Source organism: Leifsonia sp. NPDC058194 (genome assembly GCF_042883605.1).
GTDB lineage: Bacteria > Actinomycetota > Actinomycetes > Actinomycetales > Microbacteriaceae > Leifsonia.
This window is the reverse complement of record NZ_JBHVVL010000005.1, coordinates 55562-112270: the sequence shown is the minus strand read 5'-3', so window position 1 is coordinate 112270 and position 56709 is coordinate 55562. Positions and strand designations below refer to the sequence as shown.

General features: G+C 71.1%; 50 protein-coding genes (2 of these 50 only partly in view). 33 read left to right on the top strand and 17 right to left on the bottom strand.

The genetic code is table 11. The annotated features are described in order from the left end of the window. Positions 1–595, bottom strand: partial view of an EamA family transporter gene (locus tag ACFVU2_RS17835; RefSeq protein ID WP_387877098.1) — the 5' portion only. The gene continues 263 nt to the left of window position 1, outside the view; 595 of the gene's 858 nt are visible here — the first part of the coding sequence; its start codon is at positions 593–595; its stop codon lies off the left edge, out of view. Then, positions 595–1170, bottom strand: a complete 576-nt coding sequence (locus ACFVU2_RS17830; protein WP_387877096.1) for a dihydrofolate reductase family protein — start codon at positions 1168–1170, stop codon at positions 595–597. Before ACFVU2_RS17830 ends, ACFVU2_RS17835 begins: the two co-directional genes overlap by 1 nt. Before the next feature lie 95 nt (positions 1171–1265). Between ACFVU2_RS17830 and recQ the strand changes: the two genes are divergently transcribed. From recQ to ACFVU2_RS17815, 3 genes are all read left to right on the top strand, one after another. After that, positions 1266–3269 carry a DNA helicase RecQ gene (recQ, locus tag ACFVU2_RS17825; protein WP_387877093.1) on the top strand — a complete coding sequence of 668 codons (2004 nt, stop codon included), beginning with the start codon at positions 1266–1268 and terminating at the stop codon, positions 3267–3269. Positions 3270–3342: 73 nt separating this feature from the next. Then, positions 3343–5112: a glycoside hydrolase family 3 protein gene (locus tag ACFVU2_RS17820; RefSeq protein ID WP_387877091.1), complete on the top strand. Its 1770-nt coding sequence runs from the start codon at positions 3343–3345 to the stop codon at positions 5110–5112. Between the two features lie 196 nt (positions 5113–5308). After that, positions 5309–5752: a DapH/DapD/GlmU-related protein gene (locus ACFVU2_RS17815; RefSeq protein ID WP_387877088.1), complete on the top strand. Its 444-nt coding sequence runs from the start codon at positions 5309–5311 to the stop codon at positions 5750–5752. 120 nt (positions 5753–5872) lie between these two features. Here the strand turns inward: ACFVU2_RS17815 and ACFVU2_RS17810 are convergent, their stop codons facing one another. Together ACFVU2_RS17810 and ACFVU2_RS17805 are read right to left on the bottom strand one after the other, a co-directional pair. After that, on the bottom strand, positions 5873–6379 hold the full coding sequence (locus ACFVU2_RS17810; RefSeq protein WP_387877086.1) for a hypothetical protein: 507 nt from the start codon (positions 6377–6379) through the stop codon (positions 5873–5875). Next, positions 6372–6980 carry an RNA polymerase sigma factor gene (locus tag ACFVU2_RS17805; RefSeq protein ID WP_387877083.1) on the bottom strand — a complete coding sequence of 203 codons (609 nt, stop codon included), beginning with the start codon at positions 6978–6980 and terminating at the stop codon, positions 6372–6374. The genes ACFVU2_RS17810 and ACFVU2_RS17805 overlap by 8 nt, the downstream gene beginning before the upstream one ends. A 217-nt stretch (positions 6981–7197) precedes the next feature. Here ACFVU2_RS17805 and ACFVU2_RS17800 point away from each other — a divergent pair, with 217 nt between their 5' ends. The 3 genes from ACFVU2_RS17800 (at position 7198) to ACFVU2_RS17790 (ending at position 10685) form a co-directional block, all read left to right on the top strand. Beyond that, positions 7198–7761, top strand: a complete 564-nt coding sequence (locus tag ACFVU2_RS17800; protein ID WP_387877080.1) for a hypothetical protein — start codon at positions 7198–7200, stop codon at positions 7759–7761. Positions 7762–7934: 173 nt separating this feature from the next. Then, entirely contained in the window at positions 7935–10049 is a 2115-nt protein-coding gene (locus ACFVU2_RS17795; RefSeq protein ID WP_387877078.1) for an acyl-CoA dehydrogenase, read from the top strand. Positions 10050–10190: 141 nt separating this feature from the next. After that, positions 10191–10685 carry a hypothetical protein gene (locus ACFVU2_RS17790; protein WP_387877075.1) on the top strand — a complete coding sequence of 165 codons (495 nt, stop codon included), beginning with the start codon at positions 10191–10193 and terminating at the stop codon, positions 10683–10685. A gap of 4 nt (positions 10686–10689) precedes the next feature. On the opposite strand, the gene ACFVU2_RS17785 is transcribed toward ACFVU2_RS17790, so the two are convergent. Next, on the bottom strand, positions 10690–11673 hold the full coding sequence (locus ACFVU2_RS17785) for a malate dehydrogenase (protein WP_387877072.1): 984 nt from the start codon (positions 11671–11673) through the stop codon (positions 10690–10692). Between the two features lie 88 nt (positions 11674–11761). On the opposite strand from ACFVU2_RS17785, the gene ACFVU2_RS17780 reads away from it, so the two are divergent. From ACFVU2_RS17780 to ACFVU2_RS17770, 3 genes are read left to right on the top strand one after another with little or no spacing between them, the layout of a single operon-like run. Further along, positions 11762–12646 carry a neutral zinc metallopeptidase gene (locus tag ACFVU2_RS17780; protein WP_387877071.1) on the top strand — a complete coding sequence of 295 codons (885 nt, stop codon included), beginning with the start codon at positions 11762–11764 and terminating at the stop codon, positions 12644–12646. Positions 12647–12667: 21 nt separating this feature from the next. Next, the gene (pip, locus tag ACFVU2_RS17775; RefSeq protein ID WP_387877069.1) at positions 12668–13627 is read left to right on the top strand and encodes a prolyl aminopeptidase; all 960 of its coding nucleotides are present in this window, start codon (positions 12668–12670) and stop codon (positions 13625–13627) included. Next, positions 13624–14847 carry an amidohydrolase gene (locus ACFVU2_RS17770; RefSeq protein ID WP_387877067.1) on the top strand — a complete coding sequence of 408 codons (1224 nt, stop codon included), beginning with the start codon at positions 13624–13626 and terminating at the stop codon, positions 14845–14847. The genes pip and ACFVU2_RS17770 overlap by 4 nt, the downstream gene beginning before the upstream one ends. Positions 14848–14896: 49 nt before the next feature. Here the strand turns inward: ACFVU2_RS17770 and ACFVU2_RS17765 are convergent, their stop codons facing one another. Then, positions 14897–15745 (bottom strand): glycosyltransferase family 2 protein, encoded by an 849-nt coding sequence (locus ACFVU2_RS17765; RefSeq protein WP_387877064.1) that lies wholly within the window; start codon positions 15743–15745, stop codon positions 14897–14899. Positions 15746–15950: 205 nt separating this feature from the next. Between ACFVU2_RS17765 and ACFVU2_RS17760 the strand changes: the two genes are divergently transcribed. The 17 genes from ACFVU2_RS17760 (at position 15951) to ACFVU2_RS17680 (ending at position 38574) form a co-directional block, all read left to right on the top strand. Beyond that, a complete protein-coding gene (locus tag ACFVU2_RS17760) occupies positions 15951–20471 on the top strand; it encodes a DUF4082 domain-containing protein (RefSeq protein WP_387877061.1) in 4521 nt (1506 codons plus the stop codon). Between the two features lie 67 nt (positions 20472–20538). Beyond that, positions 20539–21621 (top strand): Gfo/Idh/MocA family protein, encoded by a 1083-nt coding sequence (locus ACFVU2_RS17755; protein ID WP_387877059.1) that lies wholly within the window; start codon positions 20539–20541, stop codon positions 21619–21621. Beyond that, on the top strand, positions 21618–22610 hold the full coding sequence (locus ACFVU2_RS17750; protein ID WP_387877057.1) for an NAD-dependent epimerase/dehydratase family protein: 993 nt from the start codon (positions 21618–21620) through the stop codon (positions 22608–22610). The genes ACFVU2_RS17755 and ACFVU2_RS17750 overlap by 4 nt, the downstream gene beginning before the upstream one ends. Then, entirely contained in the window at positions 22610–23746 is a 1137-nt protein-coding gene (locus tag ACFVU2_RS17745) for a DegT/DnrJ/EryC1/StrS family aminotransferase (protein WP_387877054.1), read from the top strand. The genes ACFVU2_RS17750 and ACFVU2_RS17745 overlap by 1 nt, the downstream gene beginning before the upstream one ends. Before the next feature lie 154 nt (positions 23747–23900). After that, complete coding sequence (locus tag ACFVU2_RS17740) at positions 23901–24557, top strand: NeuD/PglB/VioB family sugar acetyltransferase (protein WP_387877051.1); 657 nt, start codon at positions 23901–23903, stop codon at positions 24555–24557. Then, positions 24554–25591, top strand: a complete 1038-nt coding sequence (locus ACFVU2_RS17735; protein ID WP_387877048.1) for a glycosyltransferase family 2 protein — start codon at positions 24554–24556, stop codon at positions 25589–25591. Before ACFVU2_RS17740 ends, ACFVU2_RS17735 begins: the two co-directional genes overlap by 4 nt. Further along, positions 25588–27087, top strand: a complete 1500-nt coding sequence (locus ACFVU2_RS17730) for a lipopolysaccharide biosynthesis protein (protein WP_387877045.1) — start codon at positions 25588–25590, stop codon at positions 27085–27087. Before ACFVU2_RS17735 ends, ACFVU2_RS17730 begins: the two co-directional genes overlap by 4 nt. A 172-nt stretch (positions 27088–27259) precedes the next feature. Beyond that, complete coding sequence (locus ACFVU2_RS17725; RefSeq protein ID WP_387877043.1) at positions 27260–28366, top strand: DegT/DnrJ/EryC1/StrS family aminotransferase; 1107 nt, start codon at positions 27260–27262, stop codon at positions 28364–28366. Beyond that, a complete protein-coding gene (locus ACFVU2_RS17720) occupies positions 28363–29457 on the top strand; it encodes a glycosyltransferase family 2 protein (RefSeq protein ID WP_387877041.1) in 1095 nt (364 codons plus the stop codon). Before ACFVU2_RS17725 ends, ACFVU2_RS17720 begins: the two co-directional genes overlap by 4 nt. A gap of 2 nt (positions 29458–29459) precedes the next feature. Further along, positions 29460–30704, top strand: coding sequence for a glycosyltransferase family 1 protein (locus ACFVU2_RS17715; protein WP_387877038.1), 1245 nt, complete (start codon positions 29460–29462; stop codon positions 30702–30704). Beyond that, positions 30701–31453: a hypothetical protein gene (locus tag ACFVU2_RS17710; protein ID WP_387877036.1), complete on the top strand. Its 753-nt coding sequence runs from the start codon at positions 30701–30703 to the stop codon at positions 31451–31453. The genes ACFVU2_RS17715 and ACFVU2_RS17710 overlap by 4 nt, the downstream gene beginning before the upstream one ends. Positions 31454–31463: 10 nt before the next feature. Beyond that, positions 31464–33485: an O-antigen ligase family protein gene (locus ACFVU2_RS17705; RefSeq protein WP_387877033.1), complete on the top strand. Its 2022-nt coding sequence runs from the start codon at positions 31464–31466 to the stop codon at positions 33483–33485. 194 nt (positions 33486–33679) lie between these two features. Further along, positions 33680–34771 carry a hypothetical protein gene (locus tag ACFVU2_RS17700; protein ID WP_387877030.1) on the top strand — a complete coding sequence of 364 codons (1092 nt, stop codon included), beginning with the start codon at positions 33680–33682 and terminating at the stop codon, positions 34769–34771. Between the two features lie 123 nt (positions 34772–34894). Next, entirely contained in the window at positions 34895–35815 is a 921-nt protein-coding gene (locus tag ACFVU2_RS17695) for a glycosyltransferase family 2 protein (RefSeq protein WP_387877028.1), read from the top strand. Positions 35816–36007: 192 nt separating this feature from the next. Continuing rightward, on the top strand, positions 36008–36898 hold the full coding sequence (locus ACFVU2_RS17690; RefSeq protein WP_387877025.1) for a type IV toxin-antitoxin system AbiEi family antitoxin domain-containing protein: 891 nt from the start codon (positions 36008–36010) through the stop codon (positions 36896–36898). A 100-nt stretch (positions 36899–36998) separates the two neighbouring features. Next, a complete protein-coding gene (locus ACFVU2_RS17685) occupies positions 36999–37787 on the top strand; it encodes a nucleotidyl transferase AbiEii/AbiGii toxin family protein (protein ID WP_387877023.1) in 789 nt (262 codons plus the stop codon). A gap of 139 nt (positions 37788–37926) precedes the next feature. Further along, positions 37927–38574 carry a hypothetical protein gene (locus ACFVU2_RS17680; protein WP_387877021.1) on the top strand — a complete coding sequence of 216 codons (648 nt, stop codon included), beginning with the start codon at positions 37927–37929 and terminating at the stop codon, positions 38572–38574. A gap of 178 nt (positions 38575–38752) precedes the next feature. Here the strand turns inward: ACFVU2_RS17680 and ACFVU2_RS17675 are convergent, their stop codons facing one another. The 4 genes from ACFVU2_RS17675 to asnB form a co-directional block, all read right to left on the bottom strand. After that, positions 38753–39118, bottom strand: coding sequence for a nuclear transport factor 2 family protein (locus tag ACFVU2_RS17675; protein WP_387877018.1), 366 nt, complete (start codon positions 39116–39118; stop codon positions 38753–38755). 130 nt (positions 39119–39248) lie between these two features. Continuing rightward, positions 39249–40460, bottom strand: coding sequence for a glycosyltransferase family 4 protein (locus tag ACFVU2_RS17670; RefSeq protein ID WP_387877015.1), 1212 nt, complete (start codon positions 40458–40460; stop codon positions 39249–39251). Positions 40461–40473: 13 nt separating this feature from the next. After that, the gene (gene lhgO / locus ACFVU2_RS17665) at positions 40474–41658 is read right to left on the bottom strand and encodes an L-2-hydroxyglutarate oxidase (RefSeq protein ID WP_387877013.1); all 1185 of its coding nucleotides are present in this window, start codon (positions 41656–41658) and stop codon (positions 40474–40476) included. A 9-nt stretch (positions 41659–41667) separates the two neighbouring features. Then, positions 41668–43524 carry an asparagine synthase (glutamine-hydrolyzing) gene (asnB, locus tag ACFVU2_RS17660; RefSeq protein WP_387877012.1) on the bottom strand — a complete coding sequence of 619 codons (1857 nt, stop codon included), beginning with the start codon at positions 43522–43524 and terminating at the stop codon, positions 41668–41670. A gap of 105 nt (positions 43525–43629) precedes the next feature. On the opposite strand from asnB, the gene ACFVU2_RS17655 reads away from it, so the two are divergent. The 5 genes from ACFVU2_RS17655 to ACFVU2_RS17635 all read left to right on the top strand — a co-directional run bounded on the left by ACFVU2_RS17655 (position 43630) and on the right by ACFVU2_RS17635 (position 49301). Beyond that, entirely contained in the window at positions 43630–45006 is a 1377-nt protein-coding gene (locus ACFVU2_RS17655; RefSeq protein ID WP_387877009.1) for a glycosyltransferase family 4 protein, read from the top strand. A 322-nt stretch (positions 45007–45328) separates the two neighbouring features. Next, the gene (locus ACFVU2_RS17650) at positions 45329–46864 is read left to right on the top strand and encodes a sugar transferase (RefSeq protein ID WP_387877007.1); all 1536 of its coding nucleotides are present in this window, start codon (positions 45329–45331) and stop codon (positions 46862–46864) included. Positions 46865–46919: 55 nt separating this feature from the next. After that, entirely contained in the window at positions 46920–47546 is a 627-nt protein-coding gene (locus tag ACFVU2_RS17645) for a DapH/DapD/GlmU-related protein (RefSeq protein ID WP_387877004.1), read from the top strand. Next, complete coding sequence (locus ACFVU2_RS17640) at positions 47543–48223, top strand: hypothetical protein (protein ID WP_387877003.1); 681 nt, start codon at positions 47543–47545, stop codon at positions 48221–48223. Before ACFVU2_RS17645 ends, ACFVU2_RS17640 begins: the two co-directional genes overlap by 4 nt. 64 nt (positions 48224–48287) lie before the next feature. Further along, entirely contained in the window at positions 48288–49301 is a 1014-nt protein-coding gene (locus ACFVU2_RS17635; RefSeq protein WP_387877000.1) for a TolB family protein, read from the top strand. A gap of 512 nt (positions 49302–49813) precedes the next feature. Here the strand turns inward: ACFVU2_RS17635 and ACFVU2_RS17630 are convergent. Then, positions 49814–50527: an SOS response-associated peptidase gene (locus ACFVU2_RS17630; RefSeq protein WP_387876997.1), complete on the bottom strand. Its 714-nt coding sequence runs from the start codon at positions 50525–50527 to the stop codon at positions 49814–49816. A gap of 112 nt (positions 50528–50639) precedes the next feature. Here ACFVU2_RS17630 and ACFVU2_RS17625 point away from each other — a divergent pair, with 112 nt between their 5' ends. Continuing rightward, complete coding sequence (locus tag ACFVU2_RS17625) at positions 50640–51035, top strand: hypothetical protein (RefSeq protein WP_387876994.1); 396 nt, start codon at positions 50640–50642, stop codon at positions 51033–51035. On the opposite strand, the gene ACFVU2_RS17620 is transcribed toward ACFVU2_RS17625, so the two are convergent. The 6 genes from ACFVU2_RS17620 to ACFVU2_RS17595 form a co-directional block, all read right to left on the bottom strand. Beyond that, entirely contained in the window at positions 50989–52212 is a 1224-nt protein-coding gene (locus ACFVU2_RS17620) for a DUF998 domain-containing protein (RefSeq protein ID WP_387876991.1), read from the bottom strand. The two genes, ACFVU2_RS17625 and ACFVU2_RS17620, sit on opposite strands and share 47 nt — an antisense overlap. A gap of 43 nt (positions 52213–52255) precedes the next feature. Next, entirely contained in the window at positions 52256–53818 is a 1563-nt protein-coding gene (locus ACFVU2_RS17615) for a hypothetical protein (protein WP_387876989.1), read from the bottom strand. A 138-nt stretch (positions 53819–53956) separates the two neighbouring features. Beyond that, entirely contained in the window at positions 53957–54217 is a 261-nt protein-coding gene (locus tag ACFVU2_RS17610) for a Txe/YoeB family addiction module toxin (protein ID WP_387876987.1), read from the bottom strand. Then, the gene (locus tag ACFVU2_RS17605; protein ID WP_387876985.1) at positions 54214–54465 is read right to left on the bottom strand and encodes a type II toxin-antitoxin system Phd/YefM family antitoxin; all 252 of its coding nucleotides are present in this window, start codon (positions 54463–54465) and stop codon (positions 54214–54216) included. The genes ACFVU2_RS17610 and ACFVU2_RS17605 overlap by 4 nt, the downstream gene beginning before the upstream one ends. Positions 54466–54545: 80 nt before the next feature. After that, on the bottom strand, positions 54546–55583 hold the full coding sequence (mgrA, locus tag ACFVU2_RS17600) for an L-glyceraldehyde 3-phosphate reductase (RefSeq protein ID WP_387876983.1): 1038 nt from the start codon (positions 55581–55583) through the stop codon (positions 54546–54548). A gap of 71 nt (positions 55584–55654) precedes the next feature. Continuing rightward, positions 55655–55915, bottom strand: coding sequence for a LapA family protein (locus ACFVU2_RS17595; RefSeq protein WP_387876981.1), 261 nt, complete (start codon positions 55913–55915; stop codon positions 55655–55657). Positions 55916–56063: 148 nt separating this feature from the next. Here ACFVU2_RS17595 and ACFVU2_RS17590 point away from each other — a divergent pair, with 148 nt between their 5' ends. Continuing rightward, a protein-coding gene (locus tag ACFVU2_RS17590; protein ID WP_387876978.1) for an InlB B-repeat-containing protein crosses the window boundary here: on the top strand, positions 56064–56709 show its 5' end (the start). 1985 nt of this gene lie beyond the right edge of the window; 646 of the gene's 2631 nt are visible here — the first part of the coding sequence; its start codon is at positions 56064–56066; the stop codon falls past the right edge of the window.

Below are 56709 nucleotides of genomic sequence, written 5' to 3'. Positions count from 1 at the left end.
GGGCGCGCAGCACGGCGAGACCGACGACGCTCCACATGATCGCCCCGTTGACGGCGCGGTTCGCGAGGAGCGGCACGACTCCGGAATCGGCGGGCGTCTGGTCGAGGAGGATGAGGAACGCGCCGATGAACACGCCCGCGCCGACGGCCATCAGCAGGGCCTTGCCGCTCGGCCGCACCGCACCGCGCTCGGGCACGAAACCCACGAGGACGACGGCGACCAGCGCGACGCCGAGGGCGACGTAGCCGATCGGTGCGAACCGGTCCCCGCCGATCAGCCCCCAGGTCAGCGGCACCACCGCCGAGACGACGGCGGTCAGGGGCGACAGGATGCTCATCGGCCCGATCGCGAGGCACGCGTAGAGCAGGAAGACGGCGATCGAGCCGACGACACCGGAGAGGGCGCCCCATCCGAGCGCCGCCGGGCTCCACGCGCCGCCGACCAGCGGGAGGGCCAGGACGAGCAGGGCCAGCCCGCTCACGGCGCCGACCGCGGTCACCCGGAGGGCCCCGATGCGGCGCGCTGCGACCCCGCCGACGAAGTCGGCCGAACCGTAGACGAGCGCGCTGACGAGGCCGAGCACGACGGCCGGCATCAGCTCCGGGCCAAGCGGTAGACGTGGAGGACCGCGCCGCTGTCGTAGCGTTCGAGCTCGGCGAGCTCGAACGTCCACTTCTCGCGGTCGTCGGGGAAGATGCGGCGGCCGCCGCCGAGCAGCACCGGGTAGACGAGCAGGCGCAGCTCGTCGACGAGACCCCAGACGACGAGCGCGCGGACGAGCGAGGCGCTGCCGGCGACGAGCAGGTCGCCGCCCTCGGTGCCCTTGAGAGCGGCGACCGCGGCGCGCACACCGCCGTCGGCGCCCGCCTGCAACCGGGTCGCGTTCCACTCGAGCGGCTCGTCGCGCGAGGTGACGACGGTCTTCGGCAGGCCGTTCATGATGTCGGCGAACTCGCCCTCGCGCGGCGGCCAGGCCTCCGCGAACTGCTCGTAGGTGCGCCGGCCGAGCAGGAGCGAGCCGGCATCGCGCACCTCCTGCAGCTTGGCGGCCTGCAGCGCGTCCGTCGCGAACGGGAACGTCCAGCCGCCGTGGGGGTGGGTGCGCTCGCCGCCCGGCGCCTCGACGACACCGTCGAGCGACATGAACTCGGTGACGATGAGGCGGCGCATGCGGTGATCGTATCGGAGGCCTGTGGAGGGTGGCGAGCATCCACAGCTTCCGGTCGACGGGGCCGACGGTCAGGAGTCGTCGTTACGATCGAGGGATGAGCTGGAACGCCTGGGTGCCGGACGAACGCGACGCGCCTCCATTGGAGGACGAACCGCCGCTGCCCGACTTCGGCGACGACCCGTACGCCGATGCGCCGTACGACGACGCGCCGTTCCCGGCTGCGGGAGGGCGTGGCCCGGTCGCGAACGTGGCCACCGCCTCCCGGCCGCCCGCGGTGACGCCGCCCCGGTTCGCGACGGCGGCGGACGCACTCCGCACGGTGTTCGGCTACGACAGCTTCCGCGGCCAGCAGGCGCAGATCATCGATCAGGTCGTCGGAGGCGGCGACGCGGTCGTGCTCATGCCGACCGGCGGTGGCAAGAGCCTCTGCTACCAGATCCCCTCCCTGGTGCGCGAGGGCACCGGCGTGGTGGTCTCGCCGCTCATCGCCCTGATGCAGGATCAGGTGGATGCCTTGACCGCCGTCGGCGTGCGCGCCGCCTTCCTCAACTCCACACAGGACGCCCAGCAGCGCGCGGACGTCGAGCGGGCCTATCTCTCGGGCGAGCTCGACATCCTGTACGTCGCACCCGAGCGGCTGTCGTCCGAGGCGACCAAGCGCTTCCTGGAGCGCGGCCGCATCGCCCTCTTCGCGATCGACGAAGCCCACTGCGTCTCGCAGTGGGGCCACGACTTCCGCCCCGACTACCTCGCGCTCTCCGAGCTCGCCGACCGCTGGCCCGGTGTCCCGCGCATCGCGCTCACCGCGACCGCCACCGATGCGACGCATCGGGAGATCACCTCGCGACTGCACCTGGAGCAGGCCGAGCACTTCGTGGCCGACTTCGACCGTCCGAACATCCAGTACCGCATCGTGCCCAAGGTCGAGGTGCGCAAGCAGCTGCTCGACTTCATCACCGTCGAGCACCCGGGCGACGCCGGCATCGTCTACGCGCTGTCCCGCAACTCGGTGGAGCGCGTGGCCGAGTTCCTCTCCGCCCGCGGCCTGACCGCTCTGCCCTACCACGCCGGTCTCGACGCGGGCCTTCGCGCGCGGACACAGGCCCGGTTCCTCCGAGAGGAGGGCGTGATCGTCGTCGCGACCATCGCGTTCGGCATGGGCATCGACAAGCCCGACGTGCGCTTCGTCGCCCACATCGATCTGCCGAAGTCGGTCGAGGGCTACTACCAGGAGACCGGTCGCGCGGGCCGCGACGGCCTCCCCTCGACCGCGTGGCTGGCCTACGGGCTGCAGGATGTCGTGCAGCAGCGCCGCATGATCGACGACTCCCCGGGCGACCTCGCCCACCGCCGCCGTCTCACCCAGCACCTCGATGCGATGCTCGCCCTGTGCGAGACGGTGCAGTGCCGCCGGGTGAACCTCCTCGGCTACTTCGGCCAGCGCTCCGAGCCCTGCGGCAACTGTGACACGTGCCTCACGCCGCCGGAGAGCTGGGACGGCACCGTGCCCGCCCAGAAGCTGCTCTCCACCGTCGTGCGGCTGTCGCGCGAGCGCAACCAGCGGTTCGGCGCCGGCCACCTGGTCGACATCCTGCGCGGCAAGCGCACTCCACGCGTCGACCAGTACGGCCACGACGCACTGGCCACCTGGGGCATCGGCGCCGACCTCTCCGAAAGCCAGTGGCGCGGTGTCGTGCGACAGCTCATCGCCCAAGAACTGCTGAAGCCCGAAGGCGAGTACGGCGTGCTCGTGCTCACTCCGGAGAGCCCGGCCGTGCTGGCGGGGGAGCGCCCGGTCGTCCTGCGCCGAGAGCCCGACCGTCCCGAGAGGGCGAGCCGGTCGTCCCGCAGCTCGGCACCGGCCGACGTCGCCGCGGGCGACCTGCCGCTCTTCGAGGCGCTGCGGTCGTGGCGCGCCGGCGAGGCGAAGTCGCAGGGGGTGCCGGCGTACATCGTCTTCGGCGACGCGACGCTGCGGGCAGTCGCCTCCGCCCGCCCGGCGACCCTGGGCGACCTCGACGGAATCAGCGGCATCGGTGCCAAGAAGCGCGAGGCCTACGGCCAGGCCCTCCTCGACGTCGTCGCCGCGGGAGCGTAGAGCACCGGCTGGAAAACCAAGCACTGTTCGGTTTATGATGCGTCTCAGACCCATCACGCCCGAAGGAGTGCGCATGACCGACACCATCCCCGCCGTCGACCCGACGTTCCGCGACCCCGCCCTGCCGATCGACGAGCGCGTCGAGAACCTGCTCGGCCAGATGACCCTGGAAGAGAAGGCCGGCCTCTTCTTCCAGACCATGATCACGATCGGGGAGGGCGGCGAGGTCGCCGGCGAGAACCCGCTCTTCGGCATCCCGGACACCACCGGGATGGTGCGCGACGGGCACCTGAACCACTTCAACGTCTTCGGCGCCGCCAGCTCGGCTGCGGAGATGGCCGAATGGCACAACCGGCTGCAGGAGGTCGCGGCCTCCACCCGCCTCGGCATCCCGGTCACCATCTCCACGGACCCGCGGCACTCGTTCAGCGACAACCCGGGGGCGGCGATCATGGCCGGCCCGTTCTCGCAGTGGCCCGAGACCCTCGGGCTCGCGGCGATCGGCGACGAAGGCCTCGTGGAGCGCTTCGCCGACATCGCCCGGCAGGAGTACACGGCCGTCGGCATCCGGGTCGCGCTGCACCCGCAGATCGACCTCGCGACGGACCCGCGCTGGGCGCGCCAGGTCGCGACCTTCGGCGAGGACCCCGACCTCACCTCGCGCCTCGGCGCGGCGTACATCCGCGGATTCCAGGGGCCCGAGCTCGGCCCCGACTCGGTCGCCACGATGACCAAGCACTTCCCGGGCGGCGGCCCGCAGAAGGACGGCGAGGACCCGCACTTCGCCTACGGACGCGAGCAGGTCTACCCCGGCGGCGAGTTCGAGACCCACTTGAAGCCGTTCGAGGCGGCCTTCGAGGCCGGCACCAGCCAGATCATGCCGTACTACGGCATGCCGGTCGGCACCGAATACGAAGAGGTCGGCTTCGGCTTCAACAAGTCGGTCATCACCGGGCTCCTGCGCGAGCGGTTCAGGTTCGACGGCATCGTGTGCACCGACTGGGGACTGATCAGCGACGGCGAGATCGGCGGGCAGCCGTTCCCGGCCCGGGCGTGGGGCGTCGAGCACCTCAGCCCGCGGGAGCGGATGAAGAAGGTCGTCGAGGCCGGAGCCGACCAGTTCGGCGGCGAGCACATCCCGGAGCTGCTGATCGACCTGGTCCGCTCGGGCGAGATCGCCGAGGAGCGCATCGACGCTTCCGCGCGCCGCCTCTTGCGCGAGAAGTTCCGGCTCGGCCTGTTCGACGCCCCGACGGTCGACCCCGCCCGGGCCGCCGCCGTGGTCGGCAACGCCGAGTTCGTCGCGGCCGGTGAGGCGGCGCAGCGCGCATCCGTCACCCTGCTCGCCAACGACGGCGTTCTGCCGCTCGCCCGTGGCGCCAAGGTCTACGTCAGCGGCTTCGACCCCGAGGTCGTCGCCGGGTTCGCGACCGTCGTCGCCACCCCGGCGGAGGCGGACGCCGCGCTCGTGCGCCTGCATGCGCCCTACGAGCAGCGCGCCACCATGTTCGAGAACTTCTTCCACGCCGGCTCCCTCGACTTCGCGCCGGAGACGGTGGACGAGGTCCTCGCCATCGCGCGCGCGGTACCGACCGTGGTGCAGGTGTTCCTCGACCGGCCCGCCATCCTCACCCCGTTCGCCGGGGAGGTCGCCGCGATCTCCGCCGACTTCGGAGCCAGCCAGGCGGCGCTGCTCGACGTCCTGTTCGGCGAAGCGCAGCCGCAGGGCCGCCTGCCGATGGACCTCCCGTCGTCGATGGAGGCCGTGCGCGCCAACCGTCCCGACGTGCCGTTCGACACTGCGGACCCGCTGTTCCGGTTCGGCCACGGGCTCGCCTACTGAGGTCGGCGAACGGCTCGAGGAGCCGGGTTTCCGAGTGGATCGGGACCCGGCTCCCTGCTGTCTCCCATCTGATCCCCTGTTCTCACCGCGTTCTCGGGCGTACGGTGGCCGTTCTGCGGGACGATCAGGGAATCTTCTGGCCATCCCGCGTGTTGTACAGATGTTCGGATACGCGACGATCTCGAAGGAGGAGACGATGGCACGGATGATCGAAGAGCTCGAGGACGAGACCGGCGCAGTGATCAGGTATCGGCGGCACGCCAACGGCCGGGGGCTGGTGGCTCCGACCGCACGGGTGGCCGAGTCGGCGTACATCGAGCCGACGGCCTACATCGAGGCGGATGCCCGCGTCGGACTCGACGCCTACGTCGGCGCCGGCAGCTGGATCGACCGCGGCACCACGATCGGCGACCGCACGTTCGTGGGCGCGAACGTCCACATCGGCGCGGGCAGCGTGGTCGGCAGCAACGTGAAGATCGGCAGCAATGCGAAGATCGGCGCGAACGCCATGATCGGCAACGGCGCGCGCATCGAGCGCGACGCCCAGCTCGACCCGGGCAGCGTGCTCACCGGGCGCGACGGGGTCACCGCCCGCGACGTGCTGCGCGCGGCACCCCGTCAGGCCCGCCGCGCCGCGTGACGCACGGGTCGTTCTGACGCGGGCTGTCCCGGCAGCAGAAGGAAGGGGCGTCACCCGCCGCATCGCATCGACGATGCCGGCGAGTGACGCCCCTTCCGCGCGTCCGGCCGCACGGTTCGGTCATTCGCGCGGGACGGAGAGGCCCAGCTTCGCGCACAGCTCCGCCAGCGCGACCTCCGACGGGAAGACCGCGAGCCGTCCGTCCGGCAGCTGGCAGGTCTCGAGGTGGGGCACCGGATGGACCTTGCCGTCGGACATCGAGGCGCTCCGTCCGTCGCCCGCGCGCCATCCGGCCGCGCACTGCTCCTCCGCGAGCGCGACGCGCTCGTCGATCGGGGTGGGCGTCTTCTCATCGAGGTCGCCCGGCAGGTAGACGGAGGTGCCGTGCCTCGAGCCGAGGTCGGCCGCGTCGTAGCAGTCGACGAGGTAGTTGATCTGTCCCTGGCTGGCGCGTGCGATGGCGATCCCGCCCGCCGTGGTGCCGGCGACGAGCGCTCCGGCGATCCCGATCGCGGCGAGGCGGTGTCGGCGCGTGCGTCGGCGGTCGTCGGCCGCGATGGTGTCGAGGAGGCGGCCCTTCAGCTCCTCGAACCGGGAGTCGTCCGGGAGCAGACTGCGGTCAGTCATCGGTCCCCCTGAGTGTCTGGAGTTCGGACCGGAGCCGTGCGCGCAGCCGGCTGAGCCGGTTGCGCACCGCTCCGGTGCTGATTCCCGCGGCGAGGGCGGCCTCCTCGTAGCTGGCATCCCCCCGGATGCACAGCTCGAAGACCGTCCGGTCCGGTTCGGGCAGCCGCGCGGCGGCGGCCTCGACGAGCGCGAGCAGCTGCGCGCGCTCGGTCATCTCGTCGGGCCCGGGCGCCCGGTCGGCGAGCGTGTCGTCGGCGGGCTGGTCGGTGCGGCGGCGCGCGGCCGCCTGGTTCGCCCTCCGGCGGTTGAGGATCAGGTTGCGGCAGGTGACCAGCAGCCACGGCAGGGCCGATTCGCCCATGATCGTGAGCGTCGCCCGCTTGCGCCACAGGGTGACGAAGACATCCTGGCTGATCTCCTCGACGTCGTCACGAGCCGGGAGGCGGGCGGCGGCGTAGGCGTAGACCACGCGGCTGTGCCGGTCGTAGAGTCGCGCGAACGCGCTCTTGCTCCCATCGGCGAGGTCGCGCAGCAGAGCGACGTCCGACACGTCGGGCGCAGCCGCGCCCTCGGCGTCGGTCTCGTTGGCGAGATCGCTCATGACTAGGGAATGTGCCTCCTCGGCCGATCCTCTCAGGATCCGTGCGCACACCGTCGAAACGGAGGTGGGGCGTCGGGAGAATCGAGGAGCGCCGGAACCCGCCGGCGCCGTTCACCCGTGGGGACCCGACATGACCCGATCCGCCCGATCCGCCCGATCCGCCCGATCCACCCGAACCACCCGAACCACCCGATCCACCCGCCCGCCGCGCGTACGGATGCGCGGCCTGCTCCTCGCCGTCGGCGGCGCGCTCGCGCTCGCCGCGGCCCTCGTCGTCGCGCCCGTCGCCGCAGGCGGTGCCGCCGCGGCATCCGAGCCGGCCGCCCGATCCTGCTCCTACGACCTCGCGACCGCCTCCCTCGTGTGCGTCGATGCCGGGGACGACCTCGACGCCGCGGTGCTCGCGGAGCAGCACCTCGTCGTGACCGACCCGGGCGCCGGGAGCCCGGCACCGGCCGTCGACGCCGCGTCCCGGGCAGCGGTCCCGGCCGCCGCTCGCGCGACGTACGTCCAGGTCAAGCTCTACGACGACGCCGGCTACGGCGGCGCCTACTTCCAGATCACGAACTCGAGCGCGTGCAACGGGAGCACCGTCTATCAGTTCGGTCCGCTCAGCTCGGTCGGGTGGTCCGGCCGGGTCAGCTCGTTCGCGAGCGCGTCGGGATGCACGACCAAGCTCTGGTCGGGGGCCTCCTACAGCGGATCGAGTTACGGATTCGCGTCCAGCGCGTCCAGCCTCGGATCGATGAACGACCAAGCCAACTCGGTGAGCCTCAAGTAGCTCGGGCAGAGGAGGTTGTGGATCCTCCAAGCGCACGCCCTCCGTTTTGGAGGATCCCACAACCCTCGCGCGGCCGTCGTCGCCGCCGTTTGTAGGCGGGGCACCGCCCGTTTCGCTCCGGCCGCGCGCAGTCGTACCGTGACATCGACCCCGAGAGAATCGAAGAGGAACTCATGGTTGACACCGCCGAGCGCGTCCCCGCTGCAAACTCCGCCGCCACAGACTCCGCCGCCTCAAACTCCGCCGCATCCCGCCCCGCACCGGCTCCCGCCGCCGGCGCCGCACCGCGCGTCGACGTCGAGGCTCTCGGGCGCCAGCTCCTGGGGGACTGGGCGGAGGCCCGTCTCGCCTCGCGAGAGCTCGCCGGCCGCCCCGACATGCAGAAGATCGAGGGCCTCTCGGTCGCCGACCACCGCAAGCGCGTCTTCGGGCAGCTCGGTCTGCTGGTCGAGAACGGGCAGGTGCATCGGGCGTTCCCGAAGTCGGTCGGCGGTGCCGACGACCACGGCGGCAACATCGCCGCGTTCGAGGAGCTCGTCGCGGCCGACCCGTCGCTCCAGATCAAGTCGGGCGTGCAGTGGGGCCTCTTCGGCGCGGCTGTGCTGCACCTCGGCACGGCGCCGCACCACGAGACGTACCTGCCGGCGATCATGTCGCTCGACGTGCCCGGAGCCTTCGCGATGACGGAGACCGGGCACGGCTCCGACGTCGCGAGCATCGCCACCACGGCCACCTACGACCCGGAGTCGCAGGAGTTCGTGCTCGACACCCCCTTCCGCGGCGCGTGGAAGGACTACCTCGGCAACGCCGCCGTCGACGCGACCGCCGCCGTCGTGTTCGCGCAGCTCATCACGCAGAACGTGAACCACGGCGTCCACGCCTTCTACGTGCCGATCCGCGACGCAGACGGCGCGTTCCTCCCCGGAGTGGGCGGCGAGGACGACGGGCAGAAGGGCGGGCTCAACGGCATCGACAACGGCCGTCTGCACTTCACCGGCGTCCGCATCCCGCGCACGGACCTCCTGAACCGCTACGGAGACGTGGCCGAGGACGGCGCGTACACGTCGCCCATCCAGAGCCCCGGCCGCCGCTTCTTCACCATGCTCGGGACGCTGGTGCAGGGCCGTGTCTCGCTCGACGGCTCGGCCACGATCGCGTCGAAGATCGGCCTGAAGATCGCCCTGACCTACGCCGACGAGCGCCGGCAGTTCACCGCCGGCAGCGACACGGACGAGGAGGTGCTGCTCGACTACCAGCGCCACCAGCGCCGCCTGCTCCCGCTGCTCGCCACCACCTACGCGGCGAGCTTCGCCCACGAGGTGTTCCTGCACAAGTTCGACGACGTCTTCAGCGGTGCGGCCGCGACGGACGACGACCGGCAGGACCTCGAGACCATCGCGGCCGCGCTCAAGCCGCTCAGCACCTGGCACGCCCTCGACACGCTGCAGGAGGCGCGGGAGGCGTGCGGCGGCTCCGGCTTCCTCACCGAGAACCGCATCACCTCCCTCCGCCAGGACCTCGACATCTGGGTCACCTTCGAGGGCGACAACAACGTGCTGCTGCAGCTGGTCGCCAAGCGCCTGCTCACCGACTTCAGCCGCAAGTTCGCCAAGGCCGACGCCGGCGCCCTCGCACGGTACGTCGTGACCCACGCGGCCGATCGCGCCTACCACGGCAGCGGGCTGCGAAGCGTGGCCCAGACGGTGCGCGACTTCGGTTCGACGGCGCGCTCGGTCAACTGGCTGCAGGAGTCCGCCTCGCAGCGGGAACTGCTCACCGACCGGGTGGAGACGATGATCGGCGAGATCGCCGGGCGACTGCGTCCCGCGTCCAAGCTCAGCAAGAAGGCTGCGGCCGAGCTCTTCAACTCGCAGCAGAACGAGCTCATCGAGGCCGCGCGCGCCCACGGCGAGCTGCTGCAGTGGGAGGCGTTCACCGAGGCGCTCGAGCAGGCCCCCGACGCCGGCACCAAGCAGGTGCTCACGTGGCTGCGCGACCTCTTCGGCTTCGGGCTGATCGAGAAGCACCTGGCCTGGTACCTGATCCACGGCCGTCTGTCGCCGCAGCGAGCACAGGCCGTCACGGCCTACATCGACCGTCTGCTGACCCGCATCCGCCCGCACGCCGTCGACCTCGTCGACGCGTTCGGCTACGGCCCGGAACTGGTGCGCGCCAAGATCGCGACCGGCGCCGAGGGCGAGCGGCAGGCCGAGGCCCGCGCGTACTTCGCCGAGCACCGTGCGGCCGGCACCCTCCCCGCCCAGGAGAAGAGCCAGAAGAAGCGCTGAGCGCAGCGCGCCGCGCGAACGAGTTGTCGCGACACGCCGTCTCTCCACTCGGAGAGGCGGCGTGTCGTGTCACATGAATGCGCGGGCAAGGCCGCAACACCGCGATGGCGCCTCGCGAACGGCGGCGCCTAGGATGGCCGCGTGGAGCGGGTGGAGTTGCAGAGCGACATCGTGATCGACGAGGCGATGGTGCGCAGAGTCGCCTGGTATCAGTTCCGGCTCTGGTCGCGCGGTCCGCTCGCGGCGCTCGTGCTGCTCTGCGTCCTGGCTGCCGCCGCCGGGGTGGGGCTTCTCCGCGACTCCGCGGGCCCGGTGGTCGTGGCCGCCACGCTTCTGGTGGTGGCACTCCCTTTCGTCTTCTACATCACGTTGCGGAACCATTGCCGCAGAACCATCGGCGGGAGGACGCTCGCCGTCGGCTTCGGCGAGGCGGTGTTCGTCGTTTCGGGATGGGGATCTCAGACGACGATCGCGTACACGCAGGTCCGTGATGTCACACGCCGCGGGAGGCTGATCGTCGTTCGTCTGCGGGACGGTCGGCGCAGCGTTCTTCCGGTCGAGCTCATCACCGACGATCGCCTCCGCCTCCTACGATCCGGCGGAGCTTCCGCGACGTCCGCGCGCGCGGCGGGGTGAACGGCTAGAGCAGCCCCAGAGCCCGCACCGCGTCGCGCTCCTCGACGAGCTCGGCGACGGAGGCGTCGATGCGCTCGCGGGAGAAGGCGTCGATCTCCAGGCCCTCGACGATGCGCCATTCGCCGTCGACCGAGCGCACCGGGAACGACGAGATGAGCCCGGTGGGGACGCCGTAGCTGCCGTCGGAGACGATCGCGGCGGAGGTCCAGCGGTCGCCGGTGCCGTTCACCCAGTCGTGCACGTGGTCGATCGCGGCGCTCGCCGCCGAGGCCGCACTGGAGGAGCCGCGCACCTGGATGATCTCGGCGCCGCGCTTCGCCACCCGCGGGATGTACTCGTCGGCGAGCCAGCGCTCGTCGACCAGCTCGGTGGCGGGGCGGCCGCCGACGGTCGCGTGGCTGAGATCCGGGTACTGGCTGGCGGAATGGTTGCCCCACACGATGACGCGTTCGATGGCGGAGACCGGGACGTCGAGCTTCGCCGCCAGCTGGGCGACGGCACGGTTGTGGTCCAGGCGGGTCATCGCCGTGAAGCGCTCGGCAGGCACATCCGGTGCGTGGGCGCTCGCGATGAGGGCGTTCGTGTTCGCGGGGTTGCCGACGACGAGCACCCGGATGTCGTCGGCTGCGCCCGCGTTGATCGCGGCGCCCTGCGGGCCGAAGATCGCGCCGTTGGCCTCCAGCAGATCGGCCCGCTCCATCCCGGGGCCGCGCGGCCGAGCACCGACGAGCAATGCGATGTTCGCCCCGTCGAAGGCGGCGTTCGCGTCCTCCGTGACGTCGACCGAGTGCAGCAGCGGGAAGGCGCCGTCCTGCAGTTCGAGGGCCGTGCCCTCGGCGGCGGACCGCCCGGCCGGGATCTCGAGCAGCCGCACCCGCACGGGCACGTCCGCCCCGAGCAGCTGGCCGGAGGCGATGCGGAACAGCAGGGCGTAGCCGATCTGGCCGCCGGCCCCGGTGATGGTCACGGTGACGGGGGAGGTGCTCATGCTGCGAGCCTAGCCCGCAGGCCCTCCCCTCCTCAGGCCGGATCCCGTGAATAGTCACGACCTGCCCTCCGCGGGTACGGTGTGCGGCATGACGTTCAATCCGGACGCGGACATCAGCGGGGGCAAGGTCAAGCGCCGGGGGCGCACGGCGGGGATCGCCGCGGGTGGTCTCGGGATCGGGGCGGTGGCGATCTTCCTGATCGCCCAGCTGCTCGGGGTGGATGTCACGGGGCTCCTCGGCGGCGGCACGACCGGGACGGAGCAGATCGGCACCGGGGCCGAGCTGCAGGACTGCCGCACGGGCGCGGATGCCAACGCGAACGTCGACTGCCGGATGAAGGGGGCGGCGGCGTCGCTGGAGGCGTACTGGACGACCGAGCTGCCCGCGCTCGGCGGGCGGTACTCGTCACCCGACTTCGTGCTCTTCACCGGAGGGACGAGCACGGGATGCGGGTCCGCGTCGAGCGCGACGGGGCCGTTCTACTGCCCGGCCGATCGCACCATCTACGTCGACACCGGCTTCTACGACGAGCTGCGGTCGCGCTTCGGGTCGAGCGGTGGGCCGCTGGCCGAGATGTACGTGGTCGCGCACGAGTGGGGGCACCACATCCAGAACATCGGCGGGATCATGGCGCAGCACACGAGCCGCGCGACCGGACCGTCGTCCGACAGTGTGCGGCTGGAGCTGCAGGCCGACTGCTTCGCGGGGTCGTGGGCGGCCGCCGCCTCGACGACGACGGACGAGAACGGCGTCGCCTTCCTGCAGCCGATCACCACCGCGCAGATCCGGGACGCCCTGAGCGCGGCGGCCGCGGTCGGCGACGACCGCATCCAGCAGGCGTCGACGGGGCGCGTCGATCCGGAGGGCTGGACGCACGGCTCGGCGGCACAGCGCCAGCGCTGGTTCACCACCGGCTATCAGCAGGGTGCGCAGGCGTGCGACACGTTCTCCGTCTCCGCGGCGCGGCTCTGACCGACCGGTAGCCTCGACAGCATGCGAACTCTGTACCCCGAGATCGAGCCGTACGAGACCGGCATGCTGGACGTCGGCGACGGACAGCAGCTGTACTGGGAGGCGAGCGGCAACCCCGAGGGCAAGCCGGTCGTGTTCCTGCACGGCGGCCCGGGAGGTGGCACGACGCCGACGCACCGGCGCCTGTTCGATCCCGCGAAGTACCGCATCGTGCTCTTCGACCAGCGGGGCTGCGGCAAGAGCCTCCCGCACGCCAGCGAGCCCGAGGCGGACCTGTCGCTCAACACGACCTGGCACCTCGTCGCCGACATCGAACGGCTCCGCGACGAGCTGGGCGTCGAGAAGTGGCAGGTGTTCGGCGGGTCCTGGGGCAGCACGCTGGCCCTCGCGTACGCGCAGACGCACCCGGACCGGGTGACGGAGCTGGTGCTGCGCGGAATCTTCACACTGCGCGCCGCCGAGCTCGACTGGTTCTACGAGGGCGGTGCGGCGGCGCTGTTCCCCGATCTGTGGGAAGGGTTCCTGGAGCCGGTGCCGGTGGAGGAGCGCGGGCACCTCATCCGCGCCTACAGCCGGCTTCTCGCCGACCCGGACCCGGCCGTCCACGGCCCCGCCGCGGTGGCGTGGTCGCGCTGGGAGTCGTCGACGATCACGCTCCTCCCGCGCCCGGAGCTGGTGGCGACGTTCACCGAGCCGGAGTACGCGGTCGCGTTCGCCCGCATCGAGAACCACTACTTCACGCACGGCGGCTGGTTCGAAGAGGGCCAGCTGATCCGCGACGCGCACCTCCTCGCCGACATCCCGGGCGTCATCGTGCAGGGCCGCTACGACACGTGCACCCCGCCGATGACGGCATGGGACCTGCACCGGGCCTGGCCGGAGGCCGACCTGCGGATGATCCCGGATGCCGGGCACTCGTTCGACGAGCCGGGCATCCTCGACGCCCTCATCGAGGCGACCGATCGGTTCGCGGACCGATGAGCGAGCGGAGTACGGAGGAGGCCGTGGTGCTGCTGACGAACGTGCGCCCCTGGGGTGGGCCTGCGGCCGACATCCTGATCGAGCGCGGGACGATCGCCGCGGTCGAGCCGCACGACCCGGGCCGCCCGGCCCGCCCGGCCCGCCCGGCCCGCCCGGAGGCCGCGCCCGGCGAGACGATCGACGGGCGCGGGCTGCTCGCCCTCCCCGGCCTGATCAACGCGCACGCCCACCTCGACAAGAGCTGGTGGGGGCGCGAGTGGGTGCCCTACGGCGGCGAGGCGACGACGCAGGGGCGCATCGCCCATGAGCGCGCGCACCGCGACGAGCTGGGCATCCCGAGCCCGGACAGCACGCTGCAGCTGCTGCAGGCGCTGGTCGCGCAGGGCACGACCGCGTTCCGGTCGCATGTCGACGTGGACCTCGGCGTCGGGTTGCGGGGGATCTCCGTGGTGCGGGAGGCCGTCGCCGCGCTCGGTGTGCCGGTCGCGCTCGAGATCGTCGCCTTCCCGCAGGACGGCGTGCTGCGCCGGCCCGGCGTCCTGGAGCTGCTCGACCGTGCCGCCGCGGAGGGCGCCGACCACATCGGCGGCCTCGACCCGGCCCTGATCGACCGCGACCCGGTCGGTCAGCTGGACGCGCTGTTCGAGATCGCCGACCGCCGTGGCGTCGGCCTCGACATCCACCTGCACGAAGGCGGCGAGCTGGGCGCGTTCGAGTACGAGCTGATCCTCGAGCGCACGCGCGCCCTCGGCCTGGCCGGGCGCGTCAACGTGGCCCACGGGTTCGCGATCGGCGACCTTCCCGCCGCCCGGCAGCGGGCGCTCGTCGAGGAGCTGCGGGAGGCGGGGGTCTCGATCACGACCGTCGCCCCGATCAACGCCTCCCGGCTCCCTCTCGCCGAGCTGCGCGCGGCCGGTGTGCCCGTCGGGCTGGGGACGGACGGCATCCGCGACCTCTGGGGGCCGTACGGGGACGGCGACATGCTGCGCCTCGCGACCCGGCTGGCCCAGCTCTCGGGCGCCCGGCGCGACGAGGAGCTGACCGATGTCGTGCGGCTCGCGACGAGCGACGCGGCCGGGTTCGTCGGCCGGCCGGTGCACGACCTGGTGCCGGGAGCGCCGGCCGACATCGTGCTCGTGCACGCCCAGAACGTGCCGGAGGCACTGGTGATCGCGCCCCCTCGCGAGCTGGTCCTCGTGGGCGGCCTCCGCGTCGTCTGACGGAGCACGTCTCCGGGGTTGCCCGGTTGCCAGGGGAGCGCGGCGCGGGTCAGCGGGTGGGCGCGGGCTCGCGGGTGCTGGGGTCGCGCGACCACTGGGCGGCGTCGGCGCGGCGCGAGCGCATGCGGGAGATCTGGGTGAGGGCGGCGTAGCAGAAGGCGTCGACGGCGCTGCGGGGGCCCTTCGCGCTGTGCAGGATGGCGCGGGCGCGCTGGGACGACTGCTCGCCCAGCGACACGCCGAGGTCGAGCTGGCCGCGACGGTGACGGGTGATCACGGCGAGGAGCGCCTTCGTGGTGCGCGGAACCCGCACCAGCATCGGCGGGGTGTCGAGCACGGCCTTCTCGTCGTCGGTGAAGAGGTTGTGGATCCAGGAGTCGTCGTTCACGATGTCCGGGAAGCGCTCGAAGCGGGCGTGCCCGGCCTCCGAGACGGCGTAGCCGCCGGCGCCCCAGAGCCGTACGCCGGTCTCGGGGATGCGCGCGCGGGCGCGGTAGTAGGCGCGGACGGGGAAGGTCGCGTCGTGCACGTCCTCCACCGAGGCGGGGCGGGCGGCCAGTGCTCCGCCCTCGCGTGCGAGCTCGTGGAGCACGGCGGCCACGGCCTCCGGCTCGATCTGGATGTCCGCGTCGAGGTAGAGGCGCGGCCAGCGCGCGGTCGCCCGGTCGCCGACGTTCATCGCCGCGACCTTCGACGCGGTCTCGATCTCGATCACGGTGACACCGGGGTACCGACGGGCGACGTCGGCGGTGGCATCGGAGCAGCCGTTGCAGACGACCAGCACGTCGACCGTGCCGCTCGCGGCGACCGGCCGCAGCTTCTCGAGGGTTCGGGCGATCACCGACTCCTCGTCGTGCGCCGGGACGATGACGGCCCCGCTCACCGTGCGGATGTCCACGGTTCCCCTTCCGTGCCTGTGCCTGCAGAGACCAACCGACCTCCATAAACGAGGAATAGTCAGTTATGCTGCGATCGTACCGCGTCGGTGGATGGACGGTCGTCCCCCGTTGGGGGGTGCGCAGTCTTCCCGAAAATGTGACAATCTCTCAGATGTGAGTAAAGCTCAGTCTATGTGGTTGCGCGGGATGCGTCAGGGCCGGCGCGTGTCCCCACTCACCGCCGTCGCGGCGGCGATGGTCGTCGTGCTGGTCGCCTGGATCGCGATCGCCGCAGGACAGGCCGCCCGAGCGGCCAACGGCTGCGGCACCGCGGCCAACCCGATCGTCTGCGAGAACGCGCTCGCCGGGACCGACCCCTCCGTCTGGGACATCAGCGGAGCGGGCGACCCCAGCATCCAGGGGTTCTCCACCGACATCAGCGTCAACGTCGGCGGCACCATCGGCTTCAAGATCGACACGAACGCCCGCGCGTACAGCATCCAGATCTTCCGCACCGGCTACTACCAGGGACTCGGTGCCCGCAAGATCGCCGACGTGACGCCCTCCGCGACCCTGCCGCAGACCCAGCCGCAATGCGTCACCGACGCCACGACCGAGCTGTACGACTGCGGCAACTGGGCCCAGTCGGCCTCCTGGACCGTGCCGACCGACGTGGTCTCGGGCGTCTACATCGCTCTCCTGACCCGCACCGACACCGGCGGCAAGAGCCAGATCACCTTCATCGTGCGCAACGACTCCTCGACCGCGCCGGTGCTCTTCCAGACCTCCGACCCGACCTGGCAGGCCTACAACACCTACGGCGGGTCCGACTTCTACCAGGGCGCCGCCAACGGCCGCGCCTACAAGATCAGCTACAACCGCCCCGTGGTCACCCGTGGCGACAACAGCGGGCGCGACTTCTACTTCGCCAACGAGTACCCGGAGGTCCGGTTCCTCGAGAAGAACGGCTACAACGTCGCGTACATGGCCGGCGTCGACACCGACCGCTACGGGTCGCTCCTGAAGAACCACAAGGTCTTCCTCTCCGTCGGCCACGACGAGTACTGGTCGGCGAACCAGCGCGCCAACGTGCTCGCCGCGCGCGACGCCGGGGTCAACCTGCAGTTCCTCTCGGGCAACGAGATGTACTGGCACACGCGCTACGAGAACTCCGTCGCCGGCACCCCGACTGCGTACCGCACGCTCGTGTCGTACAAGGAGACCTGGGCCGACAAGAAGATCGACCCGACGGCCGAATGGACCGGCACCTGGCGGGATCCGAGATTCGCCTCCCAGGCCAACGGCGCCGGGATGCCCGAGAACGGCTTGACCGGCACGCAGTACATGTCGAACTTCAGTGACCTCGCGATCACCGTGACCGCAGCGCAGGGCAAGACGAGGCTCTGGCGCAACACCGGGCTCTCCGGCATGGCGGCCGGCGCGACGACCGCGCTCGCCCCGCACACCATCGGCTACGAGTCGGACGAAGACGTCGACAACGGGTTCCGGCCGTCGGGGCTCGTGCAGCTGTCCACCACCGTGGGGCCGGTGCCGCAGTACCTCACCGACTACGGCAACACGGTCGTGCCCGGCACCACCACCCACCACGTCACCCTGTACCGCGCCGCCAGCGGAGCCCTCGTGTTCTCGGCCGGGACCATCCAGTGGTCGTGGGGGCTCGACCAGGAGCACGACGGCGACGGCGCCCCCGCCGACGTGCGGATGCAGCAGGCGCAGGTCAACCTCCTCGCCGACATGAACGCACAACCCGGGACCCTGATGACCGGTCTCGTCGCCGCGACGAAGTCCACCGACACGACCCCGCCGACGGTCGCCATCTCCACCCCGGTGGCCGGAGCATCCATCGCCAACGGCGCGAGCGTCACCCTCACCGGGACCGCGAGCGACGTCGGCGGCGTCGTCGCAGGCGTCGAGGTCTCGACCGACGGCGGCACGAGCTACCACGCGGCGACCGGAACGACGAGCTGGACGTACACCTACACGCAGCAGGGCTCGGGATCGCAGACGATCAAGGTGCGGGCGATGGACGACAGCGGCAACTTCGCCGCGACGCCCGCCAGCCGCGCGTTCACCGTCACCGGGCCGTACACGGTCTTCGGGACGTCCGCCCCGGCCACGGCCGACGCGGGCGACCCGACACCGATCGAGGCCGGTCTGCAGTTCACGCCGAACCAGGACGGCTTCGTCTCAGGCGTGCGCTTCTACAAGGCCACCACCAACACCGGAACCCACACCGGCTCGCTGTGGACCGCCGCCGGCACCCGGCTCGCGACCGTGACCTTCCAGAACGAGACGGCGAGCGGCTGGCAGACCGCGAACTTCAGCCCTGCGGTCGCCGTCGCCTCCGGCACCACCTACGTGGTGTCGTACACCGCGCCGAGCGGCCACTATTCGGCCACGAACGAGTCCTTCTACTACCGCGGCATCACGGCGGGGCCACTGACCGTCGCGGGTGGATTCGGCGCCGCCGGCGCGGGTGTGTACTCGACGGCGCCCGGGCAGTTCCCGACGTCGAGCTACGACTCCGCCAACTACTGGGTGGATGCCGTCTTCACGACCACCGACAGCTCGCCGCTGACGGCGAGCGGGCAGTTCCCGCTCCCGGGCTCCTCGAGCGTGCCCACCTCGTCGACCATCGGAGCGGTGTTCTCGAAGCCGGTCACGGCCTCCACCATCGCGTTCACCGTGAAGGACCAGCTCGGCAACCCGGTCGCCGGCACGGTCTCGTACGCCTCGGCCACCCGCACCGCGACCTTCACCCCCTCCGCCGCACTGAACGGCTTCGTGCAGTACTCGGTCGCGGTGACCGCCAAGGACACCGGCGGGCTGGCGCTCTCGAGCGGGGGCACCTGGAGCTTCACCACGGTGAAACCGGACCCGGCGCCCGGCACCTGCCCGTGCGGCCTGTTCACCGACTCGACCACCCCGAGCATCCTGCAGGTGACGGACAGCCCCGTCACCCTGGGCGTGAAGTTCCAGAGCTCGGTCGCCGGCACCGTCTCGGGCGTCAAGTTCTACAAGAGCGCAGGCAACACCGGCACGCACACCGGCTACCTCTACACGGCGGCCGGCGGGCTCCTGGCGAGCGCGACCTTCAGCGGCGAGTCGACCTCCGGCTGGCAGACGGTGACGTTCTCGACCCCGGTGACCATCGCGGCCGGCACGACCTACGTCGCCGCCTACAACTCGCCGACCGGCACCTACTCGGTGACGCCGGGCGACTTCAGCGGCGCCGGGATCTCGCGCAGCCCCCTCACCGCCGGGACGAACGCGGGCGCCTACACCTACCCGACCGGCTTCCCGGCCAGCAGCTCCACCGCGAACTACCTGGTCGACGTCGTCTTCACCAAGCAGGCCCCCTCCATCGCCGTGAGCTCGCAGTCGCCGGCGAACGGCGCGACCGGGATCCCGACCAGCAGCCCGATCGCGATCACGCTCTCGGCGGCCATCAACCCGGGGGCGACCGTGACGGTGACGAACGGCTCGACCGCGATCGCCGGCACCACAGTGCTCTCGGCCGACGCCAAGACCCTGACCTTCACGCCGAGCGCAGCACTGCCCGCCGGCGCGACGATCTCGGTGAGCGTCTCCGGCGTCACCTCGACGGACGGCGCCGCGCTGCCGACCCAGACCTGGTCGTTCACGACGGCCTCGGCCGCGCAGCCGACGACGTACTCGTTCTTCGGCAGCAGCACGCCCGCCACCCTGGCCGCGACCGACGACTCCTCCGCCGTCGAGCTCGGGATGTCGTTCTCCAGCTCGCAGGCCGGGACCGTGACCGCCATCCGCTTCTACAAGGGGGCGACGAACACCGGCACGCACACCGGGTCGATCTGGGATGCCAACGGCAACCGGCTCGCCACCGTCACGTTCGCGAACGAGACGGCGAGCGGCTGGCAGACCGCCCAGCTGAGCACGCCGCTGACCCTCACGGCCGGGACCACCTATGTGGTGTCGTACCTCGCGCCGAAGGGCAACTACTCGTACACGACCAACGACTTCGCCACCGCGAAGACGGCCGGCCCGCTCACCGCGGGGACCACCGGCAACGGCCGCTACTTCTACGGGACGGCCGGCGGGTTCCCGACCTACACGTACAACGCGACGAACTACTTCGTCGACGTGGTGTTCGCCCCGGCGTCGAGCGGCTCGGGAGGCGGTTCGACCGACACGAGCGGCGGCACGACCGGCGGCGGCTCGACGGGCGGCGGTTCCACGGGCTCCGGCGGCAGCACCGGCGGCGGCACCACCACGCCGGCCTCGACCACCCTCTTCGCCGACGCCTCGGTGCCGGCCTCCACCACCTGGCCGGACGGGAGCCCCGTCCAGCTCGGCGTGCGCTTCAGCTCGTCGAAGGCCGGGACGATCTCCGGCATCCGCTTCTACAAGGGTGCAGGCGACTCCGGAACGCACACGGCCACGCTGTGGAGCGCGACGGGTCAGGTGCTCGCGACGGCCAACTACACGGCCGAGACCGCGAGCGGCTGGCAGGAGGTGACGTTCGCGACCCCGGTGGCCATCCAATCCGGTGTCGAGTACCGCGCCTCGTACCACACCACAGCGTCCACGTACGCCGTGACCGTCGGCGGGCTCGCGTCGCCGGTCACGAGCGGGGCGCTGACGATCCCGGCGAACGGCGGCGCGTACTCGTACTCGACCGGCTTCCCGGATCAGGTGGTCGCCCACAACTACTGGGTCGACATCCGCTTCACCCCGTCGTCCTGACGACGGGTCCCGCATCCGGCCGTACCCGAAGCGGCCGGAGCAGACAGAAAGGTGCTGGGGGCACGACATGACAACACGACTGCGCATCGCCGTCATCGGCGCCGGGTACTGGGGACCGAACCTCGCCCGGAACTTCCGTGGGAGCCCCGACTGGGAGCTCGTCACGATCTGCGACCTGGACGCCTCCCGCGCCCGTCGCGTCGCCGACCAGGTCGGCCTCGACCGGATCGACACCGACCTCGCGGTCGTGCTGGCCGACCCGGGCATCGACGCCGTCGCCATCGCGACCCCGGCCCGCACCCACCACGACATCGCCCGCGCCGCCCTCGAGGCCGGCAAGCACGTGATGGTGGAGAAGCCGCTCGCCGACACCGGCGAACGCGGCCGGGCCATGGTCTCGGCGGCCCGGGAGCGCGGCCTCGTGCTCATGGCCGACCACACCTACTGCTACACCCCGGCGGTGCTGAAGATGCGCGAGCTGATCGAGGAGGGCACGCTCGGCGAGATCCTCTACGTCGACTCGACGCGCATCAACCTCGGCATCGTGCAGCCCGACGTCGACGTCTTCTGGGACCTCGCGCCGCACGATCTGTCGATCATCGACTTCATCCTCCCGGGCGGACTGCGGCCGACCACGGTCTCCGCACACGGCGCCGACCCGCTCGGCGCCGGCAAGTCCTGCGTCGGCTACCTGATGATGCCGCTCACCGGAGGGGCGATCGCCCACGTGCACGTCAACTGGCTGAGCCCGACCAAGATCCGCCAGATGATCGTCGGCGGCACCAAGCGCACGCTGGTCTGGGACGACTTGAACCCGCAGCAGCGGCTCAGCGTCTACGACCGCGGCGTCGACCTCGGCCTGCAGGCCGTCGACGGTGCGGAGCGACGCGACGCGACGGTCTCGTACCGGCTGGGCGACACCTGGTCACCCGCCCTGCCCGAGCGCGAGGCGCTGGGAGCGATGGCGCAGGAGTTCGCGGACAGCATCCGCGAGACGCGTGCACCGCGCACGGACGGCCGCGCCGGCCTCCGGGTGCTGTCGGTGCTGGAGGCCGCGACGCGGAGCCTTGCCGGCGGCGGAGCCGTCACGCACGTCGACGACCCGATCGACCTGGCGAGCGAGCTCGAGCTGGCGGGGGGCGCACGATGACCGCGCTGCAGGGCGCCGACGTCCTGGTGACCGGCGGAGCCGGCACGATCGGCTCGACCATCGTCGACCAGCTGCTCGACGCCGGGGTCGCGCACATCGACATCCTGGACAACCTGGTCCGCGGTCGCGTCGCCAACCTGGAGGGCGCCCTGGCCTCGGGCCGCGTCACTCTGGTCGAGGGCGATCTGCGCGACCGCGACCTGGTGCGGGACGTCACGCGCGGCAAGGACATCGTGTTCCACGAGGCCGCCATCCGCATCACCCAGTGCGCGGAGGAGCCGCGCCTGGCACTGGAGGTGCTCGTCGACGGGTCGTTCAACGTCTACGAGGCCGCCGTCGCGGAGGGCGTCGACAAGCTGATCACCGCCTCCAGCGCCTCGGTGTACGGGCTGGCGGAGGAGTTCCCGACCGGGGAGCGCCACCACCACCACAACAACGACACCTTCTACGGCGCAGCGAAGTCGTTCAACGAGGGGATGCTCCGCAGCTTCCGCGCGATGAACGGCCTCGACTACGTCGCCCTGCGCTACTTCAACGTGTACGGGCCGCGCATGGACGTGCACGGCCTCTACACCGAGGTGCTCGTCCGGTGGATGGAGCGCATCGCCGACGGCAAGCCGCCGCTGATCTTCGGCGACGGACTCCAGACGATGGACTTCGTGGTCGCCTCGGACGTGGCGCGCGCGAACCTCCTCGCCGCCGCGAGCGACATCCACGAGGGCGTCTACAACGTCGCGAGCGGAGTCGAGACCAGCCTGCTCGGGCTGGCGGAGGCACTGCTCGCCGCGATGGACTCCGACCTGCCCGTCGAGCACGGCCCCGAGCGGGCCGTCAATGGCGTGACGCGGCGTCTCGCCGACACGTCCGCGGCCTCGCGGCACCTCGGCTTCACCGCCGAGGTGCCGCTCGAGCAGGGGCTGCGCGACCTGGTCGACTGGTGGCGTCCGCTCCGCGACGAGATCGCGGCCGGCCGGGAGCTGGTGGCGTGATGGAGCGCATCAACGTCATGAAGCCCTGGCTCGGCGCGGAGGAGATCGCCGCGGTGACCGAGGTCATCGAGTCGGGCTGGGTCGCCCAGGGTCCGCGCGTCGCACGGTTCGAGCAGGAGTTCGCGGCCGCCATGCAGGCCCCCCACGCCGTCGCGGCCTCCAGCTGCACCACCGCCCTGCACCTCGCGTTGGTCGTGGCGGGGGTGGGGCCGGGCGACGACGTGGTCGTCCCGTCCTTCTCGTTCATCGCCACGGCCAACGCGGTGGTCTACGTCGGGGCGCGGCCGGTCTTCGCCGACGTGGACGAGCGCACCGGCAACGTGACGGCCGACACGATCGCCGCGGCGCTCACCGACCGCACGCGCGCCGTCATCGTCGTCGATCAGGGCGGGGTCCCGGCGGACCTCGCGCCCATCCGCGCGCTGTGCGAGCCGCGGGGCATCGTGCTCGTCGAGGACGCCGCGTGCGGCGCCGGCTCGACGTACCGCGGCCGTCCCGTCGGAGCCACGGCGGATGTCGCTGCGTGGTCGTTCCATCCGCGCAAGCTGTTGACGACCGGCGAGGGCGGGATGCTGACCACCGGGAACGCCGAGTGGGCCGATCGTGCCCGTCATCTGCGCGAGCACGCGATGAGCATCTCCGCCGCCGACCGGCAGGCCAGCCTGCTCGCACCCGCCGAGCAGTACACCGAGGTCGGCTTCAACTTCCGCATGACCGACCTGCAGGCGGCGATCGGCATCGTCCAGCTGGGCAAGCTCCCGGCCATCGTCGCGCGCCGCCGCGAGCTGGCGGCGAGGTACGCGGAGAGCTTCGACGGGCTTCCCGGCGTGCGCCCGGTGACCGACCCCGAGTACGGCACCGGCAACTTCCAGTCCTACTGGGTGGAGGTCGCCGACCGGGAGGGCGTGCTCGCCGCGCTCGCCGAAGCGGGCGTCTCGGCCCGGCGCGGGATCATGGCGTCGCACCGGCAGCCCGCCTACCGCGACCGCGACACCGGGAGCGCGTCGCTCGCGGTCACGGAGCGCCTGACGGACGGCACGCTCATCCTGCCGCTGTACCACCAGATGACCGAGGGTGAGCAGGAACGCGTGGTCGACGCGCTCCGCGCCGCCCTCCCCGTCGCCGCCCTCGCCTGACCCCGGCGCCTCTCTTCGGGGTCGGCCCCCGGAGAGGGGGAGACGCCGGGCGCATGAGTGAGTTATTCTCAATTATGCGTAGATGAGGATGAATCAGTTACGCGTCCGCGGGGTCTCGCCCGCGGATGATACGGACTTCGAACGGGGGAGCACCGTGAGAGACCTGCTGTTGCTCGGCGCGAGCGGACTGGCGCGGGAGGCCGCCTCGGCCGCCCAGACCGGCCACCGCATCATCGGCGTGCTGGACGACGACCCCGGGCTGCGCGGCACCCGCGTCGCGGGCGCCGAAGTGCTCGGCGGGATGGCGCACGCAGCCGAATACGACGCCGACCTGCTGGTCTGCGTCGGCTCCGGCGCCGGTCGCCGGTCAGTCGTCGCCCGACTGGCGGAGCTCGGCGTCGACGACGACCGCTACGCGACCCTCGTCGACGCGTCGGTGCGCCTCCCCCCGGGGTGCAGCGTCGGCGCCGGGAGCGTCCTCCTCGCCGGCGTCGTGCTCACCGCCGACGTCACCGTCGGCCGTCACGTCGTCGCGATGCCGAACGTCACGCTCACCCACGACGTGCGCCTCCACGACTTCGCCACCCTGACAGCGGGCGTCTCGCTCGCGGGCTCCGTGACCGTCGGTGAGGCCGCCTACATCGGCATGAACGCCGGTGTGCGCCAGGGCCTCACCATCGGAGCCGGCGCCGTGATCGGCATGGGGGCGGCGGTGCTGACCGACGTACCCGACGGCGAGACCTGGGCCGGGGTGCCGGCGCGGCCACTGCCCGTGCATCCCGGATCGTCGCGACGGGAGGGGCGCGCATGAACGCCACGCTGCCCCGGGTGACCGTCGTGGTCCCGTGCTACAACTACGGCCACTACCTGCCCGCCGCCGTGCGCAGTGCCCTCGAGCAGCCCGGCGTCGAGGTCGACGTGATCATCGTGGACGACGCCTCGCCCGACGGCAGCGTCGCCGTCGCGCGGGCGCTGGCCTCCCGCGACCCGCGGGTGCGCGTGATCGAGCACGAGCAGAACCGCGGTCACATCCGCACCTACAACGACGGACTCGCCGAGGCGACCGGGGAGTACGTCGTGCTGCTCAGCGCCGACGACCTCCTCGCCCCCGGCTCGCTCGGCCGCTCCACGGCGCTCATGCGCCGACACCCGAGCGTCGGTCTCGTCTACGGCTACGCCCCCGAGTTCAGCGACGCGCCGCCTCCGCCGAGCCGCTCCCGCGCGCGCGAGCAGGTGTGGAAGGGCGACCGCTGGCTGCAGCGCATCTGCGACCGCGGCACCAATCTCATCGTCAACCCGGAGGCCATCCTGAGACGGGACGTCATGGACCGCCTCGTCGGCTACGCGCCCGACCTGCCGCAGACCGCCGACATGGAGCTGTGGATGCGCGCCGCCGCGATCTCCGACGTCGGCCGGGTGGCCGGTCCGTACCAGGGCTTCTACCGGGTGCACGACGCGAACATGCACCTCACCGACTACCGCGGCCTCCTCACCGAGATCCGTGCGCGCCGGGACACGTTCACCGCGTTCTTCGCCGGGCCGGGCTCCGGGCTCCCGCGAGCAGTGGAGCGGCGCGACGCCGCCCACCGCACGCTCGCCCGGGAGGCCGTGCGGCTCGAACGGGTCGCGCGCAACGGCGACGGCGGGCTCGCCCCCGAACTGGCCGACGAGTTCTCGGCCTTCGCGGTCGAGACCTGGCCGGGCATCACCGGGACGCGCCTCTGGCGGCAGACCGCGACCCGGCGCCATCGCCCGGCCGGCGCCCTCCGCCGCACGGTGGAGTCGCGCGTGACCGAGGTGACCGGCGCGCTGCGCTGGCGGCGGTGGCGGAGGTACGGCGTATGACCGCGCCGGCATCCACCCCGTCTTCCGGCCCGGCACCGGCCTCCGGCCCGGCGCCTGCCCCGATCCCTCCCGATCCGCCCAAGCGCTCGCTCGGGCGCGCGGTCGGCGGCGGCCTCGCCTGGAGCACGGTCAACAACCTCGTCCTCCGCATCGGGAGCCTCGCGACGGGCATCGTGCTCGCCCGCATCCTGGCACCGGAGCAGTTCGGCGTCTACGCGGTCGCGCTCACGGTGCAGTCGGTGCTGATGACGCTCGCCGACCTGGGGCTCAGCGCCGACCTCATCCGCTCGCCCGACCACCGCCGCCTCGCGCCGACCGTCGCCTCCCTCGGCCTGACCGTCGGCGGCGCGCTCACCATCGTGATGATCGCCACCGCCCAGCCCGTCGCGAACCTGATGGGCAGCCCGGCCGCGTCGGGCGCCATCGCCGTGCTCGCGATCACCCTCGTGCTCGGCAGTGCCGGTGTCGTGCCGTACGCCGCGCTGCAGCGGCGGTTCGCCCAGCGCCAGCTCTTCATCATCGCGCTCATCGACTTCGCCGTCGGCACCGGGGTCACCCTCGGCCTGCTCGCCGCCGGATGGGGGGTGATGGCGCTCGCTGTGGGCCGCGTCGTCGCGCAGAGCATCACGCTGGTGCTCCAGTTCGTCTTCGCGCGCGAGAAGCCCCGCTACGGATTCGACCGCTCGGTCGCGCGCGCCGTGCTGGCCTTCGGCATCCCCGTCGCGGGCGCCAACGTGCTGTCGTGGTCGCTCCTCAACATCGACAACGTGGTCATCGCGCATGTCGTCGGAGCGACCGCGCTCGGCTTCTACGTGCTCGCGTTCAACATCTCCAACTGGCCGATGAGCGCGATCGGCCAGATCGTGCGCTCGATCGCCCTCCCGCTGTTCTCCCGGACGGAGGGCGGGGGAATCCTCCCCGCGACGGCGGCCCTGACCTGGGCGATCGCCCTGCCTGCCGGCGGGTTCCTCGCCGTCCTCGCCGCTCCGCTCATCGTGATCGTCTACGGGGAGAAATGGCTTCCGTCGGCGAGCGTGCTGGCGGCGCTCGGCCTGTTCGGCGCGCTGCGCGCCCTCTTCGACCTGTTCGCGTCGTTCCTGCTCGCCCGGGGCGCCTCACGCGCGGTGCTGTGGACGCAGCTCGTCTGGTTCGTCGCCCTCATCCCGGCGCTGATCGTGGCGACCACCTCGTGGGGGATCGTCGGTGCGGGATGGGTGCACCTCGCCGTCTCGCTCGTCTTCGTCCTCCCCGCCTACTTCATCGCGCTGCATCGGTCGGGGGTCGCCCTCGGCGCGCTGCTGCGGGCCTGCCTCGTGCCGACCGTGGCCATGATCCCGGCGGCCGGGGCCGGGCTGCTCGTGGCCTCCGTGCTCCCGGGTGCCCTGCTCGCGCTCCTCGGCGGCGCCGCGGCCGGCGGCATCGTCTACGCGGCGTGCGTGCTGCGCTGGTTCCTGCGCCGCGCGCGGGCGGCGATGGCCGCCGGCCGCGACCGCTGAGGGCTGCGCTCTCGTCCTGCTCACGTGCACCCCGTTGGGGGGCATGACCAGCACAAAAAAGCGAGGTATTCTCATTCCATAAGAGGTGAGAAAGAGTCATTTAACCCGACCGACCTCCCCGCCTCTTCTGGGGATGCTCGCGTGCCCGACGCGAGGAAGGATCTTTGGTCTCATGATCGTCAGTCAGAAGGTTCCCGCGGTCGACCTCGCGTGGCAGCACGCGCAGATCGCCGACGAGGTCCGAGCCGGCTTCGACCGCGTGCTCGAGACGACGGGGTTCATCCTCGGCGCCGAAGCGGATGCGTTCGAGACCGCCTACTCCGCCTACTGCGGGGTCGACCACACGGTCGGCGTCGGGAGCGGGACGGACGCCGTCGAGCTCGCCCTGCGCGGTGCCGGGGTCACGGCCGGGGACGAAGTCGTCATCCCGGCCAACACCTTCGTCGCGACCGCCGAGGGGGTCGCCCGTGCGGGCGGCATCCCGGTGCTGGTCGACTGCGACGAGGACTACCTCATCGACGTGGACCAGGCGGCCGCCGCCGTCACACCGCGCACGCGCGCCGTCGTCGGAGTGCACCTCTACGGCCGGCTCGCCCCGATCGAGCGGCTCCGCGACGCGGTCGGCCCCGGCATCGCGATCGTCGAGGACGCCGCGCAGTCGCAGGGTGCGCGCAGCAGCGTCAGCGGACGGCGCTCCGGCGCCCTCGGCGACGTCGCGGCGACGAGCTTCTACCCCGGCAAGAACCTCGGCGCCTACGGCGACGCGGGCGCCGTCACGACCTCCGACCCCGAGATCGCCGAACGCGTGCGCCGGCTGCGGAACCACGGCGGCACCGCCAAGTACGAGCACCTCGAGATCGGCACCACCTCGCGCCTCGACGGCCTGCAGGCCGTCGTGCTCTCGGCCAAGCTCGACCGCCTCGACGACTGGAACGCCCGGCGCCGCGCGGTGGCGGAACGCTACGACGCCGCCCTCGCCGATCTCCCGGGCGTCACGCTCCCGCGCCGCGGCCACCCCGACGAGCACGTCCACCACCTCTACGTCATCCGCGTCTCCGACCGCGACCGCGTCGTCGCCGAGCTCAACGAGCAGGGGATCGGCGCCGCCGTCCACTACCCGGCCCCCGTGCACCGCACCCCGGCCTTCGCCCACCTCGGCGGCAGCCACCCGCGCTCCGAGGCCTACGCGGGCGAGATCCTGTCCCTCCCGATCCACCCCGGGCTGGACGCGGACCAGCAGGAGCACGTCATCGACGCCGTCACCCGGAGCCTGCGATGAGCGCACCGACCGCTCCGGACCGCGTCGCCCCCGCCCGGCACACGCCCGTCCCGGCCTCCTCGGCGCCGACCGTGACCGTGGTGATCCCGTGCTACAACTACGCGATCTACCTGCCGGAGGCCGTCGCGAGCGCACTGTCGCAGGAGGGCGTCCGGGTCGACGTCGTCATCGTCGACGACGCCTCCACCGACGAGTCCCACGCCGTCGCCCGCGGCCTCGCCCGCTTCGACCCACGCGTGCGGGTGTTCGCCCACACCGAGAACCAGGGCGCGGTCGCGACCTTCAACGACGGCCTGGCCCAGGCGCAGGGCGACTACGTCGTGCGCCTGGACGCCGACGACCTGCTCACCCCCGGATCCCTCGCGCGCTCGGTCGCCCTCGGCGAGGCGTTCCCGTCGGTCGGCCTCATCTACGGCCACCCCGTGCACTTCAGCGGCGTCGTCCCCACCGGCCACCGCGACCGCGTGAAGGCCTGGGACGTGTGGCGCGGCGGCGACTGGCTCGCCGACCGGTGCCGTCGCGGCGTCAACTGCATCACCTCCCCGGAGGTCGTCCTGCGGCGCAGCGTCGTCGACGAGGTCGGCGGCCAGCGCCCGCTCGCCCACACGCACGACATGGAGATGTGGTTCCGCGTCGCCCGCGCCTCCGACGTCGGCTGGGTGGCCGGCGTCGACCAGGCCTGGCACCGCGAGCACGACGGCAGCCTCTCGCAGTCCAACGACGTGCTCTCCGACCTGCACGAGCGGGCGCTCGCGTTCGAGGTGCTCTTCAGCGACGGGATGGGCGACGAGGCCGAGAACCAGCGCCTCCTGACCATCGCCGAGCGCGCCCTCGCCGACGAGGCCCTCGCCCGTGCGGCCTCGGCCTACGCGAAGGGCCGCGGGGGCACCGCCGAGACGGAGGCGTACCTCGAGTTCGCCGCCGCGCGCGGGGTCGACGTCGACCGCCTGCCGCACGCCCGCACCGTCGCCCACGCCGAACGCGTCGGGCCTGCGCGAGCCCGCTTCTCCCCGACCGTCGTCGCCCGGGCCGGGCTCTTCCGGGCCTCCCGCGAATTCGGCCGGTTCGCCTGGCGCGCGAGGGGGGTCTGAGCATGAGCGTCTCCTCGAAGATCGGCCGGGCCAGGAGCATCCTCCGCGACGAGGGCTTCGGCGGACTGACCGCACGCGCCGTGCGCACGGCGAACCGCACCTGGGGCGACAAGGCGGAGGAGCTCAACCTGCTCCCGGCCGACGTCGCCGACTCCGCCGCCCTCGCGCCCGTGCCCGCGGGCCGGGTCGTCCCCGAGGGCGAGCCGCTGACGATCGGCTGGATCGTCAGCGCGCCCGGCCCCGCGTCCGGCGGCCACACCACGATGTTCCGCTTCGTCGAGGCGCTGGAGCAGGCCGGCCACACCTGCGTGCTGTACGTGTACGACGGCCACGGCGGCCCCGCCTCCGCCTCCGAGCAGCTGATCCGCACCTGGTGGCCGCGCGTGCGCGCCGAGATCCGGGATCTGGCGGACGGCATGGGCGGGATGGACGCGTACGTCGCCACCGCGTGGAACACCGCGCACGTGCTCGCGACCCGCGGCGACGTCCCCGGGCGCCGCTTCTACCTGGCCCAGGACTTCGAGCCCTACTTCTACCCGCGTGGCAGCGCGTACGAGCTCGCCGAGGACACGTACCGGTTCGGTTTCGAGTCGATCACCGTCGGCCACATGGTCGCCGACGAGCTGCGGCACCGGTTCGGCGTCGAGTCGACGGTGGCGGAGTTCGGCTGCGACACCTCCCGTTACGGCGTCACCGCAGACACCGGCCGTGACGATGTCGTCTTCTACGCCAAGCCGGGCATCGCCCGCCGCGGTTACGAGCTGGGGGTGCTCGCCCTCGAGCGGTTCCACCGCGACCACCCCGACGTGACGATCCACACCTTCGGCATCCCCGCCAAGCGTCTGCCGTTCCCCGCCGAGGTGCACGCGCACCTGACGCCGGACGACCTCAACACGCTCTACAACCGCTGCGGCGCGGGGCTGGCCCTCTCGTTCACGAACGTCTCCCTGATCGCCAGCGAACTGCTCGCCGCGGGGGTCGTGCCGGTCGTCAACGACTGGCCCGGCACGCGCGCAGACCTGGGCAACCCGCACGTGGCGTGGGCGCGGCCCACTCCGCAGGGCGTCGCCGACGCCCTCGCCGACGCGTTGCGCATCCAGCGCTCCGCCGGCCCGCGCGCCCTGCGCGCCTCGGTCGAGACGATGAGCTGGGAGCCGGCCAAAGCGGCCGTCGTCCGGGCTGTCGAACGGGCGTGCGCCCGCCCGGCCGAGAGAGAGATCGAAACAGTGAGGATGGAGCGATCATGACGTTGCGCAGCATCTGGGCCGTCGTGGTCCGCTGGAAGTGGGTCCTCCTCCCCGGGCTGATCGTCGCCCTCGGCGCCGGCGGGTTCCTGTTCATGAAGACTCCGCGCACCTACACGGTGGAGTCGAGCTACCTCTTCCTCTCGCCCGTCAAGGACGTGAAGGGAGTGCCGGGCAACCCGCTGCTGAACCTCGGCAACGGGGTCCCGCTCTCGGTGGACGTCGTCGCGGTCTCGCTCATGGACGGCGACACCGTGCGGTCCTTCTCCGAGCACCACCCCGACCTGAAGTACACGGTCACGCGCGACACGTCGCTGGCCGCGCCGCTCATGACGATCTCGGTGGAGGACAGCAACCTCGCGTACGCCCGCTCGACGCTCGCCGCCCTCGGCAAGCTGGTGCCCTCGCGGCTCGACTCGCTGCAGCAGAAGGCCGGGGCGCCGCAGGAGCAGTGGGTCACCACCACCAACCTCACCACCGACATCAAGCCGACGGTCTCGTACAGCACCCCCATCCGCAACGGCCTGATCGGTTTCGTCGGCGTGATGCTCGTCGTCGGCATCGCGGTCGCCATCGCGGAGCGCATCCGTGCGGGCCACGCCCAGAAGTCGGCCAGCCCGGTGCGCAAGCGCAACGACAAGATCAAGGCCCTGCCGGTGCAGGAGGAGCTGCTCTCGACGGCGAAACGCGCCCCGGTCGGCAAACCGGCGCGCCCGGCGCTGCCATCGCACAACACCGGCCTCGGCGGCTGACGGATCCATCGTGACCGTGCTCGCCGGCAAGTCCGACCGCACCGGACGGGTCGTGGACCCGCCCCGGGCGAGGGACCGGCGACGCCTCGACCCGCTGGTCGTCTTCCAGATCTACCTCGTCCTGCTCGTCTTCTCGCCCGCCATCTACGTGATCAAGCCGCTGGGTGCGGCCGGCACGCCGGCGACGGTGTTCGGCTGCCTGGTGCTCCTGCTCTGGGTGGTCGGCCGGCTGAGCTCGACCCGCGAGCGCATCGGGATGACGCCCATCCACTGGATGGCGCTCGCCTACGCCGCCGCGATGGTGCTGAGCTTCGTCGGCGGGATGCTGCGCCCGATCAGTGCGGAGGAGGTCTCGTCGTCGCTGCGCGGCCTCATCTCCCTCGCGGGCGGGATGGGCATCATCCTGTACGCGGCCGACACCATGCGGAGCCGTGCCGCGCTCTCGTCCCTGCTGCGCTTCGCGGTGCTGATGGGAGCGTGCCTGGCGGCGATGGGCATCCTGCAGTTCTTCACCGGACTCGATGTCGTCTCGATCCTGCACCTGCCGGGCCTGCAGGCGAACAGCGACATCGGCGGGCTCTACGTGCGGGCCGGGTTCCGGCGCATCAGCGGCACGGCGACGCACTCGATCGAGTTCGCGACGGTGCTCGGGATGCTCATGCCGCTCGCCGCGCACTTCGCGATCAACGCGGCCGGCCGCCGCTGGTGGCCGTGGCTGCAGTTCCTCCTCATCCTCGGTGCGCTGCCGCTGACCGTCGCCCGGTCGGGCGCGATCGCACTGGCACTCGGCGTGGTCTTCGCGCTGCTGGTCGCATCGAAGTCGCAGCGCATCAAGTTCCTGATCATCGCCCCGCTCGCGGCGATCGTGTTCCGTCTCTTCGTGCCGGGGCTCTACGGCGCGATCGGCAACCTCTTCGCCGACGCCGGAAGCGACAACTCGATCAGCGGACGCACACAGGACTTCCAGGCGGTGGAGGCGTTCTTCGCCCAGTCGCCGCTGATCGGCCGCGGGCTCAACACCTTCATCCCGACGATCTACCGCACGCTCGACAACCAATACCTGGCGACGGCCGTGGAGGCCGGGCTGATCGGGGTCCTGGCCCTGATCGCCTTCTTCGTCGTGCCCTTCGTCGCCTCCCTCGTGGCGGGGGCCGGGGCCCGGGACCGCTTCGTGCAGACCCAGGCGCTCGCGATCGCCGCCGGCCTCGCGTGCGCCGCCATCCTGGCCGCCACGTTCGACTTCTTCAGCTTCCCGATGGCGTTCGGCACGCTCTGCCTGCTGGTGGGGGCGGCGGGAGGGGCCTGGCGCGTCAACCGGGCCGAGTCCGCCCTCGCGCCGGGCGGGCGGCCCAAGTCCGTCGCCCCGAAGCCGCCCGCGCTCCTGCCGCGCTGGGCCATCGTGCTCGCCGCGACCGTCGCCGGGCTCGGGGTCTTCGCGGCGTGCTTCCTCGCTTCGCGCGACGCGCAGGGGGTGTACGAGGCGCGGGAGTCGGTCATCCCGCAGGTCGATCCGCCCAAGTCGACGAACGCCTTCGACACCCGCATCGACACCGACGGGCTCTCCGTCGTGCTCAAGTACCGGATGGACGGCCAGCAGGTGCACGACGAGCTCGCCGCCGCCGGGGTCGACTACTACGCCGTCGCGGTGGGGACGGGGAGCCTCGCGCCGTACACCGATGTGCTCGGCTACGGCGACCTGATGCAGCTGGCCGCGCGCGGCGCCACGGTCGACGAGGCCAGAGCGAAGCTGGTCACGCTGCGCACCGCGCTGCAGTCGGAGCTCGACCGATTGCAGGGGACGGCGATCAACAAGGACCTGCACATCCACCTGGAGGACTCGTTCTCGTCGATCGAGGTCTTCTCGGTCCCGGTGAGCCACACGAGTGCGCTCGTGGGCGGCGCCGCCCTCGCGGCATTCGTCGCCGGACTGGTCGCGCTGCTTCTCGCGGTGCCTCGGCAGCGGCCCACTCCACCGACGGTCCAGAAGAAGGGAGCAGCTTTTCGTTTGACGCGCGTTTGGGAGAACGGATAAGATCCGCTCACGATTAATGATGTTTCGTCATCTGTGCTATACAGGGAGGCGATTCGAGGCCATGCCCCCAAATGGGGGGTCCTCGAATCTCGTAAGTAAGCACCTCTCACAGGTCGACCCCCGCCGACACTGGAAGGAACATCCCCCTCGTGAAGCAGTTCTTCAAATCGATCCTTGGCACTCGTGTGCGCAAAGTGACAGCGATCGCCTCGGCGATCGCCGTCGCGCTCACTCTGACCACGGTCTCCGTCGCGTCCGCGCACAGTTTCAGTCAGCACCGCACGACAGCCTCAGCGGCGTCGAAGCAGTGGAACGACTGGAAGAAGCACCACCGGTACACCGCAGGGAAGCCCGGCACCGCAACGCCCGCGCCGACCCCGACGGTGACCCCCACCCCCACCCCGACGCCCACCAAGACGTCGACCCCCGCCCCGACCAAGTCCCCGACTCCGACGCCGTCGTCGACTCCGACGACGCCGCCCACGACCGTCCCCAACGCCGGGTCGGGCGCGTGGCCCGACGCGTCGAACACCGGTGTCCCCGCCGGCGTGACGCTCACCCCCTCGGGCGGCCTGACGATCACGAAGGCCGGGACCGTCATCTCCGGCCTCGACATCAACGGCGACGTCGTCGTGCGTGCGGCCAACGTGACCATCGAGAACTCGAAGGTCCACGGCCGCATCGACACCAGTGACAGCGGCGCCGCGCCCAACACGATGATCAAGCGCGTCGAGATCATCGGCCCGTACAACGGTGCCAAGGACTCGGGCTCGCCCGCCGTCGGCTACACCGGCTTCACCTGCGACGGCTGCGTCGTCCACGGCTGGGGCAAGGGCTTCGGTCTCGTCAAGGACGTCACGATCAAGAACTCGTGGGTCTACGACATCGTCGTCTACGGCGACCCGGCCAACGGCGGCAGCCACAACGAGGCCATCCTGAGCCTCGGCGGCACGAACCTCACCGTGACGAACAACCGTCTCGACGCCGGTGACGCGCCGAACGTGTCGGCCTCGCTCGCCCTGTACAGCCAGATGGCCGCGTTCAACAACGTCCTCGTGCAGGGCAACCTGTTCGACGGCGGCGGCTACTGCGTCTACGCGGGTCTCGGCGGCAGCTACGGCGCCAGCAACACGCGCTTCGTCGACAACACCTTCGGTGACAAGTACGACAAGAAGTGCGGCGGCTACGGCCCCGCGATCGCGTACTCGACCGGCAACGGCAACCAGTGGACGGGCAACGTGCTCGAGTCCAGCGGCGCGACCGTCGCCACCCCGGGTCGCGGCTGATCGCACCCGTCGATGTGAGCGGCCGGATCCTTCGGGGTCCGGCCGCTTCGTCGTCCCCCGGAAGCGCAATGTGCCCCGCACGGGGAGTTGAGATTCCCTCGCTTTCGTCGTTAGCATTCGACTGTGCGAGCTCCTGACCTCGACTGCGCGATCATCGCGGTCGCCTATCGCAGTGCCGACGACCTGCCGCGCCTGGTCGCCTCGCTCCCGGATGCGGCCGACGGCCTGCGCTGGCACCTCGTCGTCGTCGACAACGACGGCACCGACGGCCTCGCCGCCGCCCTCGCCGGCAAACCGGACGTCACGGTGGTGGCCTCGCCCGGCAACATCGGGTACTCGGGAGGCTTGAACGTGGGCCTGGCCGCGGCTCCGGAGGCACCGGTCACCGTCTTCCTGAACCCGGATCTCACGCTGGCGCCCGGTTCGCTCCGCGCGCTCGTCGAAGCCGCGGACGGTGCCGCCGCGGCCCCGCGCATCCAGGACGACACCGGGGAGACCCAGCCGTCCCTGCGCCGGGAGCCGACCGTGCTGCGCTCGCTCGGCGAGGCTCTCTTCGGCGACCACTGGGCGTCGCGCCCGGGATCGCTCGCCGAACTCGTGCGCGAGCCGTCCCGCTACGAGAGCGGCGGATCGGCGGACTGGGCCACCGGCGCCGCGCTGGCGGTCCCGACCCCCGCGGCTCGCGCGCTCGGCCCCTGGGACGCCGACCGGTTCTTCCTGTACTCCGAAGAGACCGACTACTGCCGCCGGCTGCGTGCCGAGGGGCTTCCGCTCGTCTACGTGCCGCACGCGGTCGTCGTCCACGAACAGGGCGGATCCGGCCGGTCGGCGCAGCTCGACGCCCTGCAGACCGTCAACAAGCTCCGTTACTACCGCAAGTGGCACGGCCCGGTCGCCAGCGCCGCGTTCGCCGGCACCCTCGTCGTGCACAACGTCCTACGCGTCAACGAGCCGAGCGCACGCGCCTCTCTGGCCGCGCTCTTCTCCCGCGGCCGGCGCGACGCCCTGCCGGGCGGCGTGCGGGTCGGGGGCGTGGCGGTCTGAGCCGGGCGTCGCGGTCTGAGCCGGGCGTCGCACGTCACTCCGGCTGAGTTGTGGCCTATGAAGGCGCGGGAGCCGAAGGCGCCACGTTCAAGGCGACTGGCCCCCGAGACAACGTGGCGCCCATCACGTTAAGGCTTGCTTTGTGGTGAGTAGACCACTTTGTTTGTAACATCTACGTGTTACAATTCAAGTATGAAGACGAGTGAGGCGATGCTTGCGGTGTCGGAAATCGCTGCGTCTCAGTGGGGAATGCTCACGGCGCGGCAGGCTGCGGATGTCGGGCTCGAGCGAATTGATCTCTCTCGGCTCGCTCAAGCCGGACAGGTCGTTCGCCTCAATCAGGGGGTGTATCGGGATGCGGGTGCGCCGGCGGATGAGCTGGAGGAGCTGCGTGCCGCGTGGCTGAGCATGGATCCCTCGAGGACGGCGGGTGCGCGTCTTCGTGACGGTTCGGTGGTGGTGAGTGGTGCTTCGGCGGCTGTGGTTCACGGAATCGGAGACCTTCGTGCAGGTGTCCATGAATTCTCGATCGCGAAGCGTAAGCAGTCACAGCGGCCTGATGTGCGGATCCGCAAACGTGAGCTTCCCGCTTCGTCGGTGACGATCGTTCGAGGACTGCCGGTGACAACGGTCGGACAGACGCTCGCAGATCTCGTCAATGACAGCACCGATCTGACCCTGGTCGCGCAGGCTTTCCGTGACGCGGTGACACGCGGGCTCAGTGTTGCGGGTATGGGTGATCTCATCACCGCCGCGGCGGCGCGTCGAAACGGCGCGATCGATGGCGCTGCCGTCGTCGAGCGAGTCGCGCAGCTTGCGGGGCTGGACGACAAAAGCGTTGTCGAGGCAGTGCTGCGGACACCGGCCGGAACCCAGGCCATGGCGGAGCAGATCTCGAGACTCCGGCTGCCCAATTCGTCCGAAGCAGTGGCGAGTCTGCGTTCTACTCTCCAGCGCGCGGCAACGCCTCTGCCGCTGGCGGCAACGCAGCCTGCTCTTGCCGCCATGATGAAGTCGATACAGGATCAACGCAACGTCGAACACACCGGCCTCGACCACACGGAAGACACCGATGACGACTGAGAGGCCCTACACCTCGGCCGGAATTCGGGCGGCGATCACCGATCGTGCTCGCGCGCGAGCGAGATCGGATCGATCTACGTCGGCTGCCGATCTCATTCAGATGAACTACTACGACCGATTCCTGGTTCGGATCTTCGCCGACTCGGAGTGGGTACTCAAGGGCGGCACGATGATGCTGGCCCGCGTGCCAGACAGTCGCTCCACCCGAGATATCGACCTGTTCCGCACCGGCTACACGGCAGCTGAATCGCTCGAACGGCTCCGGGAGCTGGCAGCTGTCGATCTCGACGATCATTTCACCTTCACCTTCGTAAGTAGCGAGGCGATCGCCGCAGGCGACAACCAGCCGTACCTCGACGGTGTACGTGTCACATTCGAGACCTACATCGGCGCCCAGTCGGTCGGGACGGTGAAGGTTGACCTCGTCGGCGGTGTCGTCCTCACGGGCACACTAGTGCCCTACGTGCCCGCCTACCGACTGGAGCTGCGCAATGTCGTCATCCGCGATTACCAGCTGTACCCGCTGCCGGACCAGATCGCGGACAAGGTCTGCGCGACTGTCGACACATATAGCGGACGACCGTCTTCTCGAGTGAAAGATGGCATTGATCTCGTTGTGATCGCGCGCACCCAGGAAGGAATCAAAGCCAGCGAGCTCGCGTCCGCGCTGACTCACGAACGCGGCCTGCGCAAGCTCGCCGCCTTCGATTCCTTCCAACTGCCGATTGAGTGGGCCGGCACCTATCCGCGCCAAGCAGCTCAGGTCGCACATTGCGTCGATCACCGCAGCCTGCAGGCAGCGCAGGAACTCATGAAGCAGTTCATCGACCCCATCCTCGATGCCACGGCCACTGGTGTCTGGCGTCCCGCCGAACTCGTCTGGCGGTAGTGAGTGCCGCGAACCAAAAGACCCGACCCCCGTCGGTAGGAGCGCGGGTCGACAGCAGCGCGAACGTGAGAATCTACGACTACAACACGAGAGAATCAGGTACAGACCTCCGTGGACAACAGGACGGTGAACCCTGCACATGGTGAAGCACGATGACGACAGCTACGTTTGCTTTGCATGCGGATTCGATGACTTCCGCGAGCCGACGCGCATCCAGTTCGCCGGAGGCCTGTACCAATCGTGTCACAGCTGTGGGTACGAGGAGGGATTCACGGACGACCATGAGATGTTCAGCTTCGCCCATTGGCGTGACCTCTGGGTTCTGGGCGGGTCGCCGTGGAGTGGATCGATACGACAACCCGACGACTGGGACCCGACCCGGCAACTCGCGACGCTGCCGGTTCAGCGGTGGACGTGGGCAGCGGGTGACGTCATCGAGATTGACATGCCCAACGGCGAGACGGCCTCTGCGACGATCGAATGGGTCCACCCTCGGAACTATTACTTGCGTCTCGCCGGCGATCTCGTTGCCGCCTATGGCGCGTCCGCGGGACGCGTCGACCCCAGGTTCTCCGTTGTCACGACCGACAATTTCCTCGTCCGCGGGTTCTGGCGAGTGGTCGGGCGAGCAGAATCCGCGTTCAACCCCAGACCTGCCAGCCCGCGCCGGATCACGTCCGTTCAGAGTGTCGAAGCCCTCGTCGAGGCTGCCGCCGGACTTCGGGACTGGTACCCGGGTCTGGACCAGTTGGTGGTTGAACCACCGCGTAACCCTCTCACGCAATAGCGCGGGAGCCAGACATTCGTCGGCAAATCGCACAATCGATTTGTGAGGGGCGCAAAAGCAGCTGTCTCGAATAGGGTGTCCGCTGCTGGTTCCGACCACGGCGCCGTGTGCGAACACCGCGGAAGAGCGCTCAGCGCTGGTAGCTGCGCCGACGCCGAGGGCGCCGCGGTCTGAGCCGCTAGTCCTGCGGCGCGTCGAGGAGCAGGGTCCGCAGCTCCACGATCGCCCCGTCGCGCACGGTGATCAGGTCGATCCCGCGGGCGACTGGCGATCCCTCCGGGCCGAACGCCCAGGCGAGCGCGCCTGTGTCCGCGCCGGTGTACGCGGGGCCGTCCTCGACGAAGACGAACACGTCCGGGGTCCGGCCGAGCAGTTCCGCGGCCTTCGCGTCGAGCGCGTCGCGACCCACCGCCGTCCCCTCCGGGTCGGTGAACCGCACGTCGACCGCGTACACCTCGTCGATCGCGGCGCGACGGCGGGCGCCGTCGCGTTCGCCGAAGACGCGGTGCAGGTTGGCGTGGAGCAGCTCGTTCACGTCGGTCATCATCTCTCCGTCTCCGGCGCTCGCACTGAGGCCGTCTCTGAACCGACCTTCTCCTGCCCCGCGGGAGGCTGCGTCACGACACGCCCGTCCGGGTGATGAAACGTGGGAGAACGGAGTGCGTCGCGACGGCTCAGCGCCCGGGAGGCGCGGGAGGCGCGGGGAGGGCGGTGCGCAGTGCGACGGCCTCGCGGTACCGCGCGATGAGCGTCGTCGCCGCCGCATCCCAGCCGAGCGCGTCCCGTCCGGCCATCAGATGCGCCGAGAGGCGGGCGAGCCGGACCGGGTCGGAAGCGAGGGCGCGCAGCTGGTCGGCGAGAGTGGCCGCGTCTCCGACGCGATGCTCCAGATAGTCCTCGCCGGCCACGCCGAGGGCGCCTCCGGCGTCGCTCACCAGCGGGACGCAGCCGCTCGCCTGGGCCTCCAGGATCACGAGCGCGCTGCCCTCCGTCCAACTCGGCAGCAGCAGCACGTCCGCCGTGCCCAGCAGGCCGGGCACGTCGTCCACGAAGCCGAGCCTCCGCACCCCCGTCTCAGCGAGCAGCGGGAGCAGCGACGCCTCGTAATCGGGCTGGATGCGGCCCGCGATCAACAGCTCGCCACCTGGGATCGCGGCACGCAACCACGCCTCGAGCGCCACGTGCAGGCCCTTGGTCGGGTCGCCCCGGCCGATGAACACCGCACGGAACGGATGCGGCGGCACGGTGCCGCGGGCCGGGAAGCGCTGCAGGTCGCACCCGTAGCGGTGCTGGAGGAGCCGCTCCTCCGGGAACCCCTGTCGCACGAACTCGCGACGCGCGTAGTCCGAGGGCACGAGCACGGCGGTCGCCACCCGGTACTCGCGATCCTCCTGGGCCAGCACGGACGCAGACGCGGCGTGGGAATGGTCGGGGGGAAGGGGGATGCCCGCGTCGGCGGCGGCCGCAGCGGAGGCCTCCACGGTGCTGGTGGTGTGGGCGTTGGGCGATTCGCGCAGGGCGGCGATCCCGAGCTCGGCGGCCGTGCGCAGGGTGCGCAGACACCCGCGCGGCCACGCGTGCACCACATCCACCTCGCCCGGGTGGCGGCGCAGCCACGCCGCGACCCGGCGGTCGTGGAGGTCGTAGGCGCGTTGCACGCCGAACGCCCGGTGCGGGATGCGGCGGCCGGCGACCACGAGCGTCTGGTGCAGCTCCACGCCGGGCGGCAGCTCGACGCCGATCGCCGAGGTGCAGAACAGGACGACGGGGACGCCGGCCCGCGCCAGCCCGCGCACCTGCTGGAGCGCGGTCTCGGCGATTCCCGCGCGGCCGAGCGCGTGCGGGAAGCTGTAGAGGACGCGGGGCGGATCCGGTGTCAGGGGCACGACCACTCCGTCCTCAGTCCAGACCGTCGGCGGCGGCGACGATGTGCGCGGCGATCTCGAGCGAGCTGGTCGCGGCGGGCGACGGCGCGTTCAGCACGTGCAGCTGGCGCGGCGCCTGCTGGATGACGAAGTCGTCGGCGAGCGAGCCGTCGCGCCGCATCGCCTGCGCGCGCACGCCCGACCCGGCCCGCACGATGTCCGCGCGGCCGATCGCCGGGACGAGCCGGGCGAGGCTGCGGGCGAAGAGCGTGCGCGAGAACGATCGGGCGACCTCGGCCGCGCCGGTGCCGAGGTTGCGGCGGGCGAGGCGGAGGAAGCCGGGGTAGGTGGCGGCGTCCCAGGCGTCGCCGAGGCGGATGTCCGACCAGCGGTAGCCCTCCCGGGCCAGGGCGAGCACCGCGTTGGGGCCGGCGTGGACTCCGCCGTCGATCCCACGGGTCAGGTGCACGCCCAGGAACGGCAGCTCGGGATCGGGTACCGGGTAGATGAGCCCGCGGACGAGCGCGCGCCGCTCCTCCCGCAGCTCGTAGTACTCGCCGCGGAAGGGCACGATCCGCACCTCGGGCTCGACGCCCGCCAGGCGGGCGACGCGGTCGGCCTGCAGTCCGGCGCAGTTGATGATCACGTCGGAGCGTGCCGTGCCCCGGTCGTGCTCGACCTCCACGCCCCGCTCCGTCACCGAGATGCGACGCACCCGGGCTCCGGTCAGCAGCTCGGCGCCGTGCTCGACGGACAGCTCGGCCAGGCGCCGGCTCACCGCCGAGTAGTCGACGATGCCGGTCGTCTCGACGCGCAGGGCCCGCACGGCCGCCACCTCGGGCTCGAACTCGCGCGCCTCCTCCGGCCCGATCAGCCGCGACGGCACGCCGTTGGCCACCGCACGCTCGGCGAGGCGGCCGAGCCCCGGGAGCTCCTTCTCGGACACGGCGACGATCAGCTTGCCGCCGATCTCGTGGGGGATGCCGTGCTCGGCGGCGAACGCCGCCATCGACCGGTTGCCCGCCCGGCACATCTCCGCCTTGAGCGATCCGGGCGCGTAGTAGGGCCCGGCGTGGATGACACCGGAGTTGTGGCCCGTCTGGTGGGCCGCCCAGCGGTCCTCCTTCTCGAGCAGGGTCACCGTGCGTCCCTCGCGCGCCAGACGCTCGGCGACGGCGAGGCCGAGGATGCCGCCGCCGACGATCGTCGCAGACTTCACGGTCGCCGCCTAGTGCGCCGGTGCGGCGGCGCGGCCGAACGCGGCCTCGTGCCACACCTCGAGGCTCATCAGCGTGAAGATGCGGTTCTCCTCGTTGAAGGAGCCGCTCTCGTGGCGCTTGAGCAGGTTCTGCACGGCGGTGCGGTCGAAGGTCTCGCCGACGAACGATCCCGGGCCGGTCAGGCGGTCCCACATCGCGTCGCGCAGCCCGCCGCGGAACCACGCGTCGAGCGGGACGCGGAAGCCGACCTTGCGGCGGTCGATGACCTCCGACGGCACGTAGCGGCGGGCGACCTCCTTGAGCAGCCACTTGGTGGACCCGTGGCGCACCTTGAACGCCGACGGCATCCGGAAGGCGAGCTCCACGAGCCGGTGGTCGAGCAGTGGCGGACGCAGTTCGAGGGAGGCGGCCATCGACATCCGGTCGCCGCGCTCGAGCAGGTTGTCGGGCAGCCAGCTCCAGAGGTCCGTCAGCAGCATGCCGCGGATGACGTCGTCGGAGTGGGTGTCGGGCACATCGGCGCGACGGGTCGGGAGCCCGGTGAGCAGCTCGGCGCGCTCGCCGGCCGTGAAGGGTGCGAACCAGGTGCGGTAGCGGTCCTCCGCGTTGCGCATCGCCGCGACGCGCAGCGCGATGCGGGCGCGGCCGAGGCGGGCGGGCAGGCGGGGATCGAGGGAGGCCGCGAGGCTGGAGCGCAGTCCGGCGGGGAGGTGCGAGGCCAGCTGCACCGCGCGCGCGGCACGGTACTTGGGGTAGCCGGCGAAGAGCTCGTCGCCACCTTCGCCCGACAGGACGACGCGCACGGTCGTGCGGGCCGCCTCCGCGAGCCGGAACACCGCGATGTCGGCCGGCTCCGAGAGCGGGGCGTCGCGGAAGTAGGTGAGCCGGGGCCAGAGGTCCTCGAAGTCGCTCGCGTCGACGTGCACCTCATGGTGCTCCGTCTCGAAGGCGTCGGCCACGATGCGGGCCCAGCCCAGCTCGTCGTTGCGCTTGTCGCCGAACCCGGCCGCGAACGTGTGCACCGTGCGACCGGGCCGGAGCGCGGCCACCTTCGCGACGATGAGGCTGCTGTCGACGCCGCCGGACAGGTAGGCGCCGACCGGCACGTCGGCGACGAGCGCCGAGTCGACCGCCTGGGTGACGGCGACGTCGACCGCGTCGACGGCGCTCTGCTCCGTCCAGCGCGGAGTGTTGTCCTCGGTGGGCGGCTGCCAGTAGCGCATGACCTCCAGGCGGCCGTCCGGGTGCACCTCGGCGCGGTGGCCCGGGCGGAGCTTGTGGATGCCGTCGTAGAGCGTGTCCGGCGCCGGGACGCTTCGCCCGTACAGGTAGGAGTCGAGGCTTGCCAGGTCGACCGACGGCGTGCGCGGCAGCGCGGGCAGGATCGCCTTGACCTCGGACGCGAAGACGACGGCGCCGTCCCCGTGCATGTAATAGAGGGGGAGCACGCCGAGCCGGTCGCGCACGAGGTGGGTGATCCCGGTGGCCGAGTCGTGCAGCGCGAACGCGAACTGCCCGACCAGCCGGTCGATGAACCCGATGCCGCGCTGGGCGATCCCGGCGAGGATGACCTCGGTGTCGCCGTCCGTGATGAAGGGGTACTGCAGGTCCTCGCGCAGGCGGCGGTAGTTGAAGATCTCGCCGTTGAAGACGAGGGTGAACCGGCCGTCCGCGCTGGTCATCGGCTGGCGCGATCCGGAGAGGTCGATGATCGAGAGACGGGTGTGCGCGAACCCGGCCGCGCCCTCGGTCCAGACGCCCCGATCGTCCGGCCCGCGATGGCCCAGACGGTCCGCCATCGCGTGCAGGAGAGCAGGGTCGACCGCGATGCCGTCGAGCCGATGGATTCCAGCGATTCCGCACATATCCGTAGGTTATCGAGCTATGCTCACTTTTGTCGATGGGTGTGCCCGCCCCCAATGCAGGGTGCATGGAGGGCCCACCCGATGCCCGAACGGAGGTCTCCCGTCGTGAAGAAGAAGCTGCCCGGGGCGCGCAAGCGCGTCCTCATCATCGTCCAGAACCTGCCCGTCCCGCTTGATCGGAGGGTGTGGCTGGAGTGCAAGGCCCTGACCGCTCAGGGCTACCAGGTGTCCGTCATCTGCCCCAAAGGTCCGGGCGACCCCGCCTACCAGGAGCTCGACGGCGTCGCCATCTACAAGTACCGCCCCGCACGCGAGGCGCAGGGGATCGCCGGCTTCGTGTGGGAGTTCGCCTACTCGTGGGTGCGCACCGCCGGTCTCTCGTTGAAGGTGCGCCGCGGGAAGGGCTTCGACGTCATCCAGGCGTGCAATCCGCCGGACACCTACTGGCTGCTCGCCCTTCTCTGGCGGTGGCGCGGCGTGCGGTTCGTCTTCGACCAGCACGACCTCAACCCGGAGCTGTTCCTCTCCCGCTTCGGCGAGCCCACGTCGCTGCCCGCGCGCATCCAGTACAACGGCCTGCGCTGGCTGGAGCGGCGCACGTACCGGGCCTCCGACCACGTCATCTCGACGAACGGCAGCTATCGTGCCGTCGCCATGACCCGCGGAGCCCTCCCCGCCTCCGACATCACCATCGTGCGCAGTGGACCGGACACCCGGGTGATGCGCCCGGTGCTGCCCCCGGCCGGCCTCAAGGAGCCGGGGACCTTCCTCCTCGCGTACCTCGGGATCATGGGACCGCAGGACGGCGTGGACCGCGCCCTCGAGGTCATGGAGGAGCTCGTCCACCGCCGGGGCCGCACCGACGTGCACGCCGTGCTGATGGGCTTCGGCGACTGCTACAAGGATCTTCGCGCGCAGTGCACGGCTCTCGGGCTCGACGACCACGTGACCTTCACCGGCCGGGTCGGCCCGCGCGAGATCGCCGAGTACCTGAGTGCGGCCGACCTGGGGCTCGGGCCCGATCAGAAGACGCCGCTCAACGACGTCTCGACGATGAACAAGACCATGGAGTACATGGCGTTCGCCCTGCCGTCCGTCTCGTTCGACCTGGTCGAGACCAGGGTCTCGGGAGGCGACACCGCCGTCTACGTGCCCTCCGGTGACATCGGCGCGTTCGCCGACGAGGTGGAGGCGCTGCTGGACGACCCCGCGCGCCGTGCGGCGCTCGGCCGGGCGGCCCGCGAGCGCGTGTCGGTCGAGCTGGACTGGCGGGCGCAGGCGCAGGCCTACGTGAGCGTCTTCGACCGCGTGCTCGAACGCCCGCTCGATCAGGAGCGGCTCGCCGCGTGGCCCTTCAGCGTCGACGCAGCCCAGCCGGATGCGAGCCTGCACCCGGTCGACCTCGACGACGAGGCCGCCTATGCGGCGTTCCTCGCCGATCGGGGGGTGCCGACTCCGGCGATCACCCCCGTAGAGGGGTAACCACCGCGGCAAAAGACGATGTATTCTCACTTTTGTGAAGAGGTGAGAAACCGTCACTTTTGACATCCCGAACTCACCCATCACACGCCCGAAACGCCACTCGACGAACGATGGAAGGGGGATGCGCCATGACCGGAACCGGTACCCGACCGACCGAGCAGGGCACGCCCTCGTCCCGTCGGGCAGCGCCCCAGATCGGGGCCGGCGGCGGCAAGGCCGTTCGAGACCACGGCCTTCCCCCAGTCGTCGCCGGCTCTGTCCTCCTCGCCGGAGGACACCACCGCGAGACGGTCTCCTCGTACGCCGGCGGGGGGTGCGGACGATGACCGTCATCCGCCCCCGCCCGCTCGGCGGCCCCGTCCGCCGCCTCCGTCGCCCGGTCGACGCGCGTACCGGCGAGCAGCAGCAGCCATCCGCCGGCCAGCCTCGCGGCGGCGGCCGCCACTGGGCGTCGCACTACCGCGTGCGGCTCACGATCACCGACACCGTCATCGTGCTGGCGTCGGTCTCCGCGGCGTTCGTCATCCGCTTCGGCGTCGGGGGAGTGGTCCCGAATATCCTCGAGTTCCCGTTCGGCTACGGCGCGATCTCCTTGTTCATCGCCGCCGCGTGGCTGGGCGCCCTGACCTTCGGCCACACCCGCGACTCCCGGGTCGTCGGGATGGGGCTCTCCGAGTACAAGCTCGTCGCCGAGTCCAGCGCACTCGCCTTCGGCCTCCTCGCCATCCTGTTCCTGATCGCGCAGGTCGACATCGCGCGCGGCTACTTCCTCGTCGCCCTGCCGATCGGCGCGGCCGGGCTGCTCTTCAGCCGGTGGAGCTGGCGGCACTGGCTCCTGCGCCAGCGGCGTTTCGACAACTACCTCTCGCGCGCACTCGTGGTCGGCAGCGCCGACGACATCGAGTACGTGACGGGCCAGATCCGGCGCAAGTCCGGCGCCGCCTACAACGTCGTGGGCGCTGTGCCGGACGAGCCCGGGCTCACCACCGTGGGCGCCGACGCCGACCGTCTCCCGGTCGTCGCAGACCTGGCCGGGATCACCGCAGCCGCCGACCGCCTCGGCGTCGACACCGTGATCGTGGCCGGACAGCCCCGCGGCGGGAGCCGGTTCATCCGCAACCTGGGCTGGGCCCTCGAAGGCACAGCCACCGACCTCGTGCTCGCCTCCCGGCTGACGGACGTCGCCGGGCCGCGCATCCACTTCCGCCCCGTGGAGGGGCTGCCCCTCATCCACGTGGAGATCCCGCAGTTCGAGGGCGGCAAGCACGTCCTGAAGCGCCTGCTCGATGTCGTGGTGTCGGCCGCGGCGCTGGTCGTGCTCGCCATTCCGATGCTCGTCCTCGGGCTCATCATCCGTCTCGACAGCGCAGGTCCGGCGCTGTTCCGGCAGGAGCGGGTCGGCCGCAACGGCTCGACGTTCACGATGCTGAAGTTCCGGTCGATGGCCGTGGACGCGGAGGCCCGCCTCGCCGCGCTCCAGAAGCAGAACGAAGGCTCCGGCCTCCTCTTCAAGATGAAGGACGACCCGCGGGTCACCCGGGTCGGCCGCTTCATCCGCAAGTTCTCGCTCGACGAGTTCCCGCAGCTGTGGAACGTGCTCGTCGGCGACATGAGTCTCGTCGGTCCCCGTCCGCCTCTGCGGCGCGAGGTCGACGGGTACGAGAGCCACGTCCACCGCCGCTTGTACATCAAGCCGGGTCTCACGGGGATGTGGCAGGTCAACGGCCGCTCCGATCTCTCCTGGGAGGAGAGCGTCCGCCTCGACCTGTACTACGTGGAGAACTGGTCGCTCGCCGGCGACCTGGTGATCCTCTGGCGCACCGCCAAGGTGCTCCTGCAACCCACCGGCGCGTACTGAGCGCCACGCACCACGAACGATCCATCTCACGAGCGACGACCTGGGGGCGACGCTGATGACACTCATCGAAGAACAACCGATCGCTCCGGTGATCGCGGCCACCGCCGACGTCGATCCGCGCGCGGTCATCGGCCCGCGCACCCGCGTCTGGCACCTGGCCCAGGTGCGGGAGGACGCCACGATCGGCGCCGACTGCATCCTCGGTCGCGGGTCCTACGTCGGTCCGGGAGTCTCGATCGGCGACAACTGCAAGCTCCAGAACCACGCGCTCGTCTATGAGCCCGCGGTGCTCGAGGACGGCGTGTTCGTCGGCCCGGCCGTCGTGTTCACCAACGACGTGTTCCCGCGTGCCGTGAACCCGGACGGCACCCTCAAGTCGGCCGACGACTGGCACGCCGTCGGCGTGACCGTCCGCACCGGCGCCTCCATCGGCGCCCGGGCCGTCTGCATCGCGCCGGTGACCATCGGCCGCTGGGCGCTCGTCGCCGCCGGTTCGGTCGTCCGCGCGGACGTGCCCGATTACGCGCTGGTCGTCGGCGTCCCGGCCCGTCGCATCGGCTGGGTCGGCGAGGCGGGCTTCCCGCTGCGCGACGAGGGAGACGGCCGCTGGGTGTGCCCCGAGACCGGTCGCGGCTATGTCGAGACCGACGGCGCGCTCGCCCCGGAGGGAGCGCGGTCATGAAGCTCTCCCGTCGCACCTGGATCGTCTCCGGTCTCGCCGCCGCCGTCGTGCTCGCCGCCGGCGCTGTCACCCTCTCGCTGCTGCCCGGCCCGGCCGGCAGCCCCACCGCGGGCGCGCCCGCGGCCGGCTCTTCGTCCTCCCCGTCGCCGAGCGCGACGACCTCCGCGCCTGCCGCGGGCGCGCCCGCCGCGCCCGCCGCGCCCGCGCCGACCGCGCAGTCGTCGCCCCCGGCGGCGGGCAAGCGGTTCACCACCGAGGTCATCCCGGCCGACCCGCAGGCGACGCCGGCGCTGCCGCCGAGCACGCCCATCCCGTATCCGGTGAGCGCGCCGCTGCCCAAGACGGCCAGCGCGACCGGCGGGATCGTCGAGGGGTTCCCCACCACCGTGCTCCCGCAGCTGCCCGGGTCGAAGGTCAAGACCACCTCGGTCGCCTCGGACAGCCCGAACCTCCAGGTCTCCCTCACCGGCACCACCGACGGCTCGGTCACCGACGTCGTCGGCTTCTACCGGCAGGCGCTGGCGAAGTTCGGGATGTACGACGCGGCGGCCCCCGCGCTCGACGGCGCAACCGCGGTGACCTACAGCCGCGACGGCAACGCCGTGACCCTCACCGCCACCCCGAACCAATCGGGCACCTCGTTCGCCCTCTTCGGGACGTTCACGGCGAAGGGCTGACCGTGCGACCGCTCCGTCCCTCCCGATGCTCCGCAACACCGGCCGATTCCGGGATACTGGCCGCATGACCTCGCGTTCGAAGCGGTGGCTGCTCCCCGTGGCCACGGTGGTGCTGCTGGGCGGTGCCGCGGCGTTCGCCGCGGTCGCCTGGTCGGGCTACCAGCAGCGGCTGGACGCCCCCGCCGCGGCCGTCGCCACCCCGCGTCCGACCCTCCCCTCGGGGCCCCTGCTGGTGTTCCGCAACACCGAGGTCGGCGACGACTACGGCCTGGTGGCGTCCGTCCCGCTCGCGGATCCCGGGGGCAAGCGCACCGTCACCAGCCTGCCGTGCGACCGCGTCTACGCGACCCACGAGGATCTGATGTGCCTGCACACCGATCGCGGCGTGCTCACCACCTTCGGCGCCACCCTGTACGACGCGGCCGGCGACCGCCTGAACGACTGGGCGCTCCCCGGCGTCCCGAGCCGCACGCGCATCTCGGCCGATTCGTCGCTGGTGGCCGAGACGTCGTTCGTCACCGGCTCGTCGTACGGCGTGAAGGCCTTCTCGACCCGCACCCAGATCGCCCAGGTGAACGGCATCGACTACGGCAGCCTCGACGACTTCACCCTGCTGGTCGACGGCCAGAAGGTCACCGCAGACGACCGCAACTTCTGGGGCGTCACGTTCTCCAACGACGGCAACACGTTCTTCGCGACCGCCGCCTCGGGTGGCCACCACTGGCTGGTGCGCGGCAACCTCCGCGGCCGCAGCCTCGTCGCGATCAAGGACGGCGCCGAGTGCCCGTCCCTCTCGCCCGACGGGACGAGGATCGCCTACAAGAAGAACGTCTCCACCACGAGCACCCCGCGCTGGACCTTGGCGGTGCTGGACTTCGCGACCGGTGTCGAGACGCAGCTGCCCATCGCGGACAACGTCGACGACCAGGCCGAGTGGCTCGACGACGGCACCCTGCTCTACGGCCTCGCCGACGCCGCGAAGCCCGGCGACAGCAATGTCTTCTCCATCCCCATCGACGGCACCCACGGCCCGACCCTGTTCCTCGCCCACGCGTGGTCCCCGTCGGTCGTGCGCTGACCGACCGGGTTGAGGACTCCAGAGGTACACAGAGCTTCTAGGTCCGGCCGCGCCCGATCTATGAACTGGCTAAACGCCCCGCCAGCCTTCGCCCTGACCGTGACCACCAACAGCATTTCTGAGCTCACCAATACCTTGGACAAGGGAGGTGCTTGTGCGCATCAGCGTGCGCGTAGCGGAGCTGGCTCGTCTACCGGCTGCCGATAGGTCATCTCTCGCCTCGATTGCTTGCCACGCTTTCGTGCACAGCGCGGGAAGAGTCTCGGTACCTACCAGTGCGACCTCTTGATCTGCCAGAATCAGCCTGAATAGTCGCTCGAGCAACTGCTTAATGGCATCAATCGCTGGATGAGTTCCGGCCAGGCGCCTTCGAGTGAGCTCATAGGCGCAGAGAATCGGTGTTTCGGTGGGCTAACCGGGCCTTCCAGCGCTGATGGGTCGCAACCCTAAGGCGTTCACATTAGAAAGCCTTAGATTCCTTTACCGCCGTGTTTACATCAACAGCGATTCGATCACTCCAGCGGCTGGATGAGCTGGGGCCCGTCGTCCTTCGTGGAGAACGACGCGATCCGGTCGAACCGCAGGCCCTGCGCCTCGGCGACGCCCGCGGCGACCGCGTCGTCGACGAGTGCCTGGTCGCCGACGATCGACGGGTCGATCCAGTGCAGCCACATGTCCTCGGGCAGGATGACCGGGTTGCGGTCGTGGATGTCGGCCAGCGTCTGCACCGCGTCCGAGGTGAGGATGGTCGCCGTCAGCACCCACCGGTCCGGGTCATCGTCGCTCTTCGAGTGGTCGCGCCACCACGAGTAGAGCCCGGCGAAGCCCATCAGCTGGTCGTCGGGGTAGCGGATGAAGTACGGGGTCTTGCTGCCCTTCTCGCCCTGCCACTCGTAGTAGCCGCGCGCGAGCACGATCGCCCGGTGCGACTGCACCGGCTTGCGCCAGGTGGACTTCTCCACGATGCCCTCGGCGCGGGCGTTGAAGGTCGGGAACTTCAGCTTCAGCTCCTTCGACCAGCCCGGCACCAGCGACCAGCGGGCCCGTTCGAACCGCAGCTCGCGGTCTTTCGCCGAGTCGATCAGCACCGGGATGTCCTCGGTCGGCGCGATGTTGTACGCCTCCTCCCAGTCCGCGCGCCACTCCTCGGGCCGCCGCCCGGTGGCCTCCACGAACTCGGTGATCTCAGCGTTGACCCTGTCGTCCATCGCGAACCTGCCGCACATGTCGGCCAGCGTACCCGCGACCACCGACCGACTCGCGTGTGCCGATCTCCATCGTTCGACGGACGCGCCCGCGCTTCGCTCCGCCCTACGGTGGCGGGGGGAAGGGGAGTGCATGCCGACGATGGACAAGACCATGCGACGGCTGGTCGCGGTCGTGATGCTCGGTACGACCGCGATCCTCGTGGCGGCGGTCGTGTTCTTCACCGCGCCGGCCGCGGCGCTCGCTCACACGCTGAGCGTCCGGAGTCCGACCGAGCTGTGCGAAGAACAGGGGCAGCCGGCCGGATTCCATCCACCGCACCAGACGCGTGCGGAGGCGGTCGGCCGGGTCGTGCTGGATCCGCTCTCGGTTCACTGCTACTACGACGACTGGCTGGGCGCGGGTCCGACCGTGACGGTCGCGCGCGGCTGGCCTCCCTCGATGGCCCTGCTCGCGCTCTTCGGTCTCGGTGGCGCCGTGCTCAGCGGATGGGTCGCGATCGTCGCCCTTCGGCGAGCGGCGCGCTGACGAGCGACTCCTCCGTCTCGCCATTCGCCGTTGTGTCAGATCCGCCCGCCGCGGGCGTCGACTGGGGCTGTCCCTGCGCAGCCGCGTCGGCGCTCGTCGCCGTCGTGATGCGCAGGAAGACGATGATCCAGCTGAAGATCAGCACCGCGGCCACGAGCTCCACCGCGGTGAGGTTGTAGTCGCCGATCGCGAACAGCACGGCGACGACGGCGATGACGACGAGGAACGCCCAGCCGAGCAGGATGAAAGCGCGCGGCATCTCCGGGAGCAGCCAGCGCAGGCCGATCACGAGGGCGCAGAAGACGAGCGCCATGCCGGTGGCGACGGTGTTGTGGATGAGCAGGAACTGGTTGACCGGGAACAGCCCGACGCACGTGAGCATCACGCCGATCACGATCAGTGCGGTGCGCACCCGCACTTCACCCCGTGTCGGCGCTCGGTCGTCGGCTCCGGGGGACCCGGTGGCGTAGCGTGCGATCGCCGTCACAAGCACGCCGGCGACGATGACGGTGAGGTTGAACGCCATCCCCGAGATGTCGTCGGTCATGCCGAGCGCGCTGAGATTCTCCTTCCACCAGTGAGGGTCGGAGGCGGTGATCATGCTCGTCAGGGCGCCCAGCACGAGGAAAACGGCCAGCACCGTGGAGAGGAGCAGCGGGTTCATCTTCACGGCCGAGAGGAACACGTAGTACGCGCTGACAGCTGCGGCCGTGGCGACCAGGAGGGCGCCGGGGAACGCGAAGACGAACGCGTCCTGGAAGCTGCGGGCGAGGACGAAGCCCAGCACCGCCCACAGCAGGAGCACGACGATGGCGTGGGCGACCGCGATGGCGACGGTGTCGAACACCTCGACGGCGACGTTCAGGCGCGAGCGCGGGCCGACGGGCGCCGACCCGAACCAGGGGATGCGCCACGCGGCCGCCCGCCCGCCCGCATAGACCAGCAGCGCGACGATCCCCCCGGCGACCGCAGCGAACTCGCCGATCGATCCGGCGCCCGAGATCGCCAGGTGGCGACCGCCGAACACGATCAGGGCGACGACGCCGACGGCGATGAACGCCAGGGTGCCGACGCCGAGCGCGATGGACTCGACGGAGGAGGATCGCAGCCGGGTGAGGCGCTCGGCCGCGACCTCGTCGGCGGCGGTGGCAGTGTGGTGGGTCTCGGTCGCCCGCATGCCACCGAGCATAGAGGGCGGTGGGCGCGGAGCGCGGGAGGGATCAGCGGGTGAGCTCGATGATCGCCGTGCGGTGGGTGGTGACCACGCGACCGGTGGGCTCGTAGCCCAGCTCCATCAGGGCGTCGCGGCCGTAGTCCTTGAGGTTGCCGTCCACGTCGTTCTCGATCAGCCACACCCGCTCGACGCCGTCGAAACGCCCGAGCGCGCCCGCGTCCTGCACGCCGTAGGCGCGATCCGCCCAGCCGATGTTGTCGTAGAAGGGCGTCTGCAGCGTCACGTCGCGCACGTTCACGAACCCGGCCGGGTACGTGCGCATCGCGAGCCGGGGGCGCTGGGAGGGCCGGGTCGACTCGTCGAACACCACGGCGTCGCCGGGTACGGCGAGGGAGCCCACGGCCGCGCTCACCTCCGACCAGTCGCTGTTGTTCTTCGCGTACGGCCCGCGCTGCAGCAGGTAGACCGGGGCGCAGACGGCGATGAAGCCGAGCAGGCCGACGCCGGTCACGGCGAACGCGCGACGGGGGTCGCCGCGCCCGATCCACCGGCCGAGGACGAGGATGCCCTCGGCGACGAGGAGCGCGGCGGCAGGGGCCGCGAACGTGGAGTAGCGGGCCGTGTAGAGCGGGAAGACGAGGTTCGCGAGCAGCAGCGTCCCGGTGGGCACGATCAGCCAGCAGAAGCCGACCGTCGTCGCGGTCATCGGCACGCCGACCCGCAGCCGGAGCCCCGACCGGCGCCAGGCCGCGACGCTCGCGCCGACCGCGACGAGGATGAGCGCCCAGGCGACCGCGGCCACCCACGGCGTGCTGAACCACGGGGCGTACAGCAGGGTGCTCGGGTCGAGCGTCTGGGCCCCGAGGTAGCCGATCTGGCGGCGTTCGAAGAAGGCCAGCAGGGCGATGGGGGAGATCGCGAGCGCGGTGCCTGCCATCGACAGCGTCCAGGCGACCAGCGTCCTCCGCGATGCACGGGTGAGCAGCAGGAGGGCGAGATGCCCGACGGCGAGCGTGATCATGTAGAGGAACATGTAGGACGCGACGGCCATCCCCGCCGCGTACAGGACCCAGCACGTGCGGCGCACGTTCGCCGGGACCGTGCGGCCGCGTCCGTCGACGAGCCAGACGAGCAGCAGCGTGAGCCACGCCGCCGCCGCCGCGCTGAAGGCGAACGATCTGGCCTCCTCGCCGGCGTAGGTCATCCGGGGGAGGATCGTGCCGACGATGCCCGCGGCGATGGCTGCCGTGGGGCCGCCGCGCCGCCCGGCGAGCAGGGTGATGGCGGCGACCGCGAACCCGATGGCGACCGCGCTCGGGAAGCGGATGGCGAAGGCGCTGTCGCCGACCAGCCGGATCCATCCGTGCAGGCCGAGGTAGTAGAACCCGTGGACCGCGTCCACATGGAAGAGCATGGTCAGGAGGCTGCCGACCGGGCGTTCGGCCGACATCACGCTGGCCGCCTCGTCGCCCCAGAGGGACGGGATCCAGCTGCCCGCCGCGCTCACCGCGGTGGCGACCAGGCCGAACGCGATCGCGATCGTCCACGGGCGGACCGCTGCCAGCGGTTCGGCGCCCGTGCGCCGTTCGGTCTCGATGATCGCGGTCATGCCCACAGCCCCCGGACTCTAGCGCTCGGAAGAGAACACGCTGCAGTCAACCAGGGAACATCGAGTATCGGCCGGGAACAGGATGCGCGTACTCACACGTGACATTCTGCACACGGCCCCTGAACGGTTCCGGTGCGTTCAGTAGTGCTCGCGCGCTTGAAGCACAACGATGTGGGTGTCCGTGACGTAGTAGACCAGGCGGTTGGTGTCGTCGATACGGCGCGACCAGGCTCCCGAGAGCACATGCTTCAGGGGTTCCGGCTTCCCGATTCCGGCGAACGGATCCCGCAGCACGTCCTGGATCAGCTGGTTGATCCGTTTCAGCGTCTTACGGTCTTCCGTCTGCCAATAGCAGTAGTCGTCCCAGCCGTGGCGGTCGAAGGCGAGTTCGCGGCTCACGTGTCGAGAAGGTCGTGCTGCTCGAATTCGCCGCGTCGAGCGCGTTCGATCGCTTCGAGCAGTCGCTCGGCATTCGGAGCGTTCCGCAAGAGATGTGCCGTCTCGGTCATCGCGTCGTAGTCGTCCTTCGACATGATGACTGCGTTGCCGTGCTTGGAGACGACTTCGATCGACGTGTGGTCTTCGTTGACCTGCTGGATCAGCCCGAACAGTCCTTTGCGCGCGTCGGTCGCAGTGATCGCAGCCATGGCGAACCTCCTCCTAGTGGTACAGGATAACGTACCATGCGAGGAGGTCGGCCGCGCGGGTGCTCGGCGGTGCGCGGGGGTCAGACCTCCCCGCGCCGTGCCCCCGCCCAGAGGTCGACGCCCGCGTCGACGGCGTGCTCGTCGATCGCGGCGAGCTCGGCATCCGTGAAGTCGAGGCGATCGAGCGCTGCGACGTTCTGCTCCAGCTGGCGGACGCTGCTGGCACCCGTCACGAGCGAGGTCACCCGTTCGTCGCGCAGCGCCCACGCGAGCGCCAGCTGGGCCAGCGTCTGCCCGCGCGCGGCGGCGATGTCGTTCAGGGCGCGGAGCCGGCCGATCGCCTCGTCGGTGAGCCAGCCCTGGTCGAACGACCCGGCAGCGGCTGCACGGGAGCCCTCGGGCACCCCGTCCAGGTACTTGTCCGTGAGCATCCCCTGCGCGAGCGCGGTGAACCCGATGACCCCCACGCCGAGGTCCGCCGTCGCGTCGAGCAGACCCTCGGTCTCGATCCAGCGGTTGAGCATCGAGTACGACGGCTGGTGGATGAGCAGAGGAGTGCCGAGCTCGCGGAGGATCTCGGCGGCACGGCGGGTCTCCTCCGGCCCGTACGACGAGATGCCGACGTAGAGCGCCTTGCCGCTGCGCACGGCGGTGTCGAGGGCCTGCATCGTCTCCTCGAGTGGAGTCGAGGGGTCCGGCCGGTGGGAGTAGAAGATGTCGACGTAGTCCAGGCCGAGGCGGGCGAGCGACTGGTCGAGGCTCGCGAGCACGTACTTGCGGCTCCCGCCGCCCTGGCCGTACGGGCCCGGCCACATGTCCCAGCCCGCCTTCGACGAGACGATCAGCTCGTCACGGAAGGGGGCGAGGTCTTCGCGCAGGATGCGGCCGAAGTTGGTCTCGGCGGCGCCGTAGGGCGGGCCGTAGTTGTTGGCGAGGTCGAAGTGCGTGATGCCCAGGTCGAATGCGCGCCGGACGATCGCGCGCTGCGTCTCGATCGGGCGGTCGTCGCCGAAGTTCTGCCAGAGGCCGAGGGACAGCGCGGGCAGGTCGAGCCCGCTGCGCCCGGTGCGGCGGTAGAGCATGCGGTCGTAGCGGTTCGAGGCGGGTTCGTAGGCCATGCCTCCAGGTTCGCGGTTCGCGGCGACGATGTCCAACAGCGGGATGCGATCCCATTCAGCAGCGCGGGATCTCAATTCCGGCGTTTGCGGGCCGCCCGATTGCGCGACAGGATCCAGCCGGTGACGGCCCCGACGACGAAGACGATGAGGACGAGCGCCCACGTCGGCATCTTCAGCTGCCCCCAGAGCACGAAGATCGTGGCGGTGTCGGCGCCGACGACGTTCTGGATCGTCACGACGACCAGGAGCACGACCAGCACGATGGCGAGCCACCGGCGCTTGAGGAACGTGACGAAGGAGTTCTCCCCGCTGCGGGACGCTGTCTGGCTCATGGGGTCAGTATGGCGCGAAGGCGCGGGGGACACCATGCGGTCGTAATGGCCGAACCCGCACCTCTCTCTGTGCGCCCTCTCACGAAACGATCGAGTTTTCACATCACTCGTGCGATCTGTTCGCGCATCACCAGAGAGAGTCAACACAGTGGGGTTCATTCATCGCATCGTGGCCGTCGGGTCGGCCGCGATCATCGGCGCAGGGGCGGCGCTCGTCGCCGTGGCGCCGGCATCCGCCGTCGGCGCCGCCGACTGGGCGGCGTTCACGGCGGCCGTCAACGGGTCCGCCGGCAGCATCGAGCTGGGCGGCGACATCGAAGGCACGGGCGGGGTCGCGCTCCCCGCCGGGCGCACGCTCACGCTCGACCTCAACGGTCATGCGCTCACCGTCAGCGCTCCCGACAACGTCGCGGGCATCCGCGTCCCACCGTCGGCGACACTCGTCATCACCGACACCAGCCCGGCGCACAACGGTGTGCTGACGGCGTCGAGCGGTCAGTACGCGGCCGGCATCGGCGGCAACATGCACGAGTCCAGCGGGGCCGTCCGCGTCGACAACGGCACGGTCGTCGCGAACGGCAGCCTCTACGGCTCCGGGATCGGCGGCGGGATCGGCGGCGGCAGCGGCGCGATCACCGTCACCGGAGGCACTGTGACCGCGACCGCCGGCAACTACGCCGCTGGAATCGGCAGCAGCTCGAGCGCGACCACCGGCCCCATCGTCATCTCGGGCGGCACCGTCACGGCGAACGGCGGCGCGTACGGCGCCGGGATCGGCGGCGGGTCCGGCTCCA

Excerpts from the sequence above, each read along its gene's own strand:
- ACFVU2_RS17830 (WP_387877096.1), bottom strand. The coding sequence starts at position 1,170 with ATGCGCCGCCTCATCGTCACCGAGTTCATGTCGCTCGACGGTGTCGTC.
- recQ (WP_387877093.1), top strand. The coding sequence starts at position 1,266 with ATGAGCTGGAACGCCTGGGTGCCGGACGAACGCGACGCGCCTCCATTG.
- ACFVU2_RS17820 (WP_387877091.1), top strand. The coding sequence starts at position 3,343 with ATGACCGACACCATCCCCGCCGTCGACCCGACGTTCCGCGACCCCGCC.
- ACFVU2_RS17815 (WP_387877088.1), top strand. The coding sequence starts at position 5,309 with ATGGCACGGATGATCGAAGAGCTCGAGGACGAGACCGGCGCAGTGATC.
- ACFVU2_RS17810 (WP_387877086.1), bottom strand. The coding sequence starts at position 6,379 with ATGACTGACCGCAGTCTGCTCCCGGACGACTCCCGGTTCGAGGAGCTG.
- ACFVU2_RS17805 (WP_387877083.1), bottom strand. The coding sequence starts at position 6,980 with ATGAGCGATCTCGCCAACGAGACCGACGCCGAGGGCGCGGCTGCGCCC.
- ACFVU2_RS17800 (WP_387877080.1), top strand. The coding sequence starts at position 7,198 with ATGCGCGGCCTGCTCCTCGCCGTCGGCGGCGCGCTCGCGCTCGCCGCG.
- ACFVU2_RS17795 (WP_387877078.1), top strand. The coding sequence starts at position 7,935 with ATGGTTGACACCGCCGAGCGCGTCCCCGCTGCAAACTCCGCCGCCACA.
- ACFVU2_RS17785 (WP_387877072.1), bottom strand. The coding sequence starts at position 11,673 with ATGAGCACCTCCCCCGTCACCGTGACCATCACCGGGGCCGGCGGCCAG.
- ACFVU2_RS17780 (WP_387877071.1), top strand. The coding sequence starts at position 11,762 with ATGACGTTCAATCCGGACGCGGACATCAGCGGGGGCAAGGTCAAGCGC.
- pip (WP_387877069.1), top strand. The coding sequence starts at position 12,668 with ATGCGAACTCTGTACCCCGAGATCGAGCCGTACGAGACCGGCATGCTG.
- ACFVU2_RS17770 (WP_387877067.1), top strand. The coding sequence starts at position 13,624 with ATGAGCGAGCGGAGTACGGAGGAGGCCGTGGTGCTGCTGACGAACGTG.
- ACFVU2_RS17755 (WP_387877059.1), top strand. The coding sequence starts at position 20,539 with ATGACAACACGACTGCGCATCGCCGTCATCGGCGCCGGGTACTGGGGA.
- ACFVU2_RS17750 (WP_387877057.1), top strand. The coding sequence starts at position 21,618 with ATGACCGCGCTGCAGGGCGCCGACGTCCTGGTGACCGGCGGAGCCGGC.
- ACFVU2_RS17745 (WP_387877054.1), top strand. The coding sequence starts at position 22,610 with ATGGAGCGCATCAACGTCATGAAGCCCTGGCTCGGCGCGGAGGAGATC.
- ACFVU2_RS17735 (WP_387877048.1), top strand. The coding sequence starts at position 24,554 with ATGAACGCCACGCTGCCCCGGGTGACCGTCGTGGTCCCGTGCTACAAC.
- ACFVU2_RS17730 (WP_387877045.1), top strand. The coding sequence starts at position 25,588 with ATGACCGCGCCGGCATCCACCCCGTCTTCCGGCCCGGCACCGGCCTCC.
- ACFVU2_RS17725 (WP_387877043.1), top strand. The coding sequence starts at position 27,260 with ATGATCGTCAGTCAGAAGGTTCCCGCGGTCGACCTCGCGTGGCAGCAC.
- ACFVU2_RS17720 (WP_387877041.1), top strand. The coding sequence starts at position 28,363 with ATGAGCGCACCGACCGCTCCGGACCGCGTCGCCCCCGCCCGGCACACG.
- ACFVU2_RS17715 (WP_387877038.1), top strand. The coding sequence starts at position 29,460 with ATGAGCGTCTCCTCGAAGATCGGCCGGGCCAGGAGCATCCTCCGCGAC.
- ACFVU2_RS17710 (WP_387877036.1), top strand. The coding sequence starts at position 30,701 with ATGACGTTGCGCAGCATCTGGGCCGTCGTGGTCCGCTGGAAGTGGGTC.
- ACFVU2_RS17690 (WP_387877025.1), top strand. The coding sequence starts at position 36,008 with ATGAAGACGAGTGAGGCGATGCTTGCGGTGTCGGAAATCGCTGCGTCT.
- ACFVU2_RS17685 (WP_387877023.1), top strand. The coding sequence starts at position 36,999 with ATGAACTACTACGACCGATTCCTGGTTCGGATCTTCGCCGACTCGGAG.
- ACFVU2_RS17680 (WP_387877021.1), top strand. The coding sequence starts at position 37,927 with ATGGTGAAGCACGATGACGACAGCTACGTTTGCTTTGCATGCGGATTC.
- ACFVU2_RS17675 (WP_387877018.1), bottom strand. The coding sequence starts at position 39,118 with ATGACCGACGTGAACGAGCTGCTCCACGCCAACCTGCACCGCGTCTTC.
- asnB (WP_387877012.1), bottom strand. The coding sequence starts at position 43,524 with ATGTGCGGAATCGCTGGAATCCATCGGCTCGACGGCATCGCGGTCGAC.
- ACFVU2_RS17650 (WP_387877007.1), top strand. The coding sequence starts at position 45,329 with ATGACCGTCATCCGCCCCCGCCCGCTCGGCGGCCCCGTCCGCCGCCTC.
- ACFVU2_RS17645 (WP_387877004.1), top strand. The coding sequence starts at position 46,920 with ATGACACTCATCGAAGAACAACCGATCGCTCCGGTGATCGCGGCCACC.
- ACFVU2_RS17640 (WP_387877003.1), top strand. The coding sequence starts at position 47,543 with ATGAAGCTCTCCCGTCGCACCTGGATCGTCTCCGGTCTCGCCGCCGCC.
- ACFVU2_RS17635 (WP_387877000.1), top strand. The coding sequence starts at position 48,288 with ATGACCTCGCGTTCGAAGCGGTGGCTGCTCCCCGTGGCCACGGTGGTG.
- ACFVU2_RS17630 (WP_387876997.1), bottom strand. The coding sequence starts at position 50,527 with ATGTGCGGCAGGTTCGCGATGGACGACAGGGTCAACGCTGAGATCACC.
- ACFVU2_RS17625 (WP_387876994.1), top strand. The coding sequence starts at position 50,640 with ATGCCGACGATGGACAAGACCATGCGACGGCTGGTCGCGGTCGTGATG.
- ACFVU2_RS17620 (WP_387876991.1), bottom strand. The coding sequence starts at position 52,212 with ATGCGGGCGACCGAGACCCACCACACTGCCACCGCCGCCGACGAGGTC.
- ACFVU2_RS17615 (WP_387876989.1), bottom strand. The coding sequence starts at position 53,818 with ATGACCGCGATCATCGAGACCGAACGGCGCACGGGCGCCGAACCGCTG.
- ACFVU2_RS17605 (WP_387876985.1), bottom strand. The coding sequence starts at position 54,465 with ATGGCTGCGATCACTGCGACCGACGCGCGCAAAGGACTGTTCGGGCTG.
- mgrA (WP_387876983.1), bottom strand. The coding sequence starts at position 55,583 with ATGGCCTACGAACCCGCCTCGAACCGCTACGACCGCATGCTCTACCGC.
- ACFVU2_RS17595 (WP_387876981.1), bottom strand. The coding sequence starts at position 55,915 with ATGAGCCAGACAGCGTCCCGCAGCGGGGAGAACTCCTTCGTCACGTTC.